Annotated in this window: 57 protein-coding genes, 1 other RNA gene, 1 pseudogene and 3 other annotated features (1 of these 62 running past the window's edge); of the genes and pseudogenes, 50 read left to right on the top strand and 9 right to left on the bottom strand. The window is 45.5% G+C overall.

The annotated features are described in order from the left end of the window. Window positions 1-6: 6 nt before the first annotated feature. Entirely contained in the window at window positions 7-222 is a 216-nt protein-coding gene (locus QYB97_RS17195; RefSeq protein ID WP_301167255.1) for a hypothetical protein, read from the bottom strand. A 185-nt stretch (window positions 223-407) separates the two neighbouring features. Next, window positions 408-651, top strand: a binding site (T-box leader). 45 nt (window positions 652-696) lie between these two features. On the opposite strand from QYB97_RS17195, the gene QYB97_RS17200 reads away from it, so the two are divergent. Then, window positions 697-3345: a valine--tRNA ligase gene (locus QYB97_RS17200; protein ID WP_301167256.1), complete on the top strand. Its 2649-nt coding sequence runs from the start codon at window positions 697-699 to the stop codon at window positions 3343-3345. A gap of 19 nt (window positions 3346-3364) precedes the next feature. Here QYB97_RS17200 and QYB97_RS17205 read toward each other — a convergent pair whose 3' ends face one another. Beyond that, window positions 3365-4237, bottom strand: a complete 873-nt coding sequence (locus QYB97_RS17205; RefSeq protein WP_301167257.1) for an ATP-grasp domain-containing protein — start codon at window positions 4235-4237, stop codon at window positions 3365-3367. Then, window positions 4234-5127 carry an ATP-grasp domain-containing protein gene (locus QYB97_RS17210; RefSeq protein ID WP_301167258.1) on the bottom strand — a complete coding sequence of 298 codons (894 nt, stop codon included), beginning with the start codon at window positions 5125-5127 and terminating at the stop codon, window positions 4234-4236. Before QYB97_RS17210 ends, QYB97_RS17205 begins: the two co-directional genes overlap by 4 nt. Before the next feature lie 91 nt (window positions 5128-5218). On the opposite strand from QYB97_RS17210, the gene QYB97_RS17215 reads away from it, so the two are divergent. The 19 genes from QYB97_RS17215 (at window position 5219) to QYB97_RS17305 (ending at window position 20945) form a co-directional block, all read left to right on the top strand. Further along, window positions 5219-6514 carry a bifunctional folylpolyglutamate synthase/dihydrofolate synthase gene (locus tag QYB97_RS17215; protein ID WP_301167259.1) on the top strand — a complete coding sequence of 432 codons (1296 nt, stop codon included), beginning with the start codon at window positions 5219-5221 and terminating at the stop codon, window positions 6512-6514. An 83-nt stretch (window positions 6515-6597) separates the two neighbouring features. After that, complete coding sequence (locus QYB97_RS17220; RefSeq protein WP_301167260.1) at window positions 6598-7344, top strand: prepilin peptidase; 747 nt, start codon at window positions 6598-6600, stop codon at window positions 7342-7344. Window positions 7345-7438: 94 nt separating this feature from the next. Then, the gene (locus QYB97_RS17225) at window positions 7439-8458 is read left to right on the top strand and encodes an SPOR domain-containing protein (RefSeq protein WP_301167261.1); all 1020 of its coding nucleotides are present in this window, start codon (window positions 7439-7441) and stop codon (window positions 8456-8458) included. Between the two features lie 228 nt (window positions 8459-8686). Beyond that, the gene (locus tag QYB97_RS17230; RefSeq protein ID WP_301167262.1) at window positions 8687-9274 is read left to right on the top strand and encodes a Maf family protein; all 588 of its coding nucleotides are present in this window, start codon (window positions 8687-8689) and stop codon (window positions 9272-9274) included. A 32-nt stretch (window positions 9275-9306) separates the two neighbouring features. Then, window positions 9307-9978: a RadC family protein gene (radC, locus tag QYB97_RS17235; protein WP_301167397.1), complete on the top strand. Its 672-nt coding sequence runs from the start codon at window positions 9307-9309 to the stop codon at window positions 9976-9978. 71 nt (window positions 9979-10049) lie between these two features. Next, on the top strand, window positions 10050-11090 hold the full coding sequence (locus QYB97_RS17240) for a rod shape-determining protein (protein WP_301167263.1): 1041 nt from the start codon (window positions 10050-10052) through the stop codon (window positions 11088-11090). 15 nt (window positions 11091-11105) lie between these two features. Continuing rightward, window positions 11106-11981, top strand: a complete 876-nt coding sequence (gene mreC, locus QYB97_RS17245; protein WP_301167264.1) for a rod shape-determining protein MreC — start codon at window positions 11106-11108, stop codon at window positions 11979-11981. Next, window positions 11981-12484: a rod shape-determining protein MreD gene (gene mreD, locus QYB97_RS17250; protein WP_301167265.1), complete on the top strand. Its 504-nt coding sequence runs from the start codon at window positions 11981-11983 to the stop codon at window positions 12482-12484. The genes mreC and mreD overlap by 1 nt, the downstream gene beginning before the upstream one ends. Before the next feature lie 85 nt (window positions 12485-12569). Continuing rightward, a complete protein-coding gene (minC, locus tag QYB97_RS17255) occupies window positions 12570-13244 on the top strand; it encodes a septum site-determining protein MinC (protein ID WP_301167266.1) in 675 nt (224 codons plus the stop codon). A 19-nt stretch (window positions 13245-13263) separates the two neighbouring features. Further along, entirely contained in the window at window positions 13264-14058 is a 795-nt protein-coding gene (minD, locus tag QYB97_RS17260; RefSeq protein ID WP_301167267.1) for a septum site-determining protein MinD, read from the top strand. 140 nt (window positions 14059-14198) lie between these two features. Next, window positions 14199-14948, top strand: a complete 750-nt coding sequence (locus tag QYB97_RS17265) for a M23 family metallopeptidase (RefSeq protein ID WP_301167268.1) — start codon at window positions 14199-14201, stop codon at window positions 14946-14948. Further along, window positions 14941-15798 (top strand): M50 family metallopeptidase, encoded by an 858-nt coding sequence (locus QYB97_RS17270; protein ID WP_301167269.1) that lies wholly within the window; start codon window positions 14941-14943, stop codon window positions 15796-15798. Before QYB97_RS17265 ends, QYB97_RS17270 begins: the two co-directional genes overlap by 8 nt. 38 nt (window positions 15799-15836) lie before the next feature. Next, window positions 15837-17327: an Rne/Rng family ribonuclease gene (locus QYB97_RS17275; protein WP_301167270.1), complete on the top strand. Its 1491-nt coding sequence runs from the start codon at window positions 15837-15839 to the stop codon at window positions 17325-17327. Window positions 17328-17379: 52 nt separating this feature from the next. Beyond that, window positions 17380-17453 (top strand) — a sequence feature (ribosomal protein L21 leader region). A gap of 13 nt (window positions 17454-17466) precedes the next feature. Beyond that, window positions 17467-17775, top strand: coding sequence for a 50S ribosomal protein L21 (gene rplU / locus QYB97_RS17280; protein WP_301167271.1), 309 nt, complete (start codon window positions 17467-17469; stop codon window positions 17773-17775). A 5-nt stretch (window positions 17776-17780) separates the two neighbouring features. After that, entirely contained in the window at window positions 17781-18128 is a 348-nt protein-coding gene (locus tag QYB97_RS17285) for a ribosomal-processing cysteine protease Prp (RefSeq protein ID WP_301167272.1), read from the top strand. Between the two features lie 32 nt (window positions 18129-18160). Then, window positions 18161-18451, top strand: coding sequence for a 50S ribosomal protein L27 (rpmA, locus tag QYB97_RS17290; RefSeq protein WP_301167273.1), 291 nt, complete (start codon window positions 18161-18163; stop codon window positions 18449-18451). Between the two features lie 93 nt (window positions 18452-18544). After that, the gene (locus QYB97_RS17295; protein WP_301167274.1) at window positions 18545-19087 is read left to right on the top strand and encodes a Spo0B C-terminal domain-containing protein; all 543 of its coding nucleotides are present in this window, start codon (window positions 18545-18547) and stop codon (window positions 19085-19087) included. A 27-nt stretch (window positions 19088-19114) separates the two neighbouring features. Then, the gene (gene obgE, locus QYB97_RS17300) at window positions 19115-20398 is read left to right on the top strand and encodes a GTPase ObgE (RefSeq protein WP_301167275.1); all 1284 of its coding nucleotides are present in this window, start codon (window positions 19115-19117) and stop codon (window positions 20396-20398) included. Window positions 20399-20501: 103 nt separating this feature from the next. Continuing rightward, the gene (locus QYB97_RS17305; RefSeq protein ID WP_301167276.1) at window positions 20502-20945 is read left to right on the top strand and encodes an ACT domain-containing protein; all 444 of its coding nucleotides are present in this window, start codon (window positions 20502-20504) and stop codon (window positions 20943-20945) included. A 44-nt stretch (window positions 20946-20989) separates the two neighbouring features. Here the strand turns inward: QYB97_RS17305 and QYB97_RS17310 are convergent, their stop codons facing one another. Both QYB97_RS17310 and QYB97_RS17315 read right to left on the bottom strand, forming a co-directional pair. Next, a complete protein-coding gene (locus QYB97_RS17310; protein WP_301167398.1) occupies window positions 20990-21508 on the bottom strand; it encodes a transcription repressor NadR in 519 nt (172 codons plus the stop codon). A 23-nt stretch (window positions 21509-21531) separates the two neighbouring features. Beyond that, window positions 21532-22671 (bottom strand): IscS subfamily cysteine desulfurase, encoded by a 1140-nt coding sequence (locus QYB97_RS17315; protein ID WP_301167277.1) that lies wholly within the window; start codon window positions 22669-22671, stop codon window positions 21532-21534. 97 nt (window positions 22672-22768) lie between these two features. On the opposite strand from QYB97_RS17315, the gene nadB reads away from it, so the two are divergent. The 12 genes from nadB (at window position 22769) to yajC (ending at window position 34532) form a co-directional block, all read left to right on the top strand. Beyond that, window positions 22769-24337, top strand: a complete 1569-nt coding sequence (nadB, locus tag QYB97_RS17320) for an L-aspartate oxidase (RefSeq protein WP_301167278.1) — start codon at window positions 22769-22771, stop codon at window positions 24335-24337. After that, the gene (nadC, locus tag QYB97_RS17325) at window positions 24291-25175 is read left to right on the top strand and encodes a carboxylating nicotinate-nucleotide diphosphorylase (RefSeq protein WP_301167279.1); all 885 of its coding nucleotides are present in this window, start codon (window positions 24291-24293) and stop codon (window positions 25173-25175) included. Before nadB ends, nadC begins: the two co-directional genes overlap by 47 nt. Further along, window positions 25132-26235, top strand: a complete 1104-nt coding sequence (gene nadA / locus QYB97_RS17330) for a quinolinate synthase NadA (protein WP_301167280.1) — start codon at window positions 25132-25134, stop codon at window positions 26233-26235. The genes nadC and nadA overlap by 44 nt, the downstream gene beginning before the upstream one ends. Before the next feature lie 144 nt (window positions 26236-26379). After that, window positions 26380-28257 (top strand): LysM peptidoglycan-binding domain-containing protein, encoded by a 1878-nt coding sequence (locus QYB97_RS17335; protein WP_301167281.1) that lies wholly within the window; start codon window positions 26380-26382, stop codon window positions 28255-28257. Next, window positions 28247-29236 (top strand): phosphotransferase, encoded by a 990-nt coding sequence (locus QYB97_RS17340; protein WP_301167282.1) that lies wholly within the window; start codon window positions 28247-28249, stop codon window positions 29234-29236. The genes QYB97_RS17335 and QYB97_RS17340 overlap by 11 nt, the downstream gene beginning before the upstream one ends. A gap of 86 nt (window positions 29237-29322) precedes the next feature. Beyond that, window positions 29323-29919 carry a YhcN/YlaJ family sporulation lipoprotein gene (locus tag QYB97_RS17345; protein ID WP_301167283.1) on the top strand — a complete coding sequence of 199 codons (597 nt, stop codon included), beginning with the start codon at window positions 29323-29325 and terminating at the stop codon, window positions 29917-29919. Between the two features lie 289 nt (window positions 29920-30208). After that, complete coding sequence (ruvA, locus tag QYB97_RS17350) at window positions 30209-30802, top strand: Holliday junction branch migration protein RuvA (protein ID WP_301167284.1); 594 nt, start codon at window positions 30209-30211, stop codon at window positions 30800-30802. Between the two features lie 13 nt (window positions 30803-30815). Next, a complete protein-coding gene (gene ruvB / locus QYB97_RS17355; RefSeq protein WP_301167285.1) occupies window positions 30816-31817 on the top strand; it encodes a Holliday junction branch migration DNA helicase RuvB in 1002 nt (333 codons plus the stop codon). Beyond that, window positions 31817-32014 (top strand): DUF2905 domain-containing protein, encoded by a 198-nt coding sequence (locus QYB97_RS17360; RefSeq protein WP_301167286.1) that lies wholly within the window; start codon window positions 31817-31819, stop codon window positions 32012-32014. Before ruvB ends, QYB97_RS17360 begins: the two co-directional genes overlap by 1 nt. Before the next feature lie 44 nt (window positions 32015-32058). Next, complete coding sequence (queA, locus tag QYB97_RS17365) at window positions 32059-33102, top strand: tRNA preQ1(34) S-adenosylmethionine ribosyltransferase-isomerase QueA (protein ID WP_301167287.1); 1044 nt, start codon at window positions 32059-32061, stop codon at window positions 33100-33102. Continuing rightward, window positions 33099-34241: a tRNA guanosine(34) transglycosylase Tgt gene (gene tgt, locus QYB97_RS17370; protein WP_301167288.1), complete on the top strand. Its 1143-nt coding sequence runs from the start codon at window positions 33099-33101 to the stop codon at window positions 34239-34241. The genes queA and tgt overlap by 4 nt, the downstream gene beginning before the upstream one ends. A 30-nt stretch (window positions 34242-34271) precedes the next feature. After that, window positions 34272-34532, top strand: coding sequence for a preprotein translocase subunit YajC (gene yajC, locus QYB97_RS17375; protein ID WP_301167289.1), 261 nt, complete (start codon window positions 34272-34274; stop codon window positions 34530-34532). 46 nt (window positions 34533-34578) lie between these two features. Here the strand turns inward: yajC and QYB97_RS17380 are convergent, their stop codons facing one another. Further along, on the bottom strand, window positions 34579-34956 hold the full coding sequence (locus QYB97_RS17380) for a TIGR04086 family membrane protein (protein WP_301167290.1): 378 nt from the start codon (window positions 34954-34956) through the stop codon (window positions 34579-34581). 172 nt (window positions 34957-35128) lie between these two features. On the opposite strand from QYB97_RS17380, the gene QYB97_RS17385 reads away from it, so the two are divergent. After that, a complete protein-coding gene (locus tag QYB97_RS17385; protein WP_301167291.1) occupies window positions 35129-35803 on the top strand; it encodes a YetF domain-containing protein in 675 nt (224 codons plus the stop codon). Window positions 35804-35831: 28 nt separating this feature from the next. On the opposite strand, the gene spoVB is transcribed toward QYB97_RS17385, so the two are convergent. Next, a complete protein-coding gene (spoVB, locus tag QYB97_RS17390; protein WP_301167292.1) occupies window positions 35832-37382 on the bottom strand; it encodes a stage V sporulation protein B in 1551 nt (516 codons plus the stop codon). Between the two features lie 134 nt (window positions 37383-37516). Between spoVB and QYB97_RS17395 the strand changes: the two genes are divergently transcribed. From QYB97_RS17395 to QYB97_RS17445, 11 genes and pseudogenes are all read left to right on the top strand, one after another. Continuing rightward, window positions 37517-37768: a post-transcriptional regulator gene (locus QYB97_RS17395; RefSeq protein ID WP_301167293.1), complete on the top strand. Its 252-nt coding sequence runs from the start codon at window positions 37517-37519 to the stop codon at window positions 37766-37768. Window positions 37769-37972: 204 nt separating this feature from the next. Beyond that, window positions 37973-40169: pseudogene (gene secDF / locus QYB97_RS17400) on the top strand (protein translocase subunit SecDF). A gap of 73 nt (window positions 40170-40242) precedes the next feature. Then, window positions 40243-42582 (top strand): single-stranded-DNA-specific exonuclease RecJ, encoded by a 2340-nt coding sequence (recJ, locus tag QYB97_RS17405; protein ID WP_301167294.1) that lies wholly within the window; start codon window positions 40243-40245, stop codon window positions 42580-42582. A gap of 20 nt (window positions 42583-42602) precedes the next feature. Next, on the top strand, window positions 42603-43115 hold the full coding sequence (locus tag QYB97_RS17410) for an adenine phosphoribosyltransferase (RefSeq protein WP_301167295.1): 513 nt from the start codon (window positions 42603-42605) through the stop codon (window positions 43113-43115). A 154-nt stretch (window positions 43116-43269) separates the two neighbouring features. Continuing rightward, on the top strand, window positions 43270-45450 hold the full coding sequence (locus tag QYB97_RS17415; protein ID WP_301167296.1) for a RelA/SpoT family protein: 2181 nt from the start codon (window positions 43270-43272) through the stop codon (window positions 45448-45450). A gap of 19 nt (window positions 45451-45469) precedes the next feature. Further along, window positions 45470-45913 carry a D-aminoacyl-tRNA deacylase gene (dtd, locus tag QYB97_RS17420; RefSeq protein WP_301167297.1) on the top strand — a complete coding sequence of 148 codons (444 nt, stop codon included), beginning with the start codon at window positions 45470-45472 and terminating at the stop codon, window positions 45911-45913. A 58-nt stretch (window positions 45914-45971) separates the two neighbouring features. Beyond that, window positions 45972-46145, top strand: a complete 174-nt coding sequence (locus QYB97_RS17425) for an RNA polymerase subunit sigma-70 (RefSeq protein WP_301167298.1) — start codon at window positions 45972-45974, stop codon at window positions 46143-46145. Window positions 46146-46220: 75 nt separating this feature from the next. Beyond that, window positions 46221-46455 (top strand) — a binding site (T-box leader). A gap of 88 nt (window positions 46456-46543) precedes the next feature. Further along, on the top strand, window positions 46544-47812 hold the full coding sequence (hisS, locus tag QYB97_RS17430; RefSeq protein ID WP_301167299.1) for a histidine--tRNA ligase: 1269 nt from the start codon (window positions 46544-46546) through the stop codon (window positions 47810-47812). A gap of 14 nt (window positions 47813-47826) precedes the next feature. Continuing rightward, a complete protein-coding gene (gene aspS / locus QYB97_RS17435; RefSeq protein ID WP_301167300.1) occupies window positions 47827-49614 on the top strand; it encodes an aspartate--tRNA ligase in 1788 nt (595 codons plus the stop codon). Between the two features lie 89 nt (window positions 49615-49703). Further along, a non-coding RNA gene (ssrS, locus tag QYB97_RS17440) (6S RNA) lies at window positions 49704-49881 on the top strand. 202 nt (window positions 49882-50083) lie between these two features. After that, a complete protein-coding gene (locus QYB97_RS17445; protein WP_301167301.1) occupies window positions 50084-50851 on the top strand; it encodes a tRNA threonylcarbamoyladenosine dehydratase in 768 nt (255 codons plus the stop codon). A 29-nt stretch (window positions 50852-50880) separates the two neighbouring features. Here QYB97_RS17445 and QYB97_RS17450 read toward each other — a convergent pair whose 3' ends face one another. Both QYB97_RS17450 and QYB97_RS17455 read right to left on the bottom strand, forming a co-directional pair. After that, complete coding sequence (locus QYB97_RS17450) at window positions 50881-51699, bottom strand: RsfA family transcriptional regulator (RefSeq protein ID WP_301167302.1); 819 nt, start codon at window positions 51697-51699, stop codon at window positions 50881-50883. A gap of 116 nt (window positions 51700-51815) precedes the next feature. Beyond that, window positions 51816-53150, bottom strand: coding sequence for an AAA family ATPase (locus QYB97_RS17455; RefSeq protein ID WP_301167303.1), 1335 nt, complete (start codon window positions 53148-53150; stop codon window positions 51816-51818). Between the two features lie 180 nt (window positions 53151-53330). Between QYB97_RS17455 and QYB97_RS17460 the strand changes: the two genes are divergently transcribed. From QYB97_RS17460 to recD2, 6 genes are all read left to right on the top strand, one after another. After that, window positions 53331-54038, top strand: a complete 708-nt coding sequence (locus QYB97_RS17460) for a YczE/YyaS/YitT family protein (RefSeq protein ID WP_301167304.1) — start codon at window positions 53331-53333, stop codon at window positions 54036-54038. Beyond that, on the top strand, window positions 53971-54390 hold the full coding sequence (gene cymR, locus QYB97_RS17465) for a cysteine metabolism transcriptional regulator CymR (protein ID WP_301167305.1): 420 nt from the start codon (window positions 53971-53973) through the stop codon (window positions 54388-54390). The genes QYB97_RS17460 and cymR overlap by 68 nt, the downstream gene beginning before the upstream one ends. 24 nt (window positions 54391-54414) lie before the next feature. Next, window positions 54415-55554: a cysteine desulfurase family protein gene (locus tag QYB97_RS17470; RefSeq protein ID WP_301167306.1), complete on the top strand. Its 1140-nt coding sequence runs from the start codon at window positions 54415-54417 to the stop codon at window positions 55552-55554. A gap of 37 nt (window positions 55555-55591) precedes the next feature. Next, window positions 55592-56716 carry a tRNA 2-thiouridine(34) synthase MnmA gene (gene mnmA, locus QYB97_RS17475; RefSeq protein ID WP_301167307.1) on the top strand — a complete coding sequence of 375 codons (1125 nt, stop codon included), beginning with the start codon at window positions 55592-55594 and terminating at the stop codon, window positions 56714-56716. Window positions 56717-56814: 98 nt separating this feature from the next. Continuing rightward, window positions 56815-57456: a tetratricopeptide repeat protein gene (locus tag QYB97_RS17480; protein ID WP_301167308.1), complete on the top strand. Its 642-nt coding sequence runs from the start codon at window positions 56815-56817 to the stop codon at window positions 57454-57456. Between the two features lie 46 nt (window positions 57457-57502). Beyond that, window positions 57503-57671: the start of an SF1B family DNA helicase RecD2 gene (recD2, locus tag QYB97_RS17485; protein WP_301167399.1), read on the top strand. 2132 nt of this gene lie beyond the right edge of the window; the window shows 169 of its 2301 coding nt (coding positions 1-169); its start codon is at window positions 57503-57505; its stop codon lies beyond the right edge, outside the window.

Consider the following 57671-nt stretch of genomic DNA (forward strand, 5'->3'; position numbering starts at 1 on the left):
TTTCATTTATAAAACTTCATAGGAAAAACAAAAATGCAGAATGACCAGGATGAGAATAATCATAAAGTCAATGCCGGAGGGGAAAAGGATGGTGCGGATGATTTGAAACACAATAAGAGGTATGGTGAATTGGCTGACCACGTCCCGTGCCGTCCGCAGCCATTCAGGTACCTGGAATTTAAACGGCGGCCTTCGGTTTCTTTTAAAATAGCGTCTGGGCATCATAATCCTTCCTTCGTTCATCTGGGTTAATAACCAGGGTATTCATGGGAGAGCTCCAGTGTGAATAAAACCGCGCATGCACCATTTTGTTTTCCCAGAATAGAATAATTGCTGCAACAAAAGGGAAAGCTATTGACGTTTTCACGATTCACTAGGTAAAATAGGATATGATCAATAAAATGATATGAATTGCGTTGAAAGGGAAGAGTACACCGACTGTCCTTAAAGAGAGGAAAATCAAAGCTGAGAGATTTTCTAAGGAAACAGCGCTGGAAGGTCGCCCCGGAGCAGCTTCTTTGAAAAAAGGATGTTCTCTTTTTAGAAGAAGACGGCAAAAACCGTTATCCGTTAATGAGTGTGCAAAAAAGCCATGCTTTTGCTTTTTGCAAACAAAGGTGGTACCGCGAACAAGCTTCTTTCGTCCTTTGAGACGGAGGGGCTTTTTTTATTGGAAAGATGAAGGAGGAGACATTCATGTCGACTGAAAAACAAGAACTTTCAATGCCGACGAAATATGATCCGAGGGCAACCGAGGAAACCTGGTACAAGTACTGGGTGGACGGTAAATTTTTTGAAGCAACAGGCGATGAGTCCAAGACACCATATTCCATTGTGATTCCGCCGCCAAACGTGACCGGGAAACTTCACCTTGGGCATGCGTGGGACACCACCCTGCAGGATATTCTGAGCCGTGCTAAGCGAATGCAGGGCTATGATGTATTATGGCTGCCGGGAATGGACCATGCGGGAATCGCCACGCAGGCAAAAGTTGAGGCAAAACTCCGCGAACAGGGTACTTCACGTTATGATTTGGGACGTGAAAAATTTCTTGAAAAAGCCTGGGAGTGGAAGGGCGAGTACGCAGACTTTATCCGGCAGCAATGGTCGAAGCTGGGTCTTGGCCTCGATTACTCCCGCGAGCGCTTCACTCTGGACGAGGGGCTGTCCAATGCTGTCCGTGAAGTTTTCGTCACCCTTTACAATAAGGGATTAATCTATCGCGGAGAATATATCATTAACTGGGATCCCCAGACAAAAACGGCATTGTCAGACATCGAGGTCATCCACAAGGACGTTCAAGGTGCGTTCTATCATATGAAATATCCTTTGGCAGATGGTTCCGGCCATATTGAAGTGGCAACCACACGCCCAGAGACCATGCTTGGGGATACTGCGATCGCTGTTCATCCGGATGATGACCGTTATCAGCATCTGATTGGCAAAAAAGCGGTTTTGCCGATCATTGGCCGCGAGATCGAAATTGTCGGTGACGATTATGTAGATATGGACTTTGGATCAGGTGCGGTGAAAATAACACCTGCCCATGACCCGAATGATTTTGAGATCGGAAACCGCCATAACCTTGAACGTGTCCTCGTTATGGATGAATCAGGAAAAATGAATGATAACGCAGGCGCATATCAAGGCATGGACCGTTTTGAATGCCGAAAACAAATCGTGAAGGATCTTCAAGATGCGGGCGTATTGTTCAAGATTGAAGAGCATATGCATTCTGTTGGTCACTCCGAGCGAAGCGGAGCTGTTGTCGAGCCTTATCTTTCCACCCAATGGTTTGTGAAAATGAAGCCATTGGCGGAAAAAGCGATCGAGCTTCAAAAAACAGAAGATAAAGTTAACTTTGTACCGGAGCGTTTTGAAAAAACATATCTGCACTGGATTGAAAATATCCGTGACTGGTGTATTTCAAGACAGCTGTGGTGGGGCCACAGGATCCCTGCCTGGTACCATAAGGAAACAGGCGAAGTATACGTTGGCCATGAGGAACCGAAAGATGCGGAAAACTGGGAACAGGATACCGATGTTCTCGATACCTGGTTTTCTTCAGCGCTTTGGCCGTTTTCCACAATGGGCTGGCCGGATGAGGATTCCATTGATTTCAAGCGTTTCTATCCGACCAATGCGCTTGTAACAGGCTATGACATTATCTATTTCTGGGTTGCCCGCATGATTTTCCAGGGGATGGAGTTTACCGGAAAACGTCCATTTAACGATGTTCTCATCCACGGCCTGATTCGTGACTCAGAAGGACGCAAAATGAGTAAGTCACTCGGAAACGGTGTCGATCCGATGGATGTCATTGAAAAGTATGGTGCCGATGCGCTCCGCTTCTTCCTATCCACCGGAAGCTCACCGGGTAACGACCTTCGTTTCTATTGGGAAAAGGTAGAATCCACTTGGAACTTTGCCAATAAAATCTGGAACGCCTCCCGTTTTGCCCTCATGAATATGAATGGCTTAAAAGAGGAAGAAATTGATTTGACCGGTGACCTGAATCTGGCTGACAAATGGATTTTAACGCGTTTCAATGAAACGGCGGAAAATGTGACAAGACTGATTGACACATATGAGTTTGGTGAAGTGGGACGTCTTCTGTACAACTTTATCTGGGATGACTTATGTGACTGGTACATCGAAATGGCGAAATTGCCGCTGTACGGCGAGGACGAGGCAGCCAAGCAGACGACCCGTTCTGTGCTGGCGTATGTTCTGGACCGCACGCTGCGTCTCCTTCATCCGATCATGCCATTTATTACCGAGGAAATTTGGCAGCACCTTCCGCAAAAAGGGGAGTCCATTACCGTTGCTGAGTGGCCGCAGAAGCGTGAAGATCTGCACTTCCCTGAAGCTGCACAGGACATGAACCTGGTGACCGAGATGATCCGGACTGTCCGCAACATTCGCTCTGAAATGAATGTCGCACCAAGCAAGCCGATTGAGCTCCAGATCAATGCGAAGAGTGAAGAGGTGCTGCAAGCCCTCGAAGTCAACCGCGCCTATCTTGAAAAGTTCTGTAACCCAAGTTCTTTGAAGCTGGGAACCGGACTTTCAGCACCGGAGAAGTCCATGAGTGCTGTTCTTAGCGGAGTAGAAATGTATCTCCCGCTTGAAGGGCTGATTAATCTTGAAGAAGAGATTCAGCGTCTTGAAAAAGAAGTTGAAAAATACAACAAAGAAGTCGAGCGTGTTCAGAAGAAATTGGGCAATGAAGGCTTTATGAAAAAAGCGCCTGAGAAAGTAATTGAAGAAGAACGCGCGAAAGAAAAAGACTATAATGAGAAACGCCAGAAAGTACTTCAGCGTATCCAGGAATTAAAAGCATAAAAATAGAGCCTGAAAGTGATTATTCACTTTCAGGCTTTTTTAATTTCGCGGCAATATGCTCCATATAAAGTCTGGCGATATTAATATCAGATGTGGCGCTGAGTGTCCGGCTTCCCACCACATCTTCCACCTCATTAAAGATAAAAGCTTCTTTTTCATCCAAAAGAAAATCGATGCCGGCCATTCCAATATCAAAATATGAAATAACCTGTTCAACCAGGGCGGTCTGTGCCGGATTCAAATGATAAAATTGTGCCATGCCGCCGAGCGAGTAATTAGCTCTGAAATCATTGGCTGAACTCCTGAGAACCGCACCTGCAATTTTATTGCCGACGACAAATACCCTGATATCCTTCCCGGCATCTGGTGCAAGCTTTTGGAGAATCCATTCCTGTTCGGGATGTGTGGACAAGGCATCCGCAAGTTCTCTTTCCGTTTTTACAAGATGAACTTGTTCGCCTCCTCTTCCTGAAGCAAGCTTAGCCACCAGTGGAAACGTAAAAGGCATGGACTGGATTTGAAAAATAGAAGGATGTATAAACAGTGTGTCCATCATAGGGATGCCGGCTCCGGCAAGGAACTGGTGTGTTCTTGCTTTATCATTGGCGACAGAAGAAACCGCCGATGGATTGAAGAGTTTAAGCCCCATAGCTTCCAGCTGCCGGGAGAGGAGGGGCTGAATGGTGCGCACAATTGCAAACGACGGCAATTCGGTTTCAGTTAAGTCATAGTACAAAGAGAGTCTGTTTTCGGTGATGCCAAAAGCAAATCTTTCAGCATACATTAATTCAAGTGAAAGACCGCCCAGGGATGCTTCTTCTTTGAGCCAGTCAATGAAAGAAGTGTTCTTTACAGCATCGGGTTCACTATAGATCAGCCAGCCTGTTTTCATGATGGAATCGTCCTTAAAATGTAATCCATCATATGGTCGGCAACGTCAATCCCTGTACACTCATAAATACTTCGGATGTGAGCGTTGGAATTGATTTCACAGACAAGAGGGGTTCCATCTTCACCAAAAAGCAGATCCACTCCCGCAAATGCGGTGCCGGCCGCCACTGCACAGGCCGCCGCCAGATCTTCCTGCTCTTTGGTCGGTGTATAAGGCTCTGTTTTCCCGCCGAAACTGACATTGGCGCGAAAATCTGTTTCCGATTTTCTGAGCATGGAGGCTACAGCTTTCCCTCCGACAATATTGATCCGGACATCACGGCCGTAGCTGGAAGCAACCATCTCCTGAAAAACATATTCTGTGTTTTTTAATGTCTTCATCAAAGCGAGGAGTTCAGCTTCATTTTGTACAAGATGAACCTGCATGCCAAATGATCCATAAGCTTCCTTAACCACCATAGGAAACCTGATCTCCCTGATTACAGTTTCATAATGGCTTTCATCTTGAAGTTCACCGAATACTTTAGGTGCTATAATGGTTTTGGGAAACAGGATGCCATTGGTGGCGAGTGTTTGGTACATATGTGATTTGTTGTCGCAGATTTCAATCGAGTCTGCAGAGTTGAATACCGGGATTCCCAGGGTCTCGAGCTGTCTTGCAAGAAAGATATCTTTATCGCCAAAAAGAACAAAGTCCGGCATTTCATCCTTTAAATGCCCGGCAAGAAAAGATTGTCCGTTCCTAAACATAACGAGCAAATCGTTGTTCTTAATGATATGAGGCCGGATTCCTTTCTTTTGGGCAGCGGCTGCCGTCCATTGGGCAAAATCCATAAACTTCTTTTGCGGCAGGTTGCCGTTGTAAATAATCCAGCAGGAAATTTGTGACATGGTATTCCTCCGTGTATACATTTAGCTGCGTAAAGTCTATCTTATTTTATCCTTCCCATAGAGATATCACAATAAAAAGGAGGAAGCAGCTGTGTTTGCATCATATCAGGATATTAATGAATACCTCAGGCTGAAGAATGCCGGGGAAATGAAGATGGGTCTTGAACGGATGATGGCCGTATTGAAAAAATCGGGTCATCCTGAGAGAGAGCTTACCTGCATTCATGTCGCAGGTACGAACGGTAAGGGATCAACCATCCAGATGATCGCTTCCATCCTCAAAGAGCAGGGATACAAGGTCGGTACGTTTACTTCGCCATTCCTGGTTAATGTCAGGGAACATATGCAAATCAATGGAACTATGATTTCAGACAGGGAAATGGAAGAGATCCTTGCCCGGATGAAACCTTTAATCTCTGAACTTGAAGAGGAGGGTCTTGGCAGCTTGTCCGAATTCGAAGCAGTTACGGCCGCCGCATTTTTGTATTTTCACCAATCCTCAACTGATCTTTGTTTAATAGAGACGGGTCTGGGGGGAACAACCGACGCAACCAATGTCATTATGCCGATTCTTTCGGTTATTACCAGTATTGGCTATGATCATATGAGCCTGCTTGGTTCAACACTGTCAGAGATTGCTTCACACAAGGCGGGAATCATTAAATCCCGCGTTCCGGTGATTACTGCCGTTGAACAAGCAGAGGCATTGGCTGTCATTGAACAGCGTGCCATGGATTGTTCCTCTCCCTGCTTCCGGCTTAGTCATGAGTTCAATGTCCAACCAGAAGGATGCGGGGAAGGAAAAGAAACTTTTTTATTCACCTCTTTTTATTCTCAGAGAAAACAGCTTGAAATAAGGATGGCCGGTGAGCATCAAGTGAGAAATGCCAGTCTTGCATTAATGGCGGTTGATCTTTTAAGACATGAAATGAACTGGGTCATAGATGAATCTTCTGTCAGGTCGGGAATGAAAAAAGCTCGTTGGCCGGGCAGGTTTGAAGTGCTCGGCGGTGTTCCGTCCATTATTCTGGACGGTGCCCATAACCCTGAAGGCATACGGGCGTTAGGCGATACGCTGGAACGGCATTTTGCTGGCAGAGATATTCATGTCCTTTTTGCTGCATTGAGAGATAAAGATACGAAAGAGATGCTGAAGCCGTTGGAGAAAATCAGTTCTTCCATTACATTTACAGGCTTTGATCACCCGCGTGCGGATTGTGGAAAAGCACTGTTTGAGAAGAGTACCATGGATGAAAAATTTTGTAATGAGAATTGGCAGGAGGCATTGAATCACCTGCTTCAATCAATAAAGCAGGACGAAGTGCTTTTAATTACCGGTTCATTGTACTTTATTGGAAAAGTGAAGGCTTTTTTAAATACTCCTTAAAGCTGGATATAAACACTCCCGAAAATCGTCCGATAGTAAGGTAAACATGGGTTGTAAATGATGATTGGATATGGAGTGATCAATTGGCAAACAGCTTTCTTTTCCTTATTGGAATGGTTATCGGGTCTTTTTGTAATGTGGCGGGAATCCGCATCCCGCAAAAGAAATCCATCGTATATCCTGGTTCAAGCTGTTCCTCCTGCGGCCGGAAGCTGGGCTGGTATGAATTGGTTCCGGTTGTATCCTGGCTGATGCAATTGGGGAGGTGCAGGGGCTGCAGAGGGAAGGTCTCCATCCTTTACCCTGTAATGGAACTTCTTACCGGTATGCTTTTTATGGTTTCACCACTTTTATTGGGCTGGTCTTTGGAACTGCTTCTGTCATGGTCACTCATTGCCATGCTGGCCATCATCACGGTTTCAGATCTGTTATATATGGTCATCCCCGACCGTATCCTGTTGTTTTTTGGCGCACTCTTTATCCTTCAGCGTTCTTTGGTGCAGAACGAATCGGCATGGGAACTCCTTTTCGGCTTTCTCCTTGGATTTGGTCTTCTTTATGCCATTGCAGCCGCTTCAGGAGGAGGCATGGGGGGAGGAGACGTTAAGCTGATGGGCGTTGCCGGGATTGTTCTTGGGTGGAAGGCTGTACTTCTTGCTTTTATGCTGGCTCTCTTTTTGGGTGCGGTCTTTGGATCCGCCGGTTTAGCCTTGAAATACCTGAACAGGAAACAGCGTATTCCGTTTGGCCCTTTTTTGGCAGCTGGAATTCTTCTTTCCTACTTCTTTTATAACGAGATTGCAGGTTTTTATTTCAGTAAGATGCTTTAAAGAAGATTATTCTATTAATCCTTCTTTTTGTTCTATGAAATAGGCACGGGGCATATCCTGTTTACTAGATGATAGAACAAAGGAGCGGATAGACATGAAGGAGCAAAAGCCGGTTACAGTACTGATCAACGGCAAAGTCACTTCCTGCAAAGAAGGGAAGAGTGAACAGCAAGCCACTACAAAGGAAATTGCAGCTGCTGTTTATACAGAGGAACGTTCTGCCTGGGAGATCATTGACGGTGAAGAGTCTGGAAAAGTACTGGATTTTAAAAAGGTCATAAGCCCTGTGCCCCGCCCTTCTGCCTTAAAGAAGCTGGGAAACAAACGCCGGATGTTTCTGATCAGAAGAAACAGAAGCACAAATCCGTTTTCCAAGCCATGGATGACGGCCGCTATCGCAGCCATTGTAACCGGATGCACGTTCGGAGCAATCATCCTTATGCTTTTTACGGGTGAATCGGCTTCCACCGAGGCTCAAATCTTATCCGCCCGCCAGGCCAAACTCAGTTCCACTGCGAGTGCACCGGCGACCATCGGCAGTGTTCCTTTAAACTTTCATGCGGTGCAAAACGGACTTTTTTCCACTGAAAAAAAGGCAGAGGAGGTTAGTTCAAAGCTTAAAGAAAAGGGGTATGCTGCCGCGGTTTATAAGCAGGGAACAAATTTCTCGGTTCTGATCGGAATGGGAAATAAGAAGGAACAGGTCAAGTCACTTGCAGATGCGTATCAATTGCAGGGTGTTGAAGTATGGCAGAAACAACTGGATGCCTCATATTCCAACTTGAAAATCGCTCAAAAAATGGATGAACCGTTTATCGTTAACGGCAAGATCCTGCTGCAAAATGTGATTACTCTCTCCCAGGTGCCTGAACTTAGTAAAAAGGCAAAAGCGTCCATCAAGCAGGATTACGAAGGATGGAAGGAATATGGGGATAAGCAGGATGAAAAATGGCCGTCGAAGCAGAGGAAAGCGGCAAAGGCTTATGAACTGCAAATTTCCGCAGCCCTGGATAGGCTGTCCGGCACTCGTTCGAAGGAAGTTGACTGGCCGCTGCAGCAGGCAGTGCTGGACAGTTTCATTTCCTATACAAAGCTTTTGGATACCTTAAAATAAGAGCGTCAAAAGCCGGAGATAATTTCTCCGGCTTTTTTGTAAGGATATATCCTGCATTTTTTAAAAATATTGTAAAATCCAGACATAAACAGGCGGGTATTGGCGAAAAACTAAAAGAACAAATATGAAACGGATTGGTTATTGTCTAACTGTGGAGATTTTGATATGCTTAATTCAATCTCCTGTGGACAGACGGTACATTAGCCGTTCATGTAAAAGGGTGATTAAATGAAAAGCCTCATATTAGCCTCTTCTTCACCTCGAAGAAAAGAACTTCTTTCAATGAACCTTCTCTCGTACGAAGTTATTCCAAGTACAATTCAAGAGGTCATGGATCCCTCATTATCACCTGAAGAGCTTGTTTGTTCGCTTGCCAGGCAAAAAGCGGAAGATGTATTCAGGCTGTACCCGGACCATGTCGTGCTCGGCGCAGATACGATTGTCGTGAACAATGGTGCCGTTTTGGGGAAACCAGCGGGAAGAAAAGAAGCCATTGATGTTCTTCGTTCGCTGTCAGGCCGTACACACACTGTTTTTACAGGGGTTTCTATTCTTGCAAAAGAAAAGGAACGGATATTTTTTGTCTCTACCGATGTGACGTTTTGGGAGCTGTCGGAAGCAGAAATTGAAAACTATGTGAACAGCGGGGAACCGTTTGATAAAGCAGGCAGCTATGGGATTCAGGGGCTGGGCGCAAGGCTCGTCCAGTCGATCGCCGGAGATTTTTACAGCGTGGTGGGATTGCCCGTATCCAGAGTGGTAAGAGAGCTTGAAAGCTTTGGGATCAGCGCAGTCAGTCAGGAAGATGAAATATAAGGAGGAATACGTAAGTGGCCGAAACACCGCTTATGATTCGAGATTATCCTGTTGAAGACCGCCCCCGTGAGCGAATGCTTGCGAGCGGGCCGGGCACCCTGGCAAACTATGAGCTTCTGGCGATTTTATTGAGGACCGGATCCAGAAAGGAATCCGCTCTTCAGCTGGCGAACCGCATCATTCAGCATTTTGAAGGATTGCGTTCGCTAAAAGATGCAACGATAAGTGAATTGAAAGAAATTCATGGCATTGGCGACGCGAAAGCAGTCGAGCTTCTCGCAGCTATCGAGCTTGGAAGGCGGATCAGCAGACTGCCGTTTGATGAACGGTTTGCGATCCGGTCACCGGACGATGGCGCACAATATTTGATGGATGAACTCCGCTTTTTGCAGCAGGAGCATTTTGTCTGTCTGTATCTAAATACGAAAAACCAAGTAATTTTCAAAAAAACGATATTTATTGGAAGCTTGAATTCATCGATTGTTCATCCGCGTGAAGTATTTAAAGAAGGATTTAAACGGTCGGCAGCTTCCATTATTTGTTTTCACAATCATCCAAGCGGCGATCCTTCCCCAAGCAGGGAAGACATTGAAGTGACTAAAAGATTAGTAGGATGCGGAAAAATGCTTGGTATAGAGCTTTTGGACCATATTATTATAGGTGACTTAAAATACGTAAGTTTAAAAGAAAAAGGTTATGTTTAACATTGTCATTTGCGCTTTTGTTAGCGTATAATCATATTTATGAGTTTTGCTTGATGAAAGGAGTTACATAAATGTTTGGTGGATTTTCAAGAGATTTAGGGATTGATTTAGGGACTGCAAACACTCTTGTTTACGTGAAGGGTAAGGGTGTTGTTGTGCGTGAACCTTCCGTAGTAGCATTGAGAACAGATACAGGGTCAATTGAAGCAGTAGGTAACGATGCAAAGAACATGATCGGCCGTACTCCGGGCAATATCGTGGCTGTTCGTCCTATGAAAGATGGTGTTATCGCTGATTTTGAAACAACCGCAACCATGATGAAGTACTTTATCCAGCAGGCACAGAAAAACCGTTCTGTTTTTGCGAGAAAACCGAATGTTATGGTTTGTGTTCCTTCTGGGATTACAGCCGTTGAAAAACGTGCAGTAGAAGATGCGACGAAGCAGGCGGGGGCCCGTGAAGCCTATACCATTGAAGAGCCTTTTGCAGCTGCCATCGGTGCGGATCTTCCGGTATGGGAGCCGACAGGAAGCATGGTGGTTGATATTGGCGGCGGTACAACTGAAGTGGCGATCATTTCCCTTGGCGGAATTGTCACAAGCCAATCGATCCGCATTGCCGGTGATGAAATGGATGATGCAATCATTCAGTACATTAAGAAGACCTACAATCTTATGATTGGTGAACGTACATCTGAAACCCTCAAGCTTGAAATCGGTTCTGCAGGCTCAGCTGACGGTATTGAAAACATGGACATCCGCGGCCGCGACCTTTTGACCGGATTGCCTAAAACCGTCACAATTACCGCTGAAGAAGTTTCCAGCGCGCTGAGAGACACGGTCAACAGCATTATGGAGGCGGTTAAAGTAACCCTTGAAAAAACACCTCCTGAACTGGCTGCCGATATCATGGACCGTGGAATCGTACTGACTGGTGGAGGAGCTCTGCTTCGCAACCTGGACAAGGTTATCAGTGAGGAAACGAAGATGCCTGTAATCGTTGCTGAAAACGCTTTGGATTGTGTTGCTGTAGGAACCGGACGTGCACTTGAAAACCTGCACCTTTTCCGTTCAAAAGCAGGAATTACTTCCCGTTCGAAAACAAAGGCTTAAGAAGGTGTTTGGATCGTGCCACAATTTTTCTCGAACAAGCGGCTTATCATTCTTCTTGCGAGTATCATAGTTTTGGTGGCAATGATCGGCTTTTCTATGAAAGATCGCAAGGAATTAAGCTGGCCGGAACAATTTTTAAAAGATACGGTTGGCGTAAGTCAGTCGCTGTTTTATAAACCCGCTAATTCAATAGCGGGTTTCTTTGAGAACTTATCTGAAATGAAACATATGTATGCCGAAAATAAAAAGCTGAAATCAAAGCTTAATGAGTATGCCGAGCTTTCTGTCAGCGTTCAGGATTTAAAACAAAAGAATCAAAGCTTGAAAGGCCAGCTGGAAAAGGAAGCGGATCTTACCGAATACCATGTGAAGGAAGCGACCGTGATTGGGAGATCTCCCGATCGCTGGAACAAGTTTATCTTTGTAAATCAAGGCTATAAAGATGGAGTGAAAACGGATATGGCTGTCGTTTCACCTCAGGGCTTTATTGGAAAAGTGACCCGGGTAGCCGCCTTTCATTCCACTGTTCAGCTGATCAGCGACAATGATCAGAACAACCAGATTTCTGCCATTATAGAAGGGGACAAACGTATTTTTGGCACAATTGAGGGTTATGATTCCAAAAAGCAATCCTTATTGTTCAAAAAGATACCTGTCAACTCGACTATTAAAAAAGGGCAGATGGTTATTTCATCCGGACTGGGCGAAGCTTTTCCGAGAGGCTTGCTGATCGGTACGGTTGCTGAGGTTAAGGCGGATGAAACCGGACAGACGAAAATCGCCTATGTTAAACCTGCTGCCGATTTGTATGATCTCAGCCATGTAACGATTCTGGAACGGACCATGCAGCAATTGGATGAGAACGAATTTAAAGCAAAGGAGGAAGAATAATGAGCAGAATTCTTCTTCCTTTTATCACCTATATTGCTTTTGTACTAGAGAGCACGGTGATGCAGGTACTGGCACCGGAACATTATGGCTGGGATTTTCTAATGGTCCCTCATTTTGCCATGGTGCTGATTATTTTGATGTCCTGCTACCTGAAACCGTCGTATGGTATAGTTTACGGTTTGATTTTCGGACTGCTGTCCGATCTGATTTACACCGACTTGATTGGGGTATACATGTTTTCAACCGCTCTGGTCGCCTATTTCATAGCCGTTCTGTCCCGCTATCTTTTCAGTAACTTTTTTGTTACGATTCTATTGAGCATTTTGGGAGTCGCCGGCCTGGAATTCCTGGTATACGGATTAAACTCCCTGATCGGTATAGCCGATGTGAAAATGGCTGACTTTTTTTACGACCGGCTTCTGCCGACTTTAATTTTAAATGCGGTATTTACAATTATCGTTTATTTTCCCTTTGCTAAGCTTCTCAGAAAGATTGAAGGATAAAAAACGTTTTCGATAATCTGATGGATTGAAAAAAGGATTCCACAAAAAGTTGTCGAATGAAAGTATGTTGAGGTGAACGATGGCAATGGCACAAAAACTCCAACATAATGTAACCATAAAAGGTACAAAAGACGGTCTTGTTCTGCTACTGGACGACTTGTGTTCTTTTGAGCACCTTGTCGAAGAGCTGAATGAAAAATTATCTGACGATCATGGGCAGTTGCTGAATGGACCGCTTATTTCAGTCATTGTCAAAACAGGAAACAGATATCTGACCGATCAGCAATCCGGGCTGATCCGCGAGATTATCGGGCAAAAGAAGAATCTCGAGATCAAGCGGTTTGAAACCAATGTCATTACGGTTGCTGAAGCGGAAGAAATGAAAAAAGAAGCACAGATTATGCGCGTTTCAAAGGTGGTTCGCTCGGGACAGGTCCTTAGTGTGCAGGGGGATCTCCTGCTGATTGGCGATGTAAATCCCGGGGGTACCGTTATGGCAACAGGCAATATTTTTGTACTGGGTTCCCTTAAAGGTATTGCTCACGGCGGTTCCGCGGGAAACAGGAAAGCAGTAATTGCCGCTTCTGTCATGAAGCCCACCCAGCTCCGAATTGCCGAAATGATCAACCGGGCGCCGGACCATTATCCTGAACATGGGAATGAAATGGAGTGCGCCTTTATTTCCGATGAGGAAGATCAGATCCTGATTGACCGGATCAGCATCGTACATAAAATCAGGCCAGAGCTGAATCGTTTATAGTAAGAAAGGGGAATGAATCATGGGAGAGGCAATAGTCATTACTTCTGGGAAAGGGGGAGTCGGGAAAACCACGACTTCTGCAAATATTGGTACATCCCTCGCCCTTTCTGGTAAAAAAGTGTGCCTGGTGGATACAGACATCGGTCTTCGCAATCTTGATGTGCTGATGGGACTTGAGAACCGAATCATTTATGATTTGGTCGACGTTGTGGAAGAACGCTGCAAGCTTCATCAGGCACTCATCAAGGACAAGCGGTTTGAATGCTTATTCCTCCTTCCGGCTGCACAGACCAAAGATAAAAGCTCCGTCCAACCGGAACAAATGAAAAAGATTATCATGGAGCTGAAACAGGATTACGACTATGTCATTATCGACTGTCCCGCAGGCATTGAACAAGGATTTAAAAACGCGGTTGCGGGTGCCGACAAATCGATTGTTGTCACCAATCCTGAAATTTCATCGGTGCGTGATGCCGACCGCATCATCGGTCTTCTGGAGCAAGAGGATGTGGAAGCACCAAAACTTATTGTGAACCGAGTACGGAATCACCTGGCTAAGAGCGGAGATATGCTGGATGTGGATGAGATCGTGTCCATTCTTGCTATCGAGCTGATTGGTGTTGTGGTGGATGATGAGAATGTTATAAAAGCTGCGAATAAGGGTGAGCCTATCGCAATGAGCCCGAACAGCAAAGCTTCCATTGCATACAGGAACATCGCAAGAAGAATTCTTGGGGAATCGGTCCCCCTTTCAACGATTGAAGAGGAAAAAGGTTTCTTTTCAAAAATCAAAACATTGCTTGGTATGAGATAAACGAAAGCCTTCACACGCGTATGAATTGCAAGACGCGGATGAAGGCTTTTCTTTGCATTTGGGTCTCAATTGCATACTAAAGTCATAAGCCTCCCGGACAAGTCATATGATGTGGTAAACAAGTGACGGGGGAATCAGGAATGAGAAATAGCGCAGATGAAATCCGGCGGAGATATGCAGACAAGATTACCCGGGAGGAACAGGACCCGTTCAGAACCAGCCTATACACGGGGCCATCCACTCCTGTACAGGGAAAAAAGAAAAGTCCCCGGTTTAATGGTTCGTTTTTTTTGTTTCAGCTTATGGCAGCGGTGTGCCTGTTTCTCGGGGCGGGCATTTTGTTTAAGAATGATAGTCTGCAGGCAGTGAGAGGGCAGGAGATTATTAAGAAAATGTATCACAGTGAATTCCAGTTTGCCGCTGCCCAGAAGTGGTATGAACACCAGTTTGGAAAACCGCTCGCTTTGCTGCCGGACAAACAGGCAGAGCCGCAAAAAGAGCTTTCGGCCACTAAAAAAACAGAAGATTATGCCGTTCCTGCATCCGGAAAAGTATATCAATCCTTTGAGGCCAACGGGAAAGGGATCATGGTAGAAACGGGGAAATCAACAAGGGTGGACACTGTAAAAGAAGGATATGTCACGTTTATCGGAAAAAAAGACAAACTTGGGAAAACCGTCATCCTCCAGCATAGCAATGGAGAGGAATCCTGGTACGGGCACCTCGACAGCATTGATGCAGATGTTAAGCTGTACAGCTACATGGAGCGAAAGAAACCGCTCGGAAAGGTGTCACCGAGTGAGGATGGAAAAACAGGGAAGTTCTACTTTGCCATAAAAAAGGGAAACGCCTTTATTGATCCGGGCAAGGTGGGAATCCGTTTTGAATAACGCATTTTTTCAGTTTCTGGCCAAGGTGCGGATCAATCCGCTCTTCTGGCTGACCATCGGACTTTCCATCATCACTGGGCACTTCCGGGAAATCCTTTTGCTGTTTTTCGCTGTGTTTATTCATGAGATGGGTCATTATGCAGCGGCCCATCTTTTTAAATGGCGTGTAAAGAAAATCGAATTATTCCCTTTTGGGGGTGTGGCGGAAGTGGAAGAGCATGGCAACCGCCGGTTCTTTGAAGAGGTTATCGTGACAGTCTCTGGCCCCGTCCAGCACTTGTGGATGATGGCATCCGCCTATTTTGTTTTCCAGCTTGGATGGTGGGATTCAGAAACCTATGGCTGGTTTATGAATATGAACATTACTCTTTTGGTTTTCAATCTGCTGCCGGTTTGGCCGCTTGATGGCGGAAAGCTTGTTTTTATTGCAGCCACCAGCATTTTTCCGTTTAAAAAAGCGCATACTGTATTTTTAATATGCTCCTTTTCCATCCTTCTCATCTTGTTTTTCTCCTTCCTTCCAAGAGATCCTTTTCATCTCAACCTTTGGATTGTAACTGTCTTTTTGGGGGTATCCCATTATATTGAGTGGAAACGCCGGCCTTACGTTTTTCTTCGGTTCCTGATGACACGGTCCGATGGGAAGGGGAATAAAGAGGTGACAACGCCCATTCATGTTTCGCCGGATACCGAACTATATGATGTTATCAGTCTGTTCCGCAAAGGAGTGCGCCATTTTGTCGTTATTCATATGAAAGAAAAGCACAAAGTGGTTGAAGAAAGGCTTGTATTGAACACCTTTTTTTCCTCCAATCAGGTCAGATGTGCAATTGGCAACCTTTTTCGTTAAAATGGAAAGCATCAGTAATGTTAGTGAGGATAATGCTTATGAAGAAAATTATCATAAATGCCGTTACCCAAATAAAACGGATAGCGGTTATAGAAAATGGGGATGTCGCAGAATTGCAGATGGAAACAGCATCTGACCTGCCTGTACCCGGAAGCATTTACAAAGGAAGAGTCAAGCGCGTTCTGCCTGGCATGCAGGCGGCCTTTGTGGATATCGGCTCAACCAAAAATGGATTCATTCATCGTGATGATTTATTGTCCTATCAGCAGTCCCGGCTGTCTCCTGAAGAAAAGAAGGAGATGTCCATCAGCTCTTTTGCCCAGGAAGGGGAGGAAATGATCGTACAGATCGTGAAAGAAGAAACCGATTCTAAGGGAGCCAGGCTGACCGGGATGCTTTCCATTCCAGGATCGCGCCTGGTTTTCTTGCCGGATGCCTCGCACATTGGTGTTTCAAAAAAAATGAGCCGCAATGAAAAGGAAAAGTGGCGGCTGTATGGCCAATCCCTTGTCAGGGGAGAAGACGGCCTCATTTTCCGTACCTCATGCGCCGGCCAGCCGGAAGAAGAAATTGAAGCCGAGTTCAGGGGCCTGACCGAACGTCATCGCCATGTTGAAAATTTGGCTGAACAAAAGGAAGCTCCGGCTCTCCTGCATGATGAAGCCGATTACCTGAATAAAATAATCCGTGATTACGGGTATGATGAAACGCTTGAAATAGTGATTGACGAGGGAGCAGAATTCAGGAGACTGCTGCTGCTCGCCAAGCCATTTCCTTCCCTGCAAAAGAGAATTATCCTATACAGCGGCAAAGAAAACATCTTCTCTTATTATAAAGCTGAGGGTATTTGGGAAAAGGCCATCCGGCCGCATATCTGGCTGAAAAATGGGGGTTCATTACGAATTGACCATACAGAGGCGATGTCCGTAATTGACGTTAATACCGATAAGTTCACCGGAAAGGTAAGCCGGAGGGAAACTGTCCTGCAAACCAATCTGCATGCCGCTGCGGAAATTGCGAGGCAGTTAAGACTTCGCAATATTTCAGGCATGATTGTCATCGATTTTATAACGATGGATGAACAGGATGACCAAGGACGGGTGGAAGAAGCACTGAAAAAAGCGCTTCAGGCAGACCGGCTTACAACAGTGATTCATGGCTTTACCCGGATGGGTGTTTTTGAAATGACACGAAAAAAAGAAAGGCAGTCTCTTCATCATTCCCTGACTGAACCTTGTACTGTCTGCAGGGAAGCCGGAAGAGTGGTTTCTGCCAGAACGATCGCCAATCAGGCTGAGATTGCGTTAAGAGAGTACAGATATATGGACGAGGAAGCCATTTGGATTGAAGCAACACCTGATGTTTTGCATCAACTAAAGGGCTTTGAAGATGAAAACCTGCGCCAGCTTGAAGCCAGGCTGCCTTTTGCCATTTTTTTATCCGAAATCCGCGAAAAACAAGCCGCTCCATCCTTTACCATTCGGCATATCGGATCGGCAGAAGATATACAGCAAAGAATGAAAAGATAAATTGACACTGGGGTATCGAACATGGTATGATTCTTCTGTTAGTTTATTGGAGCACCCGCTCCAACCGCACAGGAACAGGTTTTTAAGCTTACATAAGCACCTGTGATGGCGAGTCTGAGTTTACAAGGAGGTGCACGTGATGTACGCAATTATTCAAACTGGTGGTAAACAAGTAAGAGTTGAAGAAGGTCAAGCGATCTATGTTGAAAAGCTTGATGTGGAAGCTGGCGATGTAGTAACATTTGAGGATGTTCTTATGGTCGGTGGAGACAGCCTGCAAGTAGGAGCTCCTTTGCTAGATGGAGTTACTGTAACAGGTAAAGTTGAAAAACATGGCCGCGGACAAAAAGTGGTCGTTTACAAGTTCAAAGCTAAAAAGAACTACCGTCGTAAACAAGGTCACCGTCAGCCTTACACTAAAGTAGTTATCGATAAAATCAACGGTTAATTCCAATGATCAAGGTAACCATTTACAGAGATGAACGAAACCATATTGACTCGTTTTCAATGAGTGGACATGCTGATTCCGGTCCATTTGGACAGGATCTTGTCTGCGCTGGGGCTTCAGCAGTCTCATTTGGAGCGATAAATGCGGTGGAGGTTTTGTGCCATGTTACCCCTGATGTGGAAACGCACCAGGATGGAGGCCGTCTGGTCTTCCGTACACCACAACATCTCGAAGACCATATCCATGAAAAAGTACAGCTTCTTCTGGAAGGTATGGTTGTTTCCTTAAAAACAATCGAAAACGACTACGGTCGATTTATTTCACTGCGGGAGAAGCCGGCGAGAGCCCGCTAAACCAGCTAACACCTAAAGAGGAGGTGGGACGAATGCTAAAATTAAACCTTCAATACTTTGCTTCCAAAAAGGGAGTAGGTAGCACAAAGAACGGTCGTGATTCACAATCTAAGCGCCTAGGTGCTAAGAGAGCGGATGGCCAAATGGTATCAGGTGGATCTATTCTTTACCGTCAGCGCGGTACGAAAATCTACCCGGGAACTAACGTTGGACGCGGCGGAGATGACACTCTTTTTGCGAAAGTGGACGGAGTTGTTCGTTTTGAACGTCTTGGACGTGACCGCAAACAAGTAAGTGTATACCCAATCGCAAACGAAGCGTAAGAAGATAGCTCTAACCGGGTTGGTTAGAGCTTTTTCTTTTTTGATTATACCAGTAGGATAATAAGTTTTGACTATTTAAACAGGAGTGCTACTATGAGTAAAGATTGGTCGACGATAGATGTATTAAGACATGCCCGCCATGACTGGCTCAATCAGCTCCAGCTTATTAAGGCAAACTTGTCATTGAATCGGGTAGAACGGGTAAATGAAATCATTGAAGAAGTTATTGTTTCTTCCAGGCACGAATCGAACCTCTTGAATTTGAAAGTTCCTCAACTGGCCGAATACCTCATTACCTTCAACTGGCTAAAACACCCTATTGTTCTTAAAACTGAAGTTACCGGTCAAGTGAGAGATCTTTCCGGAGCAGAGTCCGCTCTGCTGGAAGCATGCAAGTCTTTATTTTCCATATTGAATCCAGCTGTTAACCTGGCAGCGGAAAATAAGCTCATACTGACGATTAATAATGATCTGGATTCAACCATGTTTATGTTTCGGCTAACAGGAAGCATACATAATGTAGAGGACGTTGATTCGGCACTTCATGATTTTGCAGAAACACATAAAACGTTACACGTTATCGAAAGCTATATTCAAACGGATGAAGTATTATTTAGTTTGCTGTTAAAAAAATAAAGAATTTATAGAAGGAGGCGAGCAAACATGTTCGTAGATCAGGTCAAAGTTTATGTAAAAGCTGGTGACGGCGGTAACGGAATGGTTGCGTTTCGCCGTGAAAAATACGTACCTAACGGCGGACCTGCCGGCGGGGACGGCGGAAAAGGCGCTAATGTGGTTTTCGAAGTCGAAGAAGGGCTGCGAACCCTCATGGACTTTCGATTCAACAAACATTTTAAAGCAACACGTGGTGAGCACGGCATGTCTAAAGGCATGCATGGAAAAAACTCAGAAGACATGATTGTTAAAGTTCCTCCTGGAACCGTTGTTACCGATGCAGAGACAGGCCAGGTTCTGGCTGATCTCGTGGAGCATGGGCAGCGTGCGGTTGTTGCCAAAGGCGGGCGTGGCGGAAGAGGAAATACCCGCTTTGCGACACCGGCAAATCCGGCACCCGAGCTTGCTGAGAAGGGTGAACCGGGTGATGAAAGAGACGTTATTTTGGAATTGAAGGTTTTGGCCGACGTCGGCCTGGTCGGATTTCCGAGCGTGGGTAAATCAACGCTTCTGTCGGTGGTTTCTGCCGCTAAGCCAAAGATTGCCGAATATCACTTTACAACGATTACCCCCAACCTTGGTGTGGTGGCGGTAGATGATGGACGGAGCTTTGTAATGGCTGACCTTCCGGGATTAATTGAAGGTGCCCATGAAGGGGTCGGACTCGGACATCAGTTCCTTCGTCATATCGAAAGGACACGGGTCATTTTACATGTTATTGATATGTCCGGTATGGAGGGCAGAGATCCCTATGAGGACTTTGTTAAAATTAATGATGAACTAAAACTGTACAATTTGCGTCTTACCGAACGTCCGCAAATCGTCGTGGCCAATAAAATGGATATCCCCGGAGCAGAGGAGAACCTGGAAGTATTTAAAGAAAAGCTTCAGGAAGACATTCCTGTTTTTCCAGTTTCTGCTGTTACCCGCCAGGGGTTGCGTGATGTCCTGTATACAACTGCCGATCTTTTGGAAACAACACCGGAATTCCCGATGGTTCATGAAGAAAAAGAAGAAAGCCGTGTTCTTTACAAGCACGAAAAAGAAGAAGCCGGCTTTTATATTACACGGGATCCTGCAGGTACATTTATTATTAATGGACCGAAGATTGAGCGTTTGTTCAAGATGACGGACTTTACACGTGATGAGACAGTAAAACGATTTGCCCGCCAGATGCGTTCTATGGGTGTCGATGAAGCACTGCGTGAAAAAGGTGCTCAGCATGGAGATACAATCCGTATCCTTAAATATGAATTTGAGTTTATAGAATAGACTGCTGTACAGGCAGTCTGTTTTTTTGTCTACATGACGTAGACATTTTACAGTTCTTTTGGATATACTGAGGGAAAGGCCTGTTTTGGAGGTTATCGTACATATGAAGGAAAGGCAATATTATATGGTAAGGGAAGACGTTCTCTCTGAATCCATGCAAAAAACACTTGAAGCCAAGTCGCTTCTGGACCGGGGCAAAGTAAAAACCGTTGCAGAGGCAGCAGAAAAAGTAGGTTTGAGCCGAAGCGCATTTTATAAATACAGGGACGGGATTTTTCCGTTTCATACGATGATTAAGGAAAAGATCATCACCCTTTCTTTAAATCTGGAAGACCGTTCAGGGGCGCTTTCGAGCCTGTTGACGATTGTAGCATCAGTCGGCTGCAATGTACTGACCATTAATCAGACCATTCCTCTTCAGGGAAGGGCGAATGTGACCTTAACCATTGAAACGAATGGATTGCGCGGTGAAATCAACGAGCTGCTTACCACGCTAAACCGGATGGAAGCAGTGGAAAGTGTAGAAGTGATAGGAACAGGGGCATAAAAAAGGAGAGCCGTTTTAAAAAAACAGCTCTCCTTTTTTTTTTGTTAAGATAAGAGGTATCCTTTTTGTGCCAATTCCCGGCACGCGTTTTCGAGCGGCTCCTTTGATTGGGCTTCGAGGGTATGGAGATGAATGCCCTCTGTCAGTGTGCTAAGCAGCGCGGCATTGGTAGTTTCCAGTTTGTGCAAAAACTCCTCAACCTCTTTTCTTGTGCTTAAAAGCAGGGAAGCGGTGAGATCTCCGTAAATCGGGTGTTCGACAATGACGTTTTTTACCGTTACGCCATGATCCACAATGGTGAATAACTCGTCCATCGTGTCTTTTGGTGAATGGTTGGCCACAATTAAACGGGTATGTGGAGCCTGTTTTTCCTCCGCCTTCAAATACATATACCCTTGTGAGGTAGCAATGATCGGTTCATTCATAGCTTTAAGCAGTGATATATCGCCTACAATCACTTGACGGCTGACGTTGGTTCTTCCCGCCAGATCACTGCCTTTGATCGGATGGCTGCTCTCCATCAGCCACTGTCTGATTAAATTTCTTCTTTCATCCCCCGGCATTTTTGGTGCCACTGTCACGTTCTTCAACTCCCTGTTTGTTCATAAAATCGCTTTGCCAGCTCATTAATGGCTTCTGCGAGAGCAGTTATCTCTTCGCGTGTCGTTTCCCTTCCTAACGTAATTCTCACAAGTTCATGTGCCTGATCGGCTGAACGGCCGATCGCCATAAGTGCTTTGGACGGTTCCTGCTGCCCGGCTTTACAAGCTGAACCAGTAGAGACAGCAATTTGTCTGCGGTTCAATTCCAGCATGGCATACTGACCTTCCATTCCTAGAAGCCGGATCGGAAGAAAATGGGGCAGTGTGCTCTCGTTTCTTTCAACGACCATCTGGTCTAATCCGCCGGTCAGCGAAAGAAAGTGTAATATCAAATCATTTACATGTGTATTCCATTTTATCATATGGTCCCATTGATTGCTTGCAGCCGCAAGGAAAGAGACAATACCGGGCGTGTTCACTGTGCCCTGCCGGAAGCCCTGTTCATGGGTAACGCCCGCCAACAGCGGTTTAATGGACAAGTGAGGAGAAATATATGCTGCTCCCATTCCCTTTGGACCGTGTATTTTATGGGCTGAAACCGTGAGTGCACCGAGGTTCATTTCTCTTGCATCAACCGGCAGCTTACCAAAGGTTTGAACACAATCACTATGAAATATAATTTGGTGTTCTTTTAACACACTGCCTATCATTTTCAGGTTTTGAGTAATGCCAATCTCGCTGTTTGAATGTGCGATGGAAGCCATAATCGTATTGCTTCGTACGGATTGACGGAGAGCTTCTTCGGTGATTTGCCCGTTTGAATCAACGGGAATAACTGTCACTTCAAAACCATCATTTTCCAAAAAAGCAAGGGTGTTCATGACAGAGCTGTGCTCCATGGGGGAGGTCAGGATATGACTCCCTTTTTCACGGCTGCCATGTGCCAGGCTGGTCAATGCCAAAAAGTTTCCATCAGAGCCCCCGCCCGTAAAATAGATACCGTCCTTTTGACAAGACAGCATCCGTGCGAGTTCCGCACGGGCCAGATTGACCAGGTCGGAAGCATCTGTGCCCGGGTCATGAAGGCTTGAAGTATTTGCATAATACATACCTGCGGTTTCAGTATAAGCTTGCATCGCTTCTGCAGACATGGGTGTTGTTGCAGCATAGTCCAAATAAATCATAAGTATCCCGCCTCTAAAAAAACTCTTGATATCAGTGTAATTGTATGTAAATATAAGTGTCAAGACACCTGTAAAGAAAATGAACGGGGGCTTAAACATGAACGTACAGTTTACAGACGTTCTGGTCATTGGAACCGGGATTGCCGGTTTAATGACAGCGGAATGTTTGCGTTCGCATAAGAATGTGACAATTATCACAAAGTCTTCTTTCCAGAACAGTAATTCCTATCATGCCCAGGGAGGAATCGCGGCAGCCACCCAGCCAGATGATCATTGGACAGAACACTTTCTTGATACGATAAAAGCAGGAAGTTTTCACAATGAGGAAGTGCTGACTGAAATACTTGTAAAGGAAGGGCCTGAACTTATTTCCCGGCTTGAGAAAATGAATGTTCCGTTTGACAGGAATCCAGATGGAACCGTGTCTTTGGGAAGAGAGGGAGGGCACAGAAAATCAAGAATCCTCCATGCGGGTGGCGACAGGACCGGTTCAAGAATCGTTACAACGCTGTATAACCGCATTGCCGGTCATGTAACAATCAAAGAAAATGAAATGATAGGAGATTTGATTGTTGAAGGTGGCAGGTGCAGGGGCGCCTGGACCAAGCTAAAAAATGGAGAAGTAACGGTGTACATAGCAGGTGCGGTCATCCTTGCTTCCGGAGGCGCCGCGGGGCTGTACAGCGTTCATTCCAATGATATAAGCATTACGGGAGACAGCATTGCCCTTGCTTATCGTGCTGGAGCACTGTTATCTGACCTGGAATTCCTCCAGTTTCATCCAACCATGCTTTTTACACACGGAAAATCGTTCGGACTTGTATCTGAAGCGGTCAGGGGCGAGGGAGCCGTGCTGCTAACGGATCAGGGTGATCGGGTGATGAAGGGCATCCATGAGCTTGAGGATCTTGCTCCCCGTGATATTGTGGCCCGGACGATTCATCAATCGTTAAACCGGGGAAGGAAGGTTTTTCTTGATGTTTCGAACGTGAAGAATTTCACAAAGAGGTTTCCGACTATCACAAAACAGTGTAAGCGCGCCCAGGTTTCTTTGGAGGAAGGCAGAATTCCTGTAGCCCCGGGAGCTCATTTTACAATGGGGGGAGCTGTAACCAATGAATGGGGGCAAACGACGGTTCCCGGCCTGTATGCTGTGGGAGAAGCGTCCCGCACAGGCGTTCATGGCGCCAACCGGCTTGCGAGCAATTCCTTGCTCGAAGGCGTTGTGTTTTCTAAACGGGCAGCATTGAAGATTCTGGATGAACCCGGTACATCTCCAGCTTCCATTAGCAATGACTTAGAGAAGACCAGACCCGGAAGAACCCTCCCCGAAAAAGAAGAAATAAAAGAAAAGATGACCCGGTACGCCGGTATTGTAAGAAGTCCACATGGTTTAAGAGAGGCGATCGGCTGGTTTGAGAGGCATAACCATTGGAACCCTGATGTTGGATGCACCACTCATGAGTTAGAGGTGCTGAACATGCTGCAAACCGGGCATCTCATTGTGACTTCGGCTTATATACGGAAAGAAAGCAGGGGTGGACATTACCGTACCGACTTTCCTGTAAGAAATGACGGAGAATGGTTAAAAAAACAAGTATACAGAAGGAAGGATTACTATGAACAAGCTGAAGCTAAAAAAACAGCTGCAGGAATTTTTGCTTGAGGACCTTGGTGAAGGAGATATAACAAGCGGCCTTTTATTTCCGGAGAATGAAATGACCGAAGCCCGGCTGATTGCGAAAAAGCCTGGTGTTTTTTCGGGGATGGATGTTGTGATTGAAGGCTATCGCCTGCTAAGTGAAAACTGTACCGTGTTCCCAAAAGTCAACGACGGAGATATCATATCGGCCGGTCAAGTTTTGGCGGAAGTGAAGGGACCTGCGGAGGCAATATACAGTGGAGAGCGGGTCATTCTGAACCTTGTGCAGAGGATGTCAGGAATATCCACGTTAACCCATAAGGCCGTGACAGCTTTGAACAATCCTACAACTAAAATTTGTGATACACGCAAAACCACGCCGGGTTTAAGGATGTTTGAAAAATATGCTGTACGGTGCGGGGGCGGGTACAACCACAGGTTCGGACTGTATGATGGAGTAATGATCAAGGATAATCATATTGAACGTGCCGGGGGTATATCTGAGGCGGTAAGAAAAGTAAAGGAACAACTGGGGCACATGGTGAAGGTGGAAGTGGAGACTGAAACGCTTGACCAGATTAAAGAAGCGGTTGATGCAGGTGTGGATGTCATTATGTTCGATAACCGTACACCCGATGAAATTGAGAGCTGGAAGGGTTTTATTCCACATCATATCATTACAGAAGCCTCAGGTGGAATTTCACTCGAGGAGCTCGGCTCCTACGGAAAAACGGGAGTGAATTATATTTCTCTCGGGATGCTGACACATTCTGCGACATCCCTTGATATTAGTTTAAACATCACAGGAGGGGTTAAAGATGAGCTTACTGGAAGCCTTCAAGCAGAAATCCAGCATTCCTGATCATTACTTTTCAATGACCGAAGAGGAAATGGCGGACAGGGTACGTACTGTAAAAAAACAACTGGGCAACAAACTGTTTATACCTGGACATCATTATCAAAAAGACGAAGTTATACAGTTTGCAGATACAACCGGGGATTCGCTTCAGCTGGCCCAGCAGTCTGCTTTGAACCGAGAAGCAGAATATATTGTATTTTGTGGTGTTCATTTTATGGCAGAGACTGCGGATATGCTGACAGAAGCTCATCAAAAGGTGATTCTGCCCGATATGAGAGCCGGCTGTTCCATGGCAGACATGGCAGATATTCACCAGACAAAAAACGCATGGGAACGCCTGCAGCATTTGTTCGGAGACACCATATTGCCGCTGACCTATGTGAATTCAACAGCCGCCATAAAGGCGTTCTGCGGAAAGAATGGGGGCGCAACCGTTACGTCATCCAATGCTGAAAAAATGCTGGATTGGGCATTTACACAAAAGGAACGCATTCTCTTTTTGCCTGACCAGCATCTGGGAAGGAACACAGCCTTTACTCTGGGTATCCCGTTAAGCCGAATGGCGGTCTGGGATCCGGAGAAACAGCAGCTGGAATACGAAGGAGATTTGGACGAAGTAAAGGTGATTTTGTGGAAAGGCCACTGCTCAGTACATGAAAAGTTTACGGTTGAAAATATCCAATTCCTGAGGCAGACCCAACCAGATATGAATATCATCGTTCACCCTGAATGCACCCATGAAGTGGTTCAGCTTTCAGACATGGCCGGATCCACCCATTACATTATTCAGGCCATCCAAAAAGCGCCTGCCGGCAGTTCCTGGGCAATCGGAACAGAAATGAACCTTGTGAACAGGCTCAAAAAAGACAATCCAGATAAGACTATCATTTCATTAAATCCAAACATGTGCCCGTGTTTGACCATGAACCGCATAGATCTTCCACATCTGACCTATTCCCTTGAGAAGATTGCAGAGGCAAAGCCGGGGAATATCATCACGGTAGACAATGAAACAACTGAATATGCCGTCAAAGCACTCCAGCGAATGCTGGAAAGAGCTTAAACGCCAGCCCCCTCCTGTCAAAGTCATACAGCTGATTTTCAGGGCATAAATTGGTAAAGGACCAACTACTGAAATAGGTAGTAGCACAATGCCCAGATTTTCATATACTGTAGAGAAATTTTGGCAGGAGGGAGTTTTGTTTACGTGAGAATTCATATCGTTCAAAAAGGTGATACTCTCGAAAAAATCGCCGGAAAGTATAACGTCCCATTAGAAGAGTTACGACGAATGAACGCTGCCGCGTTATATGGCGGAACGCTCGAAAGGGGATCAAAAGTTAAAATACCTTCTCCCGAAATACCGGCAGGACGGGGAGAAAAAATGAAATTGCCGTTCAAGCTGCAGTCAAAAAAAGAGCAGCCAAAGAAAAAAGAACAGCCAATTAAAGAAATGCCCGTCGCTCCGGTTCAGGAGATTCCGGTTCCAGCTCCGCCACCGCCGCCGCCAAAACCAGCACCCATTCCCGCTCCTCCAAAAGCCGCCCCAATTATTCCTAAAGCAGAACCAAAATTCGTTCCTAAGGCAGAACCAAAAATGGCACCAAAAACAGAGCCAAAGATGCCAATGAAGGCCGAGCCGATTATGCCGCTGAAACCAGCTCCGGCAAAAAAGGATATGCCTTTTAACCCACTGATTCCAAAGAAATCGCTGAAAGAATCTTCCATGAAATCTCCTAAACCGCTGGCACCGATGAGCCATAAGGACTTTACAGCATACATGGAATCTTCCTCTTCATCTCATATGAAATGGGGACACCATCAGCCGATTCACCACCAGCCGCCAAAGATGGATTTTGCTCCTCCAGTCTATGTGTCTCCACCGGCAGGACTTACACATGGAAAAGATAGCTTTGGCATGGGAAAACAAATGCATCCTTTCCTGGCAGAGGAATCATCCTCTGCAATGAACCACATGTATTCTGGTGTTCCTCCTATGTTTGAGCAGCCACAAGGATATACGGCACCTGTATATGGCGGGGCAGGCGCGGGTATGCCACCTTTTAGCGCAATGCCGCAGCAGGGCCAGCAGATGTATGGCCAGGGAGCCGGCCAAATGGGATACGGCAGTATGCCGCAGCAAGGTTCACACCAGGGAATGCAGGGCCAGCAATACGGCAGCGGCCAGCAAATGAGCCAGGGAACGCAAGGCCAGCAATACGGCAGTGGCCAGCAGATGGGCCAGGGAATGCAGGGCCAGCAATATGGCAGCGGCCAGCAGATGGGCCAGGGAATGCAAAGCCAGCCATATGGAGGGCATCAATATGGCAGCGGCCAGCAGATGGGTCAGGGAATGCAAGGCCAGCCATATGGAGGGCAGCAATATGGCAGCGGCCAGCAAATGGACCCGGGGATGCAGGGTCAACAGTATGGAGGGCAGCAATACGGCAGCGGTCAGCAGATGGATCAGGGAATGATGACAGGCCAACAGTACGGAGGCCAGCAATATGGCAGCGGTCAGCAGATGGATCAGGGAATGATGCCAGGCCAACAGTACGGAGGCCAGCAAACTGGCACCGGTCAGCAAATGGGCCAGGGAATGATGCAAGGCCAGCAGTACGGAGGCCAGCAATATGGCACCGGTCAGCAAATGGGCCAGGGAATGATGCCAGGCCAACAGTACGGAGGCCAGCAAACTGGCACCGGTCAGCAAATGGGTCAGGGAATGATGCCGGGCCAACAGTACGGAGGCCAGCAATATGGCACCGGTCAACAAATGGGTCAGGGAATGATGCCAGGCCAGCAGTACGGAGGCCAGCAATATGGCATGACCCCGCAAATGAGCCAGGGAATGATGCCGGGCCAGCAGTATGGAGGCCAATATGGCGCTGGGCGTCCTGACATGTATGGAGAATATCCCGCAGACTACACGTTTGAAACCTATTATGGCGATATGACCTATGATGACTCTTTCGGAGGCTATATGCCAGAACGCGGTGAAGGGATGCAGCAGCTTCCAAATCCATACTCAGAAGCGGATTACCGTAATGGGTCTTTAGACAGCCAGGATCAAGATGAAGAATAAAGAATACAGAGACGGTTTCAAAAGAAAGCGTCTCTTCTTGAGCAGTCTGGGTGGAAAAGGGCTGGATGTCATCAGTCACTATTTCGTGAAATACAATGTCTGCATTGTAGAAACAAAAGCAGGGGTTTATGTGCTAAAAGGGTTTTCCAGAAAAGATGAGTGCATCGAACAGTTGAAGCTTTCTGAGTGGTATTCCCAATACGATCATCCCATGATGGGCGTCTATACCTCATATCCAACAGGTAAAAACATTCATTACTTTGACCACATGTATTGGGGAATTATGCCGTTTTATAAAGGGGATGAACTTGACCTGAACGATGAAAAAGATGTAAGGGACGGAATACACGCCATCCGCAGATTTCACGATCAAAGCATCTATTCATCTGTCAGTATTCTTTCGCTTCTGTCGAGCTATTCGCTTATCCAAAAATGGACGAAACGATTCAATGCTTTTAAGCGGAACAGTAAGAAACACTCTATTTCAGCCGAGATGGATGAAGCATTCCAAGAGATGATTGGTTGGGGGAAATGGGCATTAAGCCATTTAAACCGGAAAGAACTTGAACGGATGGAGCAGGAGGCCAGGCAAAAGGGGGAAGTTTGCCACGGAGATGTGGCTCCTCACAATTTTATGCGCAGAAATGAAGATGACGTCATTCTCATTGATTATGATTTATTCTCCGTGGTTCCGCACGATTATGACATTCTTCAGTATGTGAACAGGATTATGCCATATTGGGATTGGGCGCCTTCCATCTTACAAAAATGTGAAGATCCGGACCTTGTTGCCTTGCTTAGAAAGAAATGGTTTTTAACCGCATTGGTTTTTCCAACGGATTTATACAGAGAGTGGAATCGGGCGTTTGAAGCCGGGAAGGAACAAATCAAAGAGATGACTATCTTTACAGAAGATGATCTTCCTTACCGAAGAAAGTTTATCAAGCTTATACAGGAAGTAATCGCCAAAAAAACGTAATGCCAAAAATTATATCTCTTACCTGTATGTAACAGAGTAAAAAAAGCCTCCGATTGCCATTCTAGTGGTGAAAGGAGGTTTTTGCATTGAAACCAATACTAAGTGGATTAATGGTTCTTACATTGGCAGGAGGCCTTGTTGGGTGTAACTCCAACAAAGGTGCACTTGACCGCAATGACAACGACGTACGGCCAATCGGTTATTATAACAAGCAGGGTGACCGAGACGGGGTGGACCGCAGTAAAGGTCCGGTAACCGATATGATGGATAACAACCGTACTGATAACAACGCGCCAAGGAATGTAGGATACGATCAAAACTATGATGGTGCACTTGCCGAAAAGATCCGGGACCGTGTCAACCGAATGAACAATGTAGACGATGCTCACGTTATTTTGAATGATAACAACGTCATTGTCGGAATAGATACCAGTGAAAACAATAAAAAGGCCGTGGATCACAGGGTCTATAAAGAAGTAAAGAAACTGGTTCCCAATCGGGATGTTCGGGTAACAACGGATGACAGCCTCGTCAATCGAATTAAAAATGTCGATAATGATCTTCAAAACGGCAAGACCACACGCGAAGTCAGCTCCGACGTTAAAGGCATTATGTCCGACATCGGAAAAGCTGGCACAGACTTAGGAAATGCAGTAAAACGTCCTTTCGAAAATAACCGTTAGAGAACAGATTTTTCTGTTCTCTTTTTTTGTTCTTCATATATAGGCGCTTGCGCCGGTAGGCTCACCGAACGCCCCGCGGAAAGCGAGCGTTCTGTAATGTAAATCAACTATTTTGAAGAACAACAAAGTTAATGCAAAAAAACATCACTTTTGAAGAAATGTTCACACCTCTCTTTGGGGTTATTATCCCCGTTCCGACTGACTCTGTGATACAATACGGAGAGGAAACGTATGGTCGCTTTTTATATAGATGTATAGTGCTTGTGTTGTTTAGAAGGAGAGAACATGATTGATTGAACACATAAACGGAAAAATTGTATATGTTTCAGCTGAATACACCGTGCTTGAAGTGAATGGCATCGGGTACCAGATTCTCTGTCCCAACCCATTTATATACAGGGTGGGGCAAACAGAAACCATCTACACGTTCCAATATGTCAGGGAAGATGTTCTGGCGTTGTATGGTTTTAAAGCCCGCAAGGAACGTGATTTGTTCCTTAAACTGCTGAATGTATCTGGAATTGGTCCGAAAGGCGCTCTTGCCATTATGGCTTTTGGCCAGCCGGAGCAAGTCATCCGTGCCATTGAGGCGGAGGATGAAGCGTTCCTTGTTAAATTTCCCGGTGTAGGAAAGAAAACTGCCCGGCAGATGATTTTGGACCTGAAAGGGAAGCTGTCGATATTTACAGACGAACCGGCCGAGGGGTTATTTGCTACTCCATCGCCAGACCACTCCGATCAGCTGGATGAAGCGGTTGAGGCATTAACCGCGCTGGGTTATGCAAAAAAAGAAATTAACAAAGTGCTGCCTGCGCTTAAAAAGGAAGATCTGACAACAGATCAATACATTAGGAAAGCGCTGCAAAAGCTAGTGAATCATTAGGGGCGTGATCGCTTTGGACGACGATAGAATTGTATCTGGAGAAAGCTCGAAGGATGATTTTTTTGAACTGAGTTTACGTCCGGAATACCTGCATCAGTACATAGGCCAGGAAAAAGTAAAAGAAAATTTGAATATCTTTATACAAGCTGCCAAAATGAGAAATGAGGCGCTGGATCATGTGCTTTTGTACGGTCCTCCAGGGCTTGGTAAAACGACCCTTGCCTCTATTATCGCAAGGGAAATGACCGTCAACTTCCGGTCGACCAGCGGTCCGGCAATTGAACGTCCGGGAGATCTCGCCGCCATTCTTACGGCGCTGGAACCTGGAGATGTTTTATTCATTGATGAAATCCACCGGTTGTCACGGGCCATTGAAGAGGTGCTGTATTCGGCAATGGAAGATTTTTGTCTGGACATTGTCATCGGGAAGGGAGAGACTGCACGTTCTGTACGGCTGGATCTGCCGCCCTTTACCCTTGTAGGGGCAACTACCCGTGCAGGTTCGCTTTCATCACCGCTCAGGGACAGATTTGGCGTGCTTGCCCGGCTTGAATTTTATACGGTTGAAGAACTTACTGAAATTGTAACCCGGACGAGCAGCGTTTTTAATATGAAGATTGATCCTCAATCCGCCTCAGAAATTGCCCGGCGGTCAAGGGGAACACCGAGAATAGCCAACCGGCTGTTCAAGCGGGTCCGTGATTTTGCCCAGGTTGACGGAACAGACACCATTTCATTAAGCCTCGCTGATAAATCGCTGGAAATGCTTCAGGTGGACCGTTTAGGATTGGACCATATTGACCATAAATTATTACAAGGGATCATTCATAAGTATAAAGGCGGTCCTGTAGGACTTGAGACCATATCGGCCACTATCGGGGAAGAATCGCATACGATTGAAGATGTGTATGAGCCTTACCTGCTGCAGATAGGTTTTATCCAGCGTACGCCAAGAGGGAGAGTCGCGACGGCTCTTGCATATGAGCATTTCAATTTGGAGGTGCCGCATCCTTAATGGGAATTTCCCGGCTATTGATTATCATGGGAATCGTATTGATTGTGATTGGCAGCCTATGGACATTTGTCGGCAAACTGCCCGGCGATTTTATATTAAAAAAAGGAAACACCACGTTTTATTTTCCGATTGTCACATCGATTATAGCCAGTATCGTTCTGTCCCTGATCATGTATGTCATCGGGCGTTTTAAATAAGAAGGTCCAAAAAGCCTTCGAGTAAGGGGAAACAGGAGAAGAAAATGGATATAAATATGTTTGATTTTGACCTTCCGGAAGAGCTGATCGCGCAAACTCCATTAAAGGACCGTACAGCGTCCAGGCTGATGGTGCTTGATCCGGCAACCGGAAAGGTAGAACACAATACATTTAAAAATATTATCGATTATTTGAACCCGGGTGACTGCCTGGTGCTTAACGATACGAGGGTTCTTCCGGCACGGCTCTTGGGTGAAAAGGAAGATACAAAAGCCAAGATAGAGATCTTGCTGCTGAAAGAAACAGGAAATGACACATGGGAGACACTCGTCAAGCCTGCAAAACGGGTAAAACCGGGAACTGCAGTAATATTTGGCAATGGTCTTCTTAAAGCTGTATGTACCGGAGAAACCGACCAGGGCGGCCGGACGTTTAAATTTGAGTACGAGGGCATCTTTTACGAGATCCTCGATGCTTTGGGTGAAATGCCTTTGCCTCCGTACATTAAAGAACAGCTGGAAGAGCGCGAACGCTATCAGACCGTTTATGCGAAGCACGAAGGTTCCGCTGCTGCTCCCACTGCTGGATTGCATTTTACGGAATCACTGCTAGAAGATATTAAGAAAAAAGGCATTCATATCGCTTTTATTACGCTTCATGTAGGACTTGGGACATTCCGTCCCGTTTCAGCAGACAATATCGAAGAGCATGACATGCATGCGGAATTTTACCAGATCACAAAAGGCACAGCCGAACTGTTGAATCATGTGAAAAAGAGCGGTGGACGGATTGTATCGGTTGGCACCACGTCCACCCGTACGCTCGAAACCGTTGCAGGCAAGCACAGTGAATTTTGCGAGGATTCCGGCTGGACGGATATCTTTATTTATCCTGGTTATACGTTTAAAGCGATTGATGGCATGATTACCAATTTTCATTTGCCAAAATCCACGCTGATCATGCTGATCAGTGCGCTAGCGGGGCGTGAAAACGTCCTGAACGCATACAAGGAAGCCGTAAATGAACGATACCGATTTTTCAGCTTTGGGGATGCCATGCTGATTCTAGAAGGAGAGAGCCAAACATGACAGCAGCCGTCCGTTATGAGTTAATCAAAACGTGCAAGCAATCGGGAGCCAGGCTGGGTAAAGTCCATACGCCGCATGGTGTGTTTGAAACACCGGTATTTATGCCTGTAGGAACACTGGCCACTGTAAAAACAATGAGCCCGGAAGAATTGAAAGACCTTGGAGCCAATATTATTTTGAGCAATACGTATCATCTGTGGCTGCGTCCGGGTCATGAAATCATCCGCGAAGCGGGTGGCCTTCATAAATTTATGAATTGGGATCGTTCAATTTTGACCGATTCAGGCGGTTTTCAGGTGTTCAGTTTAAGTGACTTACGAAAAATCACGGAAGAAGGCGTTCATTTCAGAAACCATTTAAATGGTGAAAAGCTGTTCTTAAGCCCGGAAGGTGCAATGGAAATTCAAAATGCTCTCGGTTCCGATATTATGATGGCATTTGATGAATGCCCTCCATACCCGGCGGAGTACGAATATATGAAATCGTCCGTTGAACGGACGAGCCGCTGGGCAGAACGGTGCCTGAAGGCTCATGAACGGCCGCATGATCAGGGCTTGTTTGGAATTGTTCAGGGTGGTGAATATGAGGAACTACGCCGTCAAAGTGCGGAAGACCTCGTATCCCTTGATTTTCCCGGATATGCTGTAGGGGGGCTTTCCGTTGGTGAACCGAAGGACGTTATGAACCGCGTACTGGAATTTACAACGCCATATCTGCCTGATAACAAACCAAGATACTTGATGGGCGTAGGATCACCTGACTCCCTTATTGATGGTGCCATTCGCGGGATTGATATGTTCGACTGTGTACTGCCTACCCGCATTGCGAGGAACGGTACACTGATGACCAGTGAAGGACGACTGGTTGTCCGAAATGCGAAGTATGCAAAAGATTTCAGGCCTCTCGATGAAAATTGCGATTGTTATACGTGCCGAAATTACTCACGTGCATACATCCGCCACCTGGTCAAGAGCAATGAAACGTTTGGTTTCCGCCTTACGAGTTACCATAACCTTTATTTTTTGGTAAACTTAATGGAGCAGGTCAAGCAAGCGATAAGGGAAGACAGGCTTCTTGATTTCCGTGAAGAATTTTTCGAACAATATGGCTTTAATAAACCGAATGCGAAAAACTTTTAAGCCTTTAACTAATTGAAAGGGGTGAAATAAATGGGTAGCTTAGGTTCTTTATTACCAATCTTGCTAATGTTTGTCATATTCTACTTTTTGCTGATCAGACCTCAACAAAAGAGGCAAAAGGCTGTGAAAACGATGCAAACGGGTCTGAAAAAAGGGGATCACGTTGTCACGATTGGCGGACTTCACGGCACGATTGAAGTGCTTGAAGAAAACACCGTTGTGATCAAGTCTAAAGACGGTTCTGCATTGACGTTTGACCGCAATGCGATTCGTGAAGCAAGAGAAGTATAATCAAAAGCAGAAGCGCCAAGGCGCTTCTGCTTTTTTTATTAAGAAATTATTTATGGCTGCTGACATTGACACCCATGATGGATCCCAGCATACAAAGAAGCAAAAAGATGCCGTGATACAGGTATTGCGTCGAAGTGAACGTGGTCTGGTATCCCAAATACTGAACCAAAAATACAAATAAAGAAAACAGAAGGGCCGTACCAATACCTAGCATCATTCCTTTTTCTTTGCCTTTTTTGCCGGACAAAAATCCGCCGATAAACAAGGATAAAAAAGAAAGGCCGGTGGTTACCCATTTCAAAGACAACTCTGTAAATGACGTGAAGCGCAAAAGAAGAGAAAGGATCAGACTGCTTATAATAATGGCAACCAATATGGCGGCAACTCCTTTTATCATTGCCGAAAACATATGCCTTGCATTCACCTGGATTCGTCCCCCTTTACATACAAGCCTTCCTTATAACCATATTCACTGTCCCAAAAAACAGAACCGGAAAAAAGACCATTATTTAATCCAATTTCCAAAACATACGCCTCATGTTCGCTCCCTGCCATGGTCAAACTAATATTGACTTCGAATGAAGGGAGGAGCAGCAATGGAATATTATACAATCGTGTTACGGACGGTTTTTGTTTATTTTATATTAATTGGTGTGTTCCGCATGATGGGAAAACGTGAGATCGGAAAACTGTCGGTCCTTGATTTTGTTGTATCCATTATGATTGCAGAGCTGGCGGTTATCTCAATTGAAGACCCAAAAGTACCGATGTTAAAACATCTTATCGGAATCGGTGTACTTCTTCTTATACAAATTTTCCTTGCGTTCCTCTCTTTGAAGAGCAAAAAGGTGAGAGAAATTGTTGATGGCAAGCCATCGATTATTATTGAGAACGGACATATAAATGAGACGGAAATGAAGAAACAGCGTTATAATTTTGATGATTTGCTGACCCAGCTCAGAGAAAATAACGTAAAAAATGTTACCGATGTGGAGTTTGGAATTCTGGAATCCACAGGTAAATTGTCGGTCATTAAAAAAGAGGATAGCGAGACAACAGGGGAATCGGGACTTCCATACAGTGAGCTTCCTCTTGTATTTCCGGTCATTCTCGACGGTAAAATTCAGGAAGACCATTTAAAGAAACTGGGTAAAACAGCACTCTGGCTGCGTCAGGAATTGCGCAAAATGGGTATCAGAGACACAAAAAAGATTACACTCTGTACAATTAATAAAAATGGAACATTGTATGTGGACCAGAAAGACGATTAAGAAGCTTCCCGTCAAGAGAAGCTTCTTTCTATACCCACCGTTTGACAATGGGAAGCTGCCTGAGATCGTCTCTTTTTATCAGCCGGAAGAAAAGCAGGGCAATAAGGTAAAGGATTCCGGTAAGGATCAAACAGAAACAAATGCCGGCCACTTTTGAAAAGTGGGGAAACACATACGTATATATAAGCTGCGAACCAAACCCCGTGAACAAGATGGACAATATACCGTAAATAAAATCCTTTGCTTTAATGGAATAGCTGATGGCCTTTGCTACACTTGCGAAATGGAGCAGGGTGACAACAACGATTCCAAGCACGATGGCCAGGGCCACTCCCATAATTCCGAATTCCGGACGGGTGGCAAGGGCAAAGATGGCGGCAAGCTTGACGACAGATCCAATCAGGCTGTTCATCATCGCTGCCCTCGCCAAATTCATCGCTTGCAGCACTGCCTGCAGTGGACCTTGAAAGTAAAGAAAGAAAAACAGCGGGGTCATTACTTTCAAATAGCTGGCAGAGGCAGGTGAATCATACATAAGATCCATGATGGGTACAGCATATACGTACATCACCACGGCGGCTATGCCTCCGGACAACATGGAAAGGCGCAGGGCCTGGTTCAGCCGATGTTCGATAAGCCCATACTTCTTGTTGGCGTTAGCTTCACTGATGGCGGGAACAAGTGAAACGGACAGCGAAAACGTGATGAATGTAGGCAAAAACAGCAACGGAATAACATAGCCGGCGAGCTCCCCGTATTGTCTGGTGGCTGCAATGGCACTGACACCGGCAATCGCAAGACTTTGAGCTACTACAATGGGTTCGAAAAAGTAAGAAACAGACCCGATCAGCTGGCTTCCGGTAGTTGGAAGAGCAATGCCGAGCAATTCTTTCAGGGTATCATGCCCGCTTTTCAGCTGTTTAAAAAAACCTTTTCGGACTTTCATGTTTTTTTTCATCTTGAACATGGAGAACATATAAAGGAGAGAAGCCAGTTCTCCGATGATTACGGAGATCATCGCACCTGCTGCCGCAAATTCAACGCCATACGGAAGAAAGAAGCTGGTTAAAAGCGCCACAAGCGTAATTCGCACAATTTGTTCAATCACCTGTGAATACGCGGAGGGCCTCATGTTTTGCAGGCCTTGAAAATAACCTCTCAGTACAGATGAAACAGCAATGATGGGAACGACGGGTGCAATCGCAATTAAGGGATAAAAGGTTCTTTTGTCTGTAAAGAAATAGTGAGATAATATAGGGGCGGCCACAATCATGGCTGTAGTAAAAATAATGCTTAAAATTCCAGTGATCGCAAGGGAGACGATCAGTATCTTTTTAATTTTCTTTCGGTCTCCTTTGGCATCCGCTTCGGCAACCAGTTTGGAAATCGCAACCGGAAGGCCCATTCGTGTCAATGTAATGGCAAGCAGCATGGTCGGGACTGCCATCATATACAATCCGACGCCTTCCTGGCCCATTACACGGGCCACCACAATGCGATTGATAAAACCAAGGACCCTTGTGATCAGTCCCGCCAGTATGAGAAGGAGAGTTCCCTGGATGAGTGTTTGTTTTGACATGTTCGGGCCCTACTTTCTTTTCAGAAATGATATTTGACCGTCTAGATCTGTGTAACCCATTTATATGGGGAAAAGGGACAAAGCATGACAAGTAGTTTCCGTTCGAAAACTTTTAAAAACGAGGTGAAAACAAGGTGAACGCGACGACGTTTGAAGAGTTGAAAGATCAAGTAGAACCCGCATTAAAAAGTAAAACTGAAGAATTTCACTTCCTGGGCTATGAAAGCGTCACGAGCGGGGAAATCTGGGATTGCGTCATGCAAAAAGCACAGAAGAAAAAGATGGAAGTTAGGCTTCATGTTCTTGTAAGTCTGATTCTCCATTTATCGTTAACCGATTTTATGAACTGGCTGACGATTGAAGCCTATAAAAGGGATGTCGAATAAGGGCCATCACTTACGGTGGTTTCTTTTTTCTGTGGAAGGCTTTTTCAGTTAAGACAGGGAATGTGTAAGTTTTTACAAAGTTCACCTTATGAAATTGACAGAAAAAAACAACAGTCGCTATAATGGGGAAGGTTGGACTCATTTTACATAATGTCTTTATTTGGTTTGAAAAGCAGTGTAGCAGCATGAAGGAGGAAAGGGATAATGGTAAAAAAGAACAGGATTGTCACATTTATTTTAATCCTGGCCGCATTTGCGGTATTAATCGGTTTCACCACGCCGCAGATCGTGAAAAACATTAAATTGGGTCTCGATTTGCAAGGCGGGTTTGAGGTTCTTTATCAGGTTAAACCGGCTAAGGAAGGCCAAAAGATTGATAATGATGTGTTGAAAAGTGCAGTACAGGCATTGGACCGACGGGTGAACGTACTCGGTGTGTCAGAACCGAATATCACCATCGAGGGCAAAGACAGAATCCGTGTCCAGCTGGCCGGGGTGAAAGACCAGAACAATGCCCGTAAGCTCCTTTCCACAAAAGCACAGCTGACATTCCGCGATGTAAACGATAAAGTTTTGCTTGACGGCTCTGACCTTAAAGGCGGCGGTTCAAAGGTTACATATAACCAGCAAAACCAGCCGATTGTCCAGCTTACACTGAAAGACGGGGACAAGTTTGGTGAAGTAACGAAAAAAGTTTTAAACATGGGTCCTGGACAAAATCAGCTGGTCATCTGGCTTGATTATGAAAAAGGCGATTCCTATAAAGAGGAAGCCGGAAAAAAAGATCCTAAATTCATTTCTGCACCAGCCGTAAACAGCGTTCTTGACCAAAAACAGGTTGTAATTGAGGGGCGCTTCTCACAGGAAGAGGCTCAGAATTTGGCAGATATTTTAAATGCCGGAGCGCTTCCGGTTAAATTGAAAGAAGTATATTCCACCTCTGTTGGTGCGAAGTTCGGGGAACAGGCACTGCATGATACCATTTATGCCGGCTTTATTGGAGTAGCTATCATTTTCCTTTTTATGCTGCTTTACTACCGGATTCCTGGTCTTGTTGCCGTCATTACCCTGAGCATTTACATTTACTTGATCCTGCTTATTTTTGACTGGATGAACGGTGTCCTGACCCTGCCGGGTATCGCCGCGCTGATCCTCGGGGTCGGTATGGCGGTGGATGCGAACATTATCACGTACGAACGGATCAAGGAAGAACTGAAAAGCGGCAAGTCGGTAATGAGTGCGTTTAAAGCCGGAAACCGCAGATCCTTTACCACTATTTTTGATGCGAATATCACCACCATTCTTGCCGCAGGCGTTTTGTTTGCCTATGGTACAAGCTCAGTTAAAGGGTTTGCATTGGTGCTTATCATTTCAGTGCTGGCCAGCTTTATCACAGCCGTGTACGGCTCCCGTATATTCCTTGGCCTGCTCGTTAAAAGCAGATGGCTTGATAAGAAGCCAGGGTACTTCGGCGTGAAGGAGAGTGAAATCAGTGAGCTTTAATTACGACTTTGTCAAACACAGAAACATATTTTTTATTTTCTCTTCGATCATTACCGTGCTGGGGATTGTATCCCTTTTGGTCTTTGGATTAAACCTGGGCATTGATTTTGAGAGCGGATCAAAGGCAGAAGTACAGTCGAAAACGGCCATTAACGCCGAAGAACTGTCCGATACGCTGAACAGCGCAGGACTGAAGCCAGAGGAAATTCCGGTCCTCGCAGGACAAAATAACCAGCGTGCAAGCGTTGCCTATAACAAAGTTTTATCAAAGGATGAAATTGCAAAGTTCAAAACAACAATAAAGGAAAAATACGGAACAGAACCGAGCGTGAGTACCGTATCACCGGTGGTCGGACGTGAATTGGCCAGAAATGCTTTAATTTCCGTGTTGATTGCCTCGGTGGGGATCATCATTTATGTGGGTATCCGCTTTGAATTCCTGATGGCGCTTGCTGCCATTGTTGCGTTGCTGCATGATGCTTTCATGATTATTGCGGTATTCAGCTTCCTTCGTCTGGAAGTGGATCTCACATTTATTGCTGCCGTGCTGACCATTGTTGGTTATTCCATAAACGATACCATCGTTACATTTGACCGCATCAGGGAAAATATGAAGAAGACGAGAATCAAGAATAAAGACGTTCTCGCCAAAGTGGTTCACGACAGTATCAAACAGACGATTACGCGTTCTATAAACACTGTCCTGACCGTATTGGTGGCGGCGGTAGCGCTTTGGATCTTTGGAAGTGAATCCATCCGCAACTTCTCGATCGCTCTCTTTATCGGATTGATGTTCGGTATGTATTCTTCCATCTGTATTGCTTCACAGCTTTGGTTTGTTTGGAAAGCAAAGCAATTAAAGAAACGAAACTTTAAACCGGCAGACAGCCAGGCGTAAAACAATTTCATTATGGATTTCATTGTCACCTCTTAACCACTTTTGTATAATGAGTAGGTTAAGAGGTGATTTCATGTTACAGGCAAGAACGCGCTGGAACCTCCTTCCTGTTCCGGAAGAGAAGGCTTCTGCCTTATCTTCTGCATTAAAAATTCCGGAATTGGTAGCAAAGCTGCTGGTTTCAAGAGGGATGGAGACCGTTGAAAGTGCGGAGCGCTTTTTATACAGCGGCCCGCAGGCGTTTTATGATCCATTTTTGCTGGATGGAATGAAGGAAACAGTAACCAGGATCAGAAAAGCCATAGAGCTGAAGGAAAAGATTTTGATTTTTGGAGACTATGATGCGGATGGAGTAAGCAGTACATCTGTAATGGTATATACATTAAAGGCCCTGGATGCCGATTTTGAGTTTTACATACCAAACCGTTTTACAGAAGGATACGGACCGAATGAGCCTGCATTGAGATGGGCGAAGGAGCAAGGATTTAACCTTGTGATAACGGTGGATACAGGAATTTCGGCTGTGCATGAGGCACAGGTTGCAAAAGAAATAGGCCTGGATTTTATTGTAACTGATCATCATGAACCGCCACCCGTGCTCCCGGAAGCCTACAGCATTGTAAACCCGAAAAAACCGGGCTGCGGCTATCCATTTAAAGGTCTGGCAGGCGTTGGCGTGGCATTTAAGGTCGCCCATGCACTTCTGGGGGAAGCACCACTGTACCTGCTCGATATTGCCTGCATCGGCACGATTGCGGATCTGGTGCCATTAGTGGATGAAAACCGGATTATTGCCAGGGAGGGCATAAAAGCCCTGGAGAAAACAACCAAAAAAGGATTGAGGGCACTTCTGGAAGTGGCTGGATTAAAGGATACGTCTTTGAATGCAGAACATGTCGGCTTTGCGATCGGGCCAAGGGTAAATGCAGCCGGCCGGCTGGATTCAGCGGTACCGGCTGTTGAGCTCTTTACAACAGAGGATGAAGAAGCAGCTAAAATGCTGTCAGCAGAAATTGATCAGTTGAACAAAACCCGCCAGTCGATTGTTTCAGAGATCACAAAGGAAGCGATAGAGGAAGTGGAATTAAATTACTCTCCGAAGGAAAATTCGGTTCTTGTGATCGCTAAAGAAGGATGGAATCCAGGAGTTATCGGCATCGTGGCTTCCCGTTTAGTAGAGAAATTTTACCGTCCGACAATCGTGCTAAGCATTGATTCAGAAAAAGGCCTTGCCAAAGGGTCTGCAAGAAGCATTGAGGGGTTTGACATGTTTGAGAACCTCTCACTCAGCCGGGATATACTTCCTCACTTTGGAGGTCATCCAATGGCAGCAGGCATGACGCTTGCGGCAAGTGATCTGGATGAACTGCGAAACCGGCTGAACCGCCAGGGGTGGGAGCAGCTGACAGAAGAAGATTTTAAACCGGTGACAGCCATCGATCTGGAATGTTCCCTGGACGAGGTTTCCATCGCGACGATTGAGCAGATGAACAAGCTTGCTCCGTTTGGTGTCAATAATCCTACACCGCGCGTGATGATTTCCGACGTGAACATCAGTGAAATCAAAAAGATCGGCAGCCAGTCCAACCATTTGAAAATCCAATTTTCAGATGGGAAGCATAAACTTGATGCTATCGGTTTTCATAAAGGAGAATTGATGGACGAACTGAGCTACCATTCTCCAGTATCTGCTGTTGGGGAGCTGTCCATCAATGAGTGGAACGGTTACCGAAAGCCCCAGCTGATGCTCAGTGACCTTGCTGTGAAAGAATGGCAGCTGTTTGATCTCAGAGGAATACGAGATGCACAGAAAAAACTGTTCTCTCTTCCTGAAAGCAAAGTGCTTATTATTGCATTTGAAGAAGAGACGATACACCATCCTGCGTTTTCTGAGCTGCAGGAGAGGATTTTCCTTTATCCGCAGCAAAAGGAGCAAATGGATTTTGCCGGTAAATACGTTGTTTTTCTTGACGTGCCTAAAACAAGAGAAGAATTCTTCTATCTTCTTGAAAGCAATCCCAAGCCGGAACGAACTTATGTTATATTCTATCAGGATAATGACCAGTTCTTTTCATCCGTTCCAACGAGAGAGCAGTTCCGATGGTTCTACGCATTTTTAAGTAAACGGAAGTCATTTGATTCGGCACGCCATGGGGAAGAGCTGGCCAGACTTAAAGGCTGGTCAAAAGAAACTGTGCCTTTTATGTCAAAAGTGTTTTTTGAGCTGGATTTTGTTACAATAGAAAATGGTGTTATTATGATCAAGGATCGGCCTGAGAAAAAAGACTTGAAGCATTCAACGGCCTACAGGAATAAATTGGAGCAGGCAGCAATTGAAAACCAGCTCGTCTATTCTTCCTATCAGGAGTTGAAAAACTGCTTTGATCAGTCAAAGAAATCCCATCAGGCATAGATACAGGAGGAAAAAAGAACATGGACTACAAAAAATATATATCAGTGGTGGAAAACTTTCCGCTTGAAGGTATTCGATTCAAAGATATCACAACACTGATGCAGGATGGCGAAGCGTATGCCAAAGCAGTGGATGATATTGCCGATTATGCAAAGGATCGAAATATAGATGTCATTGTGGGTCCTGAAGCAAGGGGCTTTATTGTGGGCTGTCCGGTTGCTTATAAATTGGGGCTTGGCTTTGTGCCGGTTCGAAAAGATGGGAAATTGCCGCGTGAAGTGGTAAAAGTCAGTTATGGACTTGAATATGGTAAGGATGTGCTTACCATGCACAAAGATTCCATCAAGCCGGGACAAAGAGTATTGATTACGGATGATCTCTTGGCAACAGGAGGCACAATTGGGGCTACTATTCAATTGGTTGAGGAGCTTGGCGGCATTGTTGCCGGTATTGCTTTCATGATTGAACTTACGTATTTGGATGGCCGTGATAAGCTGACTGGCTATGATATCTTTACATTGACGCAATATTAAAAGGGAAAGGGTGCTCTATGCAGTGGAGTACTCTTTCTTTTTCATATAGAATTGTAAATAAAGGAAATTCGACATTTTTCGGTTTTTACTTTACAGCTTCACATTTTTTCAAGATAATAGAAGCACTATACAATTTTGACGTTAGGTGATTTTCATGACGATAGAAGAAGTATTAAAAAACGCGGAAAGTTATCTTTCCCATGAAGATATTGAATTCTTGCGTAAAGCATACGAATACGCAAAGGATGCGCATGAAGGCCAATTCCGTAAATCGGGAGAGCCGTACATTCAGCATCCTGTTGAAGTTGCCGGTATTCTGGTCGATCTTCAAATGGATCCGGTCACAGTGGCTGCGGGTTTTCTTCATGATGTGGTGGAAGATACACCAATTACGCTGAAGGATATCAGCGACCGGTTTAACGAAGAAGTAGCTATGCTGGTTGACGGGGTAACAAAGCTGAAGAAAATCAAGTTTAAGTCAAAAGAAGAGCAGCAAGCCGAAAATCACCGTAAAATGTTCGTAGCAATGGCCCAGGATATTCGCTGTATTTTGATTAAACTGGCAGACCGCCTTCACAATATGCGCACATTGAAGCATATGCCGAAAGAAAAACAAATTCAAAAGGCAAATGAAACTCTGGAAATTTTTGCTCCTTTGGCTCACAGGCTTGGTATCTCAACCATTAAATGGGAACTTGAAGATGTTTCATTACGCTACCTGAATCCGCAGCAGTATTACAGAATCGTAAATCTGATGAAGCAAAAGAGAGCGGAACGGGAGCAATATGTAGAAGAAGTTATGGGCGAGATCAACAGCCGTTTGTCAGAGGTGCAGATTAAAGCGGACATTTCAGGCCGCCCAAAGCATATCTACAGCATTTATCGGAAGATGGTCAAGCAGAACAAACAGTTTAATGAAATATACGATCTGCTTGCTGTCAGGGTAATTGTGCACAACATCAAAGACTGCTATGCGGCTCTTGGTATCATCCATACGGCATGGAAGCCTATGCCGGGAAGGTTCAAAGATTACATCGCGATGCCAAAAGCCAATATGTATCAGTCCCTTCATACGACCGTTATCGGCCCGAAAGGCGATCCGCTTGAGGTCCAAATCCGTACCAGTGAGATGCATCGTGTCGCAGAATACGGGATAGCGGCTCACTGGGCATACAAGGAAGGTTCCAAAAAAGCTCCGGTTAACACGTTTGAAGATAAGCTGACCTGGTTCCGTGAAATTCTGGAATGGCAGAATGATGTGGCAGATGCCGAAGAGTTTATGGAATCACTGAAAGTGGATCTGTTCTCCGATATGGTGTTTGTTTTTACACCAAAAGGAGATGTGATTGAGCTGCCTGCCGGCTCTGTGCCGCTGGACTTTGCTTACAGGATCCATACAGAAATCGGAAACCGGTGCATCGGCGCTAAGGTGAACGGAAAAATGGTGACACTTGATTACAAGCTGAAGACCGGTGATATTATTGAAATCATGACGAGCAAGCATTCCTATGGCCCAAGCCAGGACTGGCTCAAGATTACACAAAGCTCACATGCAAAAAATAAGATCCGCCAGTTTTTCAAACGGGAACGCCGTGAGGAAAATGTCGCCAAAGGCAAGGAATTGATTGAGAAGGAAGTTATCGGCCGCGGCTTTGATTTAAAGGATGTTTTCACAACAGATAACATTCAAACAGTCATCAGAAAGTACAACTTTACAAACGAAGAAGATATGTATGCCGCGGTTGGCTACAACGGCATTACCGGAGCCCAAATCGCAACAAGGCTTACCGATAAGCTCCGCCGTAAAAAGGATCAGGATCAGGAAAACAAGCAGCTGCTGGATGTGATTTCTGAATCCAAAAGTCTGCCAGCTCCCAAGAAAACAGACTCCGGCATTGTTGTTAAAGGCATTGATAACCTTCTGATTCGTCTTTCCAAATGCTGCAACCCTGTGCCGGGTGACGATATTGTAGGCTATATTACAAAAGGCCGTGGTGTTTCCGTGCATCGCAGTGATTGTGTGAATGTAATGACAGGGGATGCCCAGGTCAGACTGCTTCCGGTAGAATGGGAAGGCAGCATTGAAAAACCGAAAAGCTATAATGTGGATATTGAAATCAACGGATTTGACCGAAGGGGTCTCCTGAATGAGGTCCTACATGCTGTAGGAGAAACGAAAACCAATATTACAGCAGTTTCCGGCCGATCCGACAGGAACAAGATGGCAACGATCAGTATGTCTATTTCCATACAAAATGTAAACCATCTGCAAAAGGTGGTCGAACGGATCAAACAAATTCCCGATATTTATGCGGTTCGCCGGATAATGCAATAAAGAACCAAAGGAGAGCGACATGAGAATAGTTTTACAGCGGGTAACGGATGCTTCTGTTACCGTAGACAAAAAAGTCGTGGGTGCAATCGGCCACGGCTTGTTGCTCCTTGTCGGGGTAACACATGAAGATACAGAAAAGGATGCAGAGTTTCTTGCTGAAAAAACGGCCAATCTCCGGATTTTTGAAGATGAACAGCAAAAAATGAATCTGTCTTTGCTCGATGTTGGAGGTTCTGTGTTATCGGTCTCGCAATTTACCTTGTACGGTGACTGCAAGAAGGGAAGACGGCCGAATTTTATGAATGCTGCCAAGCCTGACCAGGCCAGTACACTGTATGAGACGTTTAACGGAATGCTGCGGGGAAAAGGCATCACGGTCGAAACCGGTATTTTTGGGGCGATGATGGACGTGTCATTCACGAACAGCGGGCCCGTTACGTTGATTCTCGACAGCCGTGATTAAATACTTTTAAAACTTTCACCTTTTGGAAAAGCTAAAAAAAAGGTGAAAGGAAGATTCGATGCACAACGGAGAAAAAGGAGAACAGGTCAACGTCCCGGTGAATCAGCTTATGGGTATTGACTTTCATGATTTTATTCAAAAAGAAGCATCTTCAAGCAACATGGAACTGGCCGAGGAATTTGGAGTTCCGCTTCGCAGCGTGATCAGCCTGCGCAAGAAGATGAGTCGATAGCCATTTTTGAAAATTTTTCGGCAAAAAATGTTGACAATGTTCTTCATGATGCGTAAGATAAATAACAATTCAATGAAATGACCAGTGACGGAGAAAAGTAGGTAAACCCCACATGGCCAGAGAGGAAGTGCCGCAGGCTGAAAGCACTTCTGCATGATGATTTAGTGAAAGACACTCCCGAGGTTTCAATTCGAACGGAAAATGAACCATACCCAGTAGAGTTGGACGCATGCAGGCGTTACTTGCATTTGAGCGGAAGCGTATGCTTCAACCAGGGTGGCACCGCGGGTATGTAACTCCCGTCCCTATTATTATTACGATAATAATAGGGACGGGAGTTTTTTTATTTTTCTAACCAAAATGATAATGATGATGAACTGATACAAGGAGGATGGGCGATGGGATATCAAATTCCTAGAGGAACACAGGATATTTTACCGGGAACCGTTGAAAAATGGCAGTATGTAGAGAACAAAGCAAGAGAGATTTGCAGCAGATACAACTATAAGGAGATCCGGACGCCGATTTTTGAACATACGGAACTCTTTTTGAGAAGTGTCGGTGATACCACAGATATTGTACAAAAGGAAATGTATACCTTTACGGACCGGGGGGACCGAAGCCTTACACTACGGCCGGAAGGAACCGCAAGCACAGTGAGATCCTATGTGGAAAACAAGCTGTTTGGCCTTCCCCAGCAGCCGACCAAGCTGTATTATATCGGGCCGATGTTCCGTTATGAGCGGCCGCAGGCAGGAAGATACCGTCAGTTCGTACAGTTTGGCATTGAGGCGATGGGAAGTGACGATCCATCCATCGATGCGGAAGTAATGGCGCTGGCCATGGATGTGTACAAAGAACTTGGCTTAAAGCAATTGCGTCTTGTTCTGAACACGCTGGGAGACAAAGAGAGCAGGAAAGCGCACAGAGACGCGCTCGTCGCTCATTTTGAACCACGTATCGGCGAGTTTTGCCACGATTGTCAAAACCGTTTGCAAACCAATCCGCTCAGAATTCTGGACTGCAAGAAGGACCGTGATCATGAGCTGATGAAAACAGCGCCTTCCATCCATGATTACCTGAATGATGAATCAAGAAATTACTTTGAAACCGTTAAGTCTACGCTGACAGACATGGGGATTGACTTTGTCATTGATCCGACACTAGTTCGTGGATTGGATTATTATAACCATACCGCATTTGAAATCATGAGTGATGCAGAAGGCTTTGGAGCCATCACAACGTTAAGCGGCGGCGGCCGATACAACGGACTGGCAGAAGAAATCGGCGGTCCGGCCACACCGGGAATCGGATTTGCCATGAGTCTTGAACGTTTGCTGCTCGCACTTGATGCAGAGGGAGTGACGCTCCCTATTGAAGACGAACTGGATTGTTATCTTGTTGCGATGGGAGAAGCGGCAAAGGAGAAAGCGCCTTCCCTCCTTTATCAATTCCGAAAAGCGGGCTTGAAAGCAGACAAAGACTATATGGACAAAAAAATTAAAGCCCAGTTTAAAGCTGCAGACCGGACGAACGCCAAGTTTGTTGCTGTTCTGGGTGAAGATGAACTGGCCAATGGAGTCATCTCCGTGAAAGAGATGGAAACCGGGAACCAGACTGAAGTTAAGCTTGAAGAAGTAACACAATATATTTTGAACCAAATTTGAGGAGGAATATCAGCATGGCAGAAAGAACGCATCAATGCGGGATATTGAATGAACAGCATGTCGGCGAGGAAGTTATCCTAAATGGCTGGGTACAAAAGAGAAGAGACCTTGGAGGATTGATTTTTATTGATCTGCGTGACCGTTCCGGTCAGGTACAGGTGGTATTCAACCCGGAGGTGTCCAAGGAAGCACTCGATATTGCTGAAAAAGTAAGAAGCGAGTATGTTTTGAGTGTTAAGGGGACTATTGTTTCCCGTTCAGAAGGCACCGTGAACGAGAATGTCCCAACCGGACGGATCGAGATTCTTGGTAAGGAGCTTGAAATCATTAACAGTGCCAAAACACCGCCTTTTTCCATTTCGGAGGATAACGACATCAATGAAGACGTTCGCCTGAAATACCGCTATCTTGATTTAAGACGGCCAGCCATGCAGGAAACGATGAAACTCCGTTACCGCATTACAAAAATGATACGCGATTTCCTTGATGCCCAGGAGTTTATGGAAATTGAAACACCGATGCTGACAAAGAGCACACCTGAAGGAGCACGTGACTATCTTGTACCAAGCCGTGTGCATCCCGGTCACTTTTATGCTCTTCCACAGTCACCTCAGCTGTTTAAGCAGCTATTGATGGTTTCCGGGTTCGAACGTTATTTCCAGATTGTCCGCTGTTTCCGTGACGAAGACTTGCGGGCGGACCGCCAGCCTGAATTTACTCAGATTGATATTGAAACATCCTTCCTCGGGCAGGAAAAGCTGATGGCTATGATGGAAAAGCTGATGGTTCAGCTGGCTCAGGAGGTCCGCGGATTTTCGGTCCAAACGCCGCTCCATCGCTTAACTTATGCAGAAGCGATGGACCGTTATGGATCAGATAAACCCGATACTCGTTTTGGAATGGAACTGCTTAACGTTTCAGAGCTTGTAAAGTCCAGCGGTTTTAAAGTTTTCGCTTCTACAGTCGAAGGCGGGGGCCAAGTTAAGGCGCTGAATGTAAAGGGGCAGGCTGCAAATTATTCCCGTAAGGACATCGATGTTCTAACCGACTTTGTCAAGCGGTATGGAGCTAAAGGTTTGGCGTGGCTCAAGCTGGAAGAAAACGAGTTGAAAGGTCCGATCGCCAAATTCTTCAACGAAGAAGAACAGCAGGGATTGATTCAGGCCCTCGAAGGAGAGGCAGGAGACTTGTTCCTGTTTGTGGCAGACAGCAAGCAGGTAGTAGCTGATTCTCTTGGAGCGCTCCGCTTAAAACTCGGTAAAGACTTGAACCTGATCGATGAAAGCCAGTTGAACTTCCTTTGGGTAGTTGACTTTCCTCTTGTTGAATTTGATGAAGATGCAGACCGCTATGTGGCGCTTCACCATCCATTTACGATGCCAAAAGAAGAAGATCTTCATCTTCTTGAAAGCAATCCCGGCGAGGTTCGGGCTAAAGCCTATGACCTCGTGCTTAATGGCTATGAACTGGGAGGGGGATCTCAGCGTATCTATCAAAGAGAGCTTCAGGAGAAAATGTTTAAAACTCTCGGATTTACAGCAGAGGCTGCAAAAGAAGAGTTTGGTTTCCTGATGGATGCCTTCGAATACGGTACGCCTCCGCATGGTGGGATTGCTCTTGGACTGGATCGCCTTGTGATGATTATGGCTGGAAGAAACAACCTTCGTGACACTATTGCTTTCCCGAAAACAGCAAGTGCCAGCGACCTCCTGACCAATGCTCCATCCACCGTCAGCGAGAAACAATTAAACGACCTTCACCTTGCTGTTAAGCTAAGTGAGGAAGCCGGACAAAAGGCATAGGAAAGAAGTTGGAACTGTTAGAAAATTTAAATAATGATGATGTATTCTCTTGTCTTACCCTGTTGGATGTGATATGATTTATTCCAATAAGAGTCCTGATGTGTTCGTTAATACCGAATGTTTTGAGCCAACACTTTTTATTCGGGAGCTGGTGTTTCGACAAAGCGTGCATGCCTCCTTGCAGGGGAAGCATTAATTGCTGAACAGGGCACCCACCTGCGAGAGCAGGTTCAAAACTTAGGAAGTGACGGCACAGTTGGGACTCTCATCAGCTTTATTTAAAATGAATGTGTTATAGCCCGGACGAATGTCCGGGTTTTTTGCTGTATTTTTGAACTTGCCAGCGGATAACGGTTGTACTCATAGTCAAAATGGGATATCCTTTTTAAGGACTAATGAAAGTGCGATTTTTGAACACATAGGGATTGAACATTGAATGCAATTCCTTTTTATAGAAAGGAGAAAGACAATGTTACATCAATTTTCCAGAAACGAGCTTGCCATCGGAGAAGACGGGCTGGCTGCCTTAAAGGGCAGTACGGTCGGGGTTCTCGGCATTGGAGGAGTAGGATCATTTTCAGCAGAAGCACTGGCCAGGGCAGGCATTGGCAAACTGATTCTTGTAGACAAAGATGTCGTGGATATCACTAATGTGAACAGGCAGATCCATGCACTGCTCTCCACGGTGGGACAGTCTAAAGTAGAGCTTATGAAACAGCGGATTGCTGACATTAATCCGGAATGTGAAGTCGTTGCGCTTGAAATGTTTTATACAGAAGAAACGTATGAACAGTTTTTTGACTACGACCTCGATTTTGTCGTGGATGCTTCGGATACGATCACGTATAAAGTTCATCTTGCTAAAGAGTGCCTGAAACGAAAGATACAGATCATTTCTAGTATGGGTGTGGCAAACAAGCTTGATCCGACACGGCTTCGCATCACAGATATTTCCAAAACAAGCTATGATCCGATCGCGAGAGTTGTCCGGCAGCGCCTTCGAAAAGAAGGAATCCATAAGGGAGTCACCGTCGTGTTTTCAGATGAAATTCCTGTTCAGATCAGGGAGGACATCAGGGAGAAAATTGTGCCGGAAAATGCACCTGGAATCAGGAAGGCGAAAATGCCGCCATCCTCAAACTCCTTTGTCCCATCTGTTTCCGGTTTGTTCATGGCCGGACATGTGGTAAATGCCCTGCTTGAAATCCACCAGATCAGGATTAACAGAATGCATTAAAAAAAGAAGGGCTCACATGAGTCCTTCTTTTATTTTGCAAGTTTTTCTAAATTTCCGTTCTTATCCATGCGGAAGCTTTGGTTGTCGCCGGCATCATCCTGCAGGAGAACCATTCTACGGGCACGATCCATGATTTGAAGCAGTGCCTGATAGTCTTCTTTCATGGCTGCGAATTCCTTTTCAAGAGTGCTCAGCTGCTCCGTCAACTTTCGGTTTTGCTGGAAAAAGTCCTCATTCTGGCGCTTTAGGGCTGTGTTTTCGTCCTGCATCCGTCCGTTGGCCAGACCATTGCGGTTAAGGTCAGAAAGATAATGTATGACTTCTTCAAGCGTTAAGGACGGTCCCTGAGATTGATAGGTTGGCTGAACCTCATGAGCAACAGCCTGATTGGATGATTCCTGTATGGAGCTCACCGGCTCATACAAGGAGTTCGATGCTTCTGGTAAGGCGCTTGTTGGCGTCTGTAAGACGCTTGATGGCGCCTGTAAGGCGCTTTGCGCGGCTGGAGCCGTATATGGCGTTTTAAAAAACTCTTCGGGATGATACACTTCGTCATCCGCAGGCTTTGCCGGTTTAACGATGGTTTTCGGTTTGTTTTGCTGCCCTTTGGCAAGGGCTCTCTGCCTTTCCTTGCGCTGTTTTTTGGCAATCTTTAAAGCTTGTTCGTATTTCTTCCGGACTATCGCATTCCAGCGAAACCCTACAGCTGCGCTCGTGCGTTCCAGTTTATCGCCAACCTCTTCAAAGGCATGAAGCTGGGTACTGCCTTCACGCACATGCCTTAAGACGGTCTCGGCAAGCAGCAAATCATCTTCCTCTGACCAGGCGTCCTGTCTTATTTTCATCATATATATCCTCTCCTTGATTCATAAAGTACGAGTTTATGTTCTCATTTTGAGCAAAAGAAGAGGATTCTATACGTCATTTCAAAAATTTACTAGTTTGCCTTGACAGAGTGATAGATTCAGGTTTCATTCCGTTTTCGGTCATTAAAAAAATCAAGCCGCTTTTGGATATTCTTTTCGTACCCTCTTGGTGTTGGATCATAAAATTTCTTGTTCTTTAAGTGGTCAGGCAGGTATTGCTGGACCACATAGCCGTCCGGGTAATTATGAGGGTATTTATATTCCTTTCCATGTCCAAGTTCACTTGCCCCTTTGTAATGGGCGTCCCGCAGATGAATGGGAACCTGTCCGCTTTTTTCATTTTTAACAGCTTGCATGGCTTTGTCTATCCCCATGATGACCGCATTGCTCTTTGGAGCTGTTGCGAGGTAAACGACCGCTTCCGCCAAAGGAATGCGCGCTTCAGGCATTCCGACAAAATCCACTGCATAGGCTGCAGCCTGTGCAACGAGGAGAGCATTTGGATCAGCGAGGCCAATGTCCTCAGCCGCATGGACGTAGATTCTCCTGGCAATAAACCTTGGATCTTCGCCTGCATAGATCATTTTGGCCAGCCAATAAAGGGCCGCATCCGGATCTGAACCACGAATACTTTTAATGAAGGCGGAAATCGTATCAAAATGATTATCGCCTTTCTTGTCATACTGTAGTACCCGCTGCTGAATGCTTTCTTCCGCGATCCCAAGCGTGATACGGATTTTCCCTTCTGAATCGGGCTTGGTCGTCAGCACAGCCAGTTCCAGTGCATTCAAGGCGGTTCTCGCATCGCCGTTAGCGACAGAGACAAGGTGGGATAGAGCATCTTCCTCAATTTCAATGTTGTATTTTCCGTAGCCTCTTCCTGTATCTTCAAGTGTATGGAGGAGGACATTGCGGATATGGTCATCGGTCAGGTGCTCAAACCGGAACAACCTTGATCTGGACAGCAGGGCGGGATTGATTTCAAACATGGGGCTTTCTGTAGTGGCGCCAATCAGAATAACGGTACCATCTTCAACAAACGGAAGCAGTGCATCCTGCTGGCTTTTGTTGAACCGGTGAATTTCATCGATGAAAAGAACCGTTTTCTTCTCATCCATGATCAACCGTTCTTTGGCTTCCCCGGTCACCCGTTTGATGTCAGCAACACCTGATGTTACAGCGTTCAACTGTTCGAAGTAGGCTGAAGTAGAGTTGGCAATGATTTTAGCGAGCGTGGTTTTTCCTGTACCAGGCGGGCCGAAGAAAATCATCGGTGTCAGTTGATCCGCTTCAATGGCACGCCGCAGCAGTTTTCCTTCACCTACAATATGAGTTTGCCCAATAAATTCCTGAATGGTTCGGGGACGCATCCTGCTTGCTAGCGGCCCCATCGTTTTATTTTCATAAGATTGATGGTCACTGAATAAATCCATATTTTCCTCCTGTAATAAAGAAAAGCGGCAATTTTTGTTTGTGAATCATTTGTTGCGTAGACCCGCTATGACTGGTAACCAAAAGGTACTATACCGGTCATATGAATGCAAGAATTAGCTTTTTCGTGCTATAATAGTTTGGGTTTATGTGTAAAAATGGACAAAGGGAAGGAAATACTAATGAAAATAGTTAATCCTGTTGCAAAGCCTTTCTTTGTCAAGTGGCTCGTTTTTTTTATGGGACTTGTCCTCTTGTCATTTGGCGTCTCCCTAATGATTAAAGCCAATCTTGGAAGTGCGCCATGGGACGTTTTACATATTGGTTTGTATTATCAATTTGGATTGTCGATTGGCACCTGGTCGATTATTATGGGGTTCCTGATTCTTGGCGCCACTTCCTTGCTTACGAAAAAATGGCCGCAGGTTGGCGCTTTTCTTAACATGATTTTCGTTGGGATTTTTATTGATATCTTTATGGCAATCCCTTTCTTCAACACACCAGGATCGATCATTGGCGCGATAGCAATGCTCGCTGCAGGACTTGTTATCAATGGGTTTGGGATGGGATTTTACATCGCATGTGATTCCGGTGCGGGTCCCCGGGACAGCTTAATGCTTGCATTAACGGAGAAAACGGGAAAAAAGATTTCGCATATCCGGCTGGCGATGGAACTTTTTGTATTAACCGGGGGCTGGCTGCTTAAAGGGCCAATCTCACTTGGAACCATATTGTTTTGTGTCACGATCGGAAGCATAGTAGGATACACGCTTCCGGTTTGCAGAAAAATCGTTAATTATTGGATAGAACGGAGCGTGTATTATGAAGATCTCAACAAAAGGAAGATACGGGTTAACCATCATGATGGCCTTGGCAAAAAAGCAAGGTGAAGGGCCGATTGCTTTAAAACTGATTGCGAAAGAACATAGGTTGTCTGAGCATTACCTGGAACAGCTGATCTCCCCGCTGCGAAACGCAGGATTGGTTAAAAGCATAAGAGGGGCTTATGGAGGCTACATTCTGGCTCAGGATGCCAAAGAAATTACGGCAGGAGACATTATCCGTGTGCTTGAAGGCCCGATTACCCCGGTGGAACTGATGGACGATGAAGAGCCGGCAAAGCGCGATCTCTGGATAAAAATCCGCGATGCAGTCAAGGATGTTCTTGACAATACGACCCTGGATGATCTGGCCAATTACGAAGGAGATAACAGCCAGGATGCCTACATGTTTTATATCTAGTCAACGAAGAAAGAAGGTGGTCTAATGGACCTAATTTATGTAGACCATGCCGCAACTTCTCCGATCCATCCAGAAGTGGTTCAGGAAATGATGCCATATTTTACTGAATTCTTCGGAAATCCTTCAAGCATTCACCAGTTCGGCAGAAAAACGCGACAGCTTCTTGATGAAGCAAGAAGGACAGCTGCGGCCAGTATTGGGGCAGCACCAAACCATATCATGTTTACAAGCGGCGGAACCGAGGCAGACAATGCAGCCATTTTTGGCATCGCCCTAGCCAACAAGGAACGCGGCAATCATATCATTACTACTCAAATCGAGCATCATGCAGTGCTTCACGCATGTGAAGCACTGGAGAAGCAGGGCTTTGAGGTGACATATCTTCCTGTTGATGAAAAAGGAAGGATTTCTTTGCAGGATGTGAAGGATGCCCTTCGTCCCGAAACCGTTCTTGTCACCATTATGTATGGCAATAACGAGGTGGGCACCGTGCAGGATATATCGGCCATCGGTGAACTCCTGCAAGGCCATCAGGCTTATTTTCATACGGATGCAGTACAGGCCTATGGTGTTCTTCCGCTGAATGTGGATGAACTGAAGGTTGACCTGCTTAGCATATCCGGACACAAGATCAACGGTCCAAAGGGAACCGGCTTCCTTTATATCAGAGAAGGAGTTGCGATTTCTCCTACATCCTTTGGTGGAGAACAGGAGCGTAAACGCAGAGCCGGAACGGAAAATGTGGCAGGAATTGCGGGCCTGGCAAAGGCCATTTCCATTATGACAGAACAAGGGCCAAAGAAAGCCGCTGCCTATCAAGCGTTTAAGGAAGCAATGCTGGCCATTTTGGAAAAAGAAGACGTGAATTTTCTGGTCAATGGTGACCTGGAACATGGACTGCCCCATATTTTAAATGTAAGCTTCCCTGGGGTAAAAACAGAAGTGATGCTGGTTAACCTTGATCTGGCCGGAATCGCAGCATCGAGCGGTTCAGCTTGCACGGCTGGGTCTGTTGAGCCATCCCATGTCCTTACGGCGATGTTTGGAAAGGCAGATCGGACCAAGAATTCCATCCGTTTCAGCTTTGGATTGGACAATACGATGGAACAAATCGAAAAAACAGCGTACGAGACAGCAAAAATAGTGAAACGCCTGCAAAAATGAGGTACACTCTCATTTGTAAAGAAAGGGGGGTGATGAAATGTCAGCAAGACACGAAAAATCACCTGCAGAAACAAGGGTCGTCATCGGGATGTCCGGTGGGGTAGACTCCTCTGTTGCAGCATTAATGCTTAAACAGCAAGGTTATGATGTCATAGGAATCTTTATGAAGAACTGGGATGATACCGACGAGTTCGGAGTCTGCACAGCCACCGAGGATTACAATGACGTTATTGCTGTAGCCAACCAGATCGGTATACCTTATTATGCGGTCAATTTTGAAAAAGAATATTGGGACAAGGTATTTACCTATTTCCTTGAAGAATATAAAGCAGGAAGAACACCAAATCCGGATGTGATTTGCAACAAGGAGATCAAATTCAAAGCATTTCTTGATCATGCGATGAGTCTTGGAGCTGATTTTGTTGCGACCGGCCACTATGCGCGTGTAGCCGTAGCAGACGGAGAAGTGAAAATGCTGCGTGGTGTGGACGAAAACAAAGATCAAACCTATTTTTTGAATCAGCTTTCACAGGATCAGATTGAAAAAGTGATGTTTCCGATTGGTGAACTGAACAAGCCGCAAATCCGTCAAATGGCTGCTGAAGCCGGCTTGGCAACTGCCAAGAAAAAAGATTCCACAGGCATTTGTTTTATTGGAGAACGCGATTTCAAAGAGTTCTTGAGCAATTATCTTCCGGCAAAACCCGGTGAAATGAGAACTTTGGACGGTGAGGTCAAAGGAAAGCACGATGGTCTGATGTACTATACCATTGGCCAGCGTCATGGGCTCGGTATCGGCGGAAGCGGAGATCCATGGTTTGTTGTCGGCAAGGATTTGAACGAAAATGTTCTCTTTGTGGAACAAGGCTTTGATCATGAATCTCTCTACAGCGAGAGCCTGACTGCTGTTCAGCCAAGCTGGATGAGCAACAAGCCAGTAGAAAAATCATTCCATTGCACGGCAAAGTTCAGATACCGGCAGCCGGATAAAGGGGTAACCGTGAATCTTCTCGATAACGGGAATCTTCATGTCGTTTTTGATGAACCACAGCGTGCGATTACTCCCGGTCAGGCGGTTGTATTCTATGATGGAGACGTTTGCCTAGGCGGCGCCACCATCGACGAAGTCATCAAAAATGGAGAGCCCATTTCTTATCTGTAGGAAGTTATAAACCAGTCCATGAACCAGTGGACTGGTTTTTTCTTCAAAAAGCTCATTTTTTGTTATACTTTAAACAGAATAAGGATTCAGGAGGAAACATGGAACAGGATTATTTGAAAAAAGGCAAATTGGAAGAAACCGCACGACAATTGGAACAGCAAATTGAACAAGAGCCGGATAATCCGGTACTCTACATTAATTACGGAAATCTGATTTCCGCAGTTCATGAGCATGAGAAAGCCATTGCTTTTTTTGAAAAAGCGCTTCAGCTTGATCCAGAGGCAGGAACAGCGTGGTACAGCATGGGAATTGCGCTGTACGAGCTGGAACGGTTTCCGGAGGCAGCACATTGCTTTATGCAGGCCCTGCAAAAAGGAGTGCAAGAGGGGGATGTCCATTTTATGCTCGGCATGTGCTACGTTCAGAAAAACGAGCAAATCCGCGCGCTCCCGCACTTTTTGCGTGCCACTGAGCTGGACAGCAATGATGTGGAATCGCTGTTTCAATATGGACTCTGCCTCGCGCAGATGGAACAGGTCAGGGAAGCGGTAGATGTGTTTCAAAAGGTGACTTCCAAAGATCAAAAGCATGCGGATGCCTTTTATAACCTCGGGATAGGCTACGTGTATTTTGATAAACCTGAGGAAGCTCTCGAAGCTTTTAATCAGGCACTCTTAATCCAGCCGGATCATTATCTAGCAGCGAATGGCAAAAAAAATGCAGAAAGCATGCTGAACTAAAAAGCTGGCTCAAAGCCAGAATTATTATGCAGTCAGGAGACCAATGATGGATAAACAGTCTTCTTTCGATTTATTCGATGAACAAGCAAAATATATAAAGGGAACGTTAATTACAACCATTTTTTTTAATAAGGAAAATTTGTATACCGTTGCCCGCATACGTGTTCATGAAACGAATGAGGCGTATACCGAAAAAGAAGCAATCATAACCGGGA

Origin of the sequence: Fictibacillus fluitans (genome assembly GCF_030418125.1) — a bacterium.
Classification (GTDB): Bacteria; Bacillota; Bacilli; order Bacillales; family Fictibacillaceae; genus Fictibacillus_C; species Fictibacillus_C fluitans.

Bases quoted from the DNA above. Each gene is read 5' to 3' on its own strand.
- nadC (WP_301167279.1), top strand. From the start codon at position 24,291: ATGAACAAGCTGAAGCTAAAAAAACAGCTGCAGGAATTTTTGCTTGAG.
- QYB97_RS17315 (WP_301167277.1), bottom strand. From the start codon at position 22,671: ATGATTTATTTGGACTATGCTGCAACAACACCCATGTCTGCAGAAGCG.
- yajC (WP_301167289.1), top strand. From the start codon at position 34,272: ATGGGTAGCTTAGGTTCTTTATTACCAATCTTGCTAATGTTTGTCATA.
- nadA (WP_301167280.1), top strand. From the start codon at position 25,132: ATGAGCTTACTGGAAGCCTTCAAGCAGAAATCCAGCATTCCTGATCAT.
- QYB97_RS17195 (WP_301167255.1), bottom strand. From the start codon at position 222: ATGCCCAGACGCTATTTTAAAAGAAACCGAAGGCCGCCGTTTAAATTC.
- QYB97_RS17425 (WP_301167298.1), top strand. From the start codon at position 45,972: ATGCACAACGGAGAAAAAGGAGAACAGGTCAACGTCCCGGTGAATCAG.
- QYB97_RS17265 (WP_301167268.1), top strand. From the start codon at position 14,199: ATGAGAAATAGCGCAGATGAAATCCGGCGGAGATATGCAGACAAGATT.
- rplU (WP_301167271.1), top strand. From the start codon at position 17,467: ATGTACGCAATTATTCAAACTGGTGGTAAACAAGTAAGAGTTGAAGAA.
- QYB97_RS17480 (WP_301167308.1), top strand. From the start codon at position 56,815: ATGGAACAGGATTATTTGAAAAAAGGCAAATTGGAAGAAACCGCACGA.
- queA (WP_301167287.1), top strand. From the start codon at position 32,059: ATGGATATAAATATGTTTGATTTTGACCTTCCGGAAGAGCTGATCGCG.
- QYB97_RS17205 (WP_301167257.1), bottom strand. From the start codon at position 4,237: ATGAAAACAGGCTGGCTGATCTATAGTGAACCCGATGCTGTAAAGAAC.
- QYB97_RS17295 (WP_301167274.1), top strand. From the start codon at position 18,545: ATGAGTAAAGATTGGTCGACGATAGATGTATTAAGACATGCCCGCCAT.
- QYB97_RS17310 (WP_301167398.1), bottom strand. From the start codon at position 21,508: ATGCCGGGGGATGAAAGAAGAAATTTAATCAGACAGTGGCTGATGGAG.
- rpmA (WP_301167273.1), top strand. From the start codon at position 18,161: ATGCTAAAATTAAACCTTCAATACTTTGCTTCCAAAAAGGGAGTAGGT.
- QYB97_RS17285 (WP_301167272.1), top strand. From the start codon at position 17,781: ATGATCAAGGTAACCATTTACAGAGATGAACGAAACCATATTGACTCG.
- QYB97_RS17210 (WP_301167258.1), bottom strand. From the start codon at position 5,127: ATGTCACAAATTTCCTGCTGGATTATTTACAACGGCAACCTGCCGCAA.
- QYB97_RS17385 (WP_301167291.1), top strand. From the start codon at position 35,129: ATGGAATATTATACAATCGTGTTACGGACGGTTTTTGTTTATTTTATA.
- nadB (WP_301167278.1), top strand. From the start codon at position 22,769: ATGAACGTACAGTTTACAGACGTTCTGGTCATTGGAACCGGGATTGCC.
- cymR (WP_301167305.1), top strand. From the start codon at position 53,971: ATGAAGATCTCAACAAAAGGAAGATACGGGTTAACCATCATGATGGCC.
- radC (WP_301167397.1), top strand. From the start codon at position 9,307: ATGATTCGAGATTATCCTGTTGAAGACCGCCCCCGTGAGCGAATGCTT.
- recJ (WP_301167294.1), top strand. From the start codon at position 40,243: ATGTTACAGGCAAGAACGCGCTGGAACCTCCTTCCTGTTCCGGAAGAG.
- minC (WP_301167266.1), top strand. From the start codon at position 12,570: ATGGCACAAAAACTCCAACATAATGTAACCATAAAAGGTACAAAAGAC.
- QYB97_RS17460 (WP_301167304.1), top strand. From the start codon at position 53,331: ATGAAAATAGTTAATCCTGTTGCAAAGCCTTTCTTTGTCAAGTGGCTC.
- QYB97_RS17415 (WP_301167296.1), top strand. From the start codon at position 43,270: ATGACGATAGAAGAAGTATTAAAAAACGCGGAAAGTTATCTTTCCCAT.
- QYB97_RS17445 (WP_301167301.1), top strand. From the start codon at position 50,084: ATGTTACATCAATTTTCCAGAAACGAGCTTGCCATCGGAGAAGACGGG.
- QYB97_RS17200 (WP_301167256.1), top strand. From the start codon at position 697: ATGTCGACTGAAAAACAAGAACTTTCAATGCCGACGAAATATGATCCG.
- QYB97_RS17470 (WP_301167306.1), top strand. From the start codon at position 54,415: ATGGACCTAATTTATGTAGACCATGCCGCAACTTCTCCGATCCATCCA.
- QYB97_RS17360 (WP_301167286.1), top strand. From the start codon at position 31,817: ATGGGAATTTCCCGGCTATTGATTATCATGGGAATCGTATTGATTGTG.
- QYB97_RS17340 (WP_301167282.1), top strand. From the start codon at position 28,247: ATGAAGAATAAAGAATACAGAGACGGTTTCAAAAGAAAGCGTCTCTTC.
- minD (WP_301167267.1), top strand. From the start codon at position 13,264: ATGGGAGAGGCAATAGTCATTACTTCTGGGAAAGGGGGAGTCGGGAAA.
- QYB97_RS17305 (WP_301167276.1), top strand. From the start codon at position 20,502: ATGAAGGAAAGGCAATATTATATGGTAAGGGAAGACGTTCTCTCTGAA.
- QYB97_RS17450 (WP_301167302.1), bottom strand. From the start codon at position 51,699: ATGATGAAAATAAGACAGGACGCCTGGTCAGAGGAAGATGATTTGCTG.
- aspS (WP_301167300.1), top strand. From the start codon at position 47,827: ATGGCAGAAAGAACGCATCAATGCGGGATATTGAATGAACAGCATGTC.
- QYB97_RS17455 (WP_301167303.1), bottom strand. From the start codon at position 53,150: ATGGATTTATTCAGTGACCATCAATCTTATGAAAATAAAACGATGGGG.
- QYB97_RS17410 (WP_301167295.1), top strand. From the start codon at position 42,603: ATGGACTACAAAAAATATATATCAGTGGTGGAAAACTTTCCGCTTGAA.
- mreD (WP_301167265.1), top strand. From the start codon at position 11,981: ATGAGCAGAATTCTTCTTCCTTTTATCACCTATATTGCTTTTGTACTA.
- QYB97_RS17275 (WP_301167270.1), top strand. From the start codon at position 15,837: ATGAAGAAAATTATCATAAATGCCGTTACCCAAATAAAACGGATAGCG.
- obgE (WP_301167275.1), top strand. From the start codon at position 19,115: ATGTTCGTAGATCAGGTCAAAGTTTATGTAAAAGCTGGTGACGGCGGT.
- QYB97_RS17225 (WP_301167261.1), top strand. From the start codon at position 7,439: ATGAAGGAGCAAAAGCCGGTTACAGTACTGATCAACGGCAAAGTCACT.
- dtd (WP_301167297.1), top strand. From the start codon at position 45,470: ATGAGAATAGTTTTACAGCGGGTAACGGATGCTTCTGTTACCGTAGAC.
- spoVB (WP_301167292.1), bottom strand. From the start codon at position 37,382: ATGTCAAAACAAACACTCATCCAGGGAACTCTCCTTCTCATACTGGCG.
- hisS (WP_301167299.1), top strand. From the start codon at position 46,544: ATGGGATATCAAATTCCTAGAGGAACACAGGATATTTTACCGGGAACC.
- QYB97_RS17240 (WP_301167263.1), top strand. From the start codon at position 10,050: ATGTTTGGTGGATTTTCAAGAGATTTAGGGATTGATTTAGGGACTGCA.
- tgt (WP_301167288.1), top strand. From the start codon at position 33,099: ATGACAGCAGCCGTCCGTTATGAGTTAATCAAAACGTGCAAGCAATCG.
- QYB97_RS17230 (WP_301167262.1), top strand. From the start codon at position 8,687: ATGAAAAGCCTCATATTAGCCTCTTCTTCACCTCGAAGAAAAGAACTT.
- mnmA (WP_301167307.1), top strand. From the start codon at position 55,592: ATGTCAGCAAGACACGAAAAATCACCTGCAGAAACAAGGGTCGTCATC.